At 56.7% G+C, this 54853-nt stretch carries 59 protein-coding genes and 3 tRNA genes (2 of these 62 only partly in view); 28 read left to right on the top strand and 34 right to left on the bottom strand.

From position 1 onward, the window contains the following. The 7 genes from DC3_RS07100 to ttcA form a co-directional block, all read left to right on the top strand. Positions 1-519: the 3' portion of an adenylate/guanylate cyclase domain-containing protein gene (locus tag DC3_RS07100; protein ID WP_146883452.1), read on the top strand. Its footprint begins 21 nt before the window's first position; 519 of the gene's 540 nt are visible here — the last part of the coding sequence; the start codon falls outside the window, past its left edge; the stop codon is at positions 517-519. Between the two features lie 167 nt (positions 520-686). Continuing rightward, entirely contained in the window at positions 687-1364 is a 678-nt protein-coding gene (locus DC3_RS07095; protein ID WP_034344709.1) for a response regulator transcription factor, read from the top strand. Positions 1365-1726: 362 nt separating this feature from the next. After that, a complete protein-coding gene (locus DC3_RS07090) occupies positions 1727-3217 on the top strand; it encodes a sensor histidine kinase (protein ID WP_146883450.1) in 1491 nt (496 codons plus the stop codon). 52 nt (positions 3218-3269) lie between these two features. Beyond that, positions 3270-3797: a hypothetical protein gene (locus DC3_RS07085; RefSeq protein WP_146883448.1), complete on the top strand. Its 528-nt coding sequence runs from the start codon at positions 3270-3272 to the stop codon at positions 3795-3797. A 94-nt stretch (positions 3798-3891) separates the two neighbouring features. After that, complete coding sequence (locus DC3_RS07080; RefSeq protein ID WP_146883446.1) at positions 3892-4557, top strand: response regulator transcription factor; 666 nt, start codon at positions 3892-3894, stop codon at positions 4555-4557. Between the two features lie 29 nt (positions 4558-4586). After that, positions 4587-5834 carry a sensor histidine kinase gene (locus DC3_RS07075; RefSeq protein ID WP_146883444.1) on the top strand — a complete coding sequence of 416 codons (1248 nt, stop codon included), beginning with the start codon at positions 4587-4589 and terminating at the stop codon, positions 5832-5834. A 37-nt stretch (positions 5835-5871) separates the two neighbouring features. Then, a complete protein-coding gene (gene ttcA, locus DC3_RS07070; protein WP_246130591.1) occupies positions 5872-6783 on the top strand; it encodes a tRNA 2-thiocytidine(32) synthetase TtcA in 912 nt (303 codons plus the stop codon). Between the two features lie 77 nt (positions 6784-6860). On the opposite strand, the gene DC3_RS07065 is transcribed toward ttcA, so the two are convergent. The 3 genes from DC3_RS07065 to DC3_RS07055 all read right to left on the bottom strand — a co-directional run bounded on the left by DC3_RS07065 (position 6861) and on the right by DC3_RS07055 (position 8861). Then, entirely contained in the window at positions 6861-7727 is an 867-nt protein-coding gene (locus DC3_RS07065; RefSeq protein WP_146883442.1) for a ferritin-like domain-containing protein, read from the bottom strand. A gap of 157 nt (positions 7728-7884) precedes the next feature. Continuing rightward, positions 7885-8652, bottom strand: coding sequence for a twin-arginine translocase subunit TatC (gene tatC / locus DC3_RS07060; RefSeq protein ID WP_146883440.1), 768 nt, complete (start codon positions 8650-8652; stop codon positions 7885-7887). A 2-nt stretch (positions 8653-8654) separates the two neighbouring features. Then, positions 8655-8861 carry a twin-arginine translocase TatA/TatE family subunit gene (locus DC3_RS07055; RefSeq protein ID WP_146883437.1) on the bottom strand — a complete coding sequence of 69 codons (207 nt, stop codon included), beginning with the start codon at positions 8859-8861 and terminating at the stop codon, positions 8655-8657. Between the two features lie 197 nt (positions 8862-9058). On the opposite strand from DC3_RS07055, the gene DC3_RS07050 reads away from it, so the two are divergent. Both DC3_RS07050 and DC3_RS07045 read left to right on the top strand, forming a co-directional pair. Beyond that, on the top strand, positions 9059-9613 hold the full coding sequence (locus DC3_RS07050; RefSeq protein WP_222594713.1) for an RNA polymerase sigma factor: 555 nt from the start codon (positions 9059-9061) through the stop codon (positions 9611-9613). Further along, positions 9610-10305 (top strand): anti-sigma factor, encoded by a 696-nt coding sequence (locus DC3_RS07045; RefSeq protein WP_146883433.1) that lies wholly within the window; start codon positions 9610-9612, stop codon positions 10303-10305. The genes DC3_RS07050 and DC3_RS07045 overlap by 4 nt, the downstream gene beginning before the upstream one ends. A 55-nt stretch (positions 10306-10360) precedes the next feature. Here DC3_RS07045 and DC3_RS07040 read toward each other — a convergent pair whose 3' ends face one another. Continuing rightward, the gene (locus tag DC3_RS07040; RefSeq protein WP_146883431.1) at positions 10361-11164 is read right to left on the bottom strand and encodes a GNAT family N-acetyltransferase; all 804 of its coding nucleotides are present in this window, start codon (positions 11162-11164) and stop codon (positions 10361-10363) included. Positions 11165-11545: 381 nt separating this feature from the next. Here DC3_RS07040 and DC3_RS07035 point away from each other — a divergent pair, with 381 nt between their 5' ends. Further along, positions 11546-12808, top strand: coding sequence for an alpha/beta hydrolase family protein (locus DC3_RS07035; RefSeq protein WP_146883429.1), 1263 nt, complete (start codon positions 11546-11548; stop codon positions 12806-12808). Here the strand turns inward: DC3_RS07035 and DC3_RS07030 are convergent, their stop codons facing one another. Further along, positions 12809-13993 carry a GGDEF domain-containing protein gene (locus tag DC3_RS07030; RefSeq protein ID WP_186815893.1) on the bottom strand — a complete coding sequence of 395 codons (1185 nt, stop codon included), beginning with the start codon at positions 13991-13993 and terminating at the stop codon, positions 12809-12811. A gap of 203 nt (positions 13994-14196) precedes the next feature. Between DC3_RS07030 and DC3_RS07025 the strand changes: the two genes are divergently transcribed. The 4 genes from DC3_RS07025 to DC3_RS07010 all read left to right on the top strand — a co-directional run bounded on the left by DC3_RS07025 (position 14197) and on the right by DC3_RS07010 (position 18681). After that, positions 14197-14919: an FAD-dependent oxidoreductase gene (locus DC3_RS07025; RefSeq protein WP_146883425.1), complete on the top strand. Its 723-nt coding sequence runs from the start codon at positions 14197-14199 to the stop codon at positions 14917-14919. After that, a complete protein-coding gene (trmB, locus tag DC3_RS07020; RefSeq protein WP_146883423.1) occupies positions 14916-15860 on the top strand; it encodes a tRNA (guanine(46)-N(7))-methyltransferase TrmB in 945 nt (314 codons plus the stop codon). The genes DC3_RS07025 and trmB overlap by 4 nt, the downstream gene beginning before the upstream one ends. Positions 15861-15919: 59 nt before the next feature. Beyond that, positions 15920-18148: a replication restart helicase PriA gene (gene priA, locus DC3_RS07015; protein WP_146883421.1), complete on the top strand. Its 2229-nt coding sequence runs from the start codon at positions 15920-15922 to the stop codon at positions 18146-18148. A gap of 179 nt (positions 18149-18327) precedes the next feature. After that, entirely contained in the window at positions 18328-18681 is a 354-nt protein-coding gene (locus DC3_RS07010) for a pilus assembly protein (protein WP_146883420.1), read from the top strand. Positions 18682-18709: 28 nt separating this feature from the next. Here DC3_RS07010 and mscL read toward each other — a convergent pair whose 3' ends face one another. Next, the gene (gene mscL, locus DC3_RS07005) at positions 18710-19159 is read right to left on the bottom strand and encodes a large conductance mechanosensitive channel protein MscL (protein WP_146883418.1); all 450 of its coding nucleotides are present in this window, start codon (positions 19157-19159) and stop codon (positions 18710-18712) included. 159 nt (positions 19160-19318) lie between these two features. Here mscL and DC3_RS07000 point away from each other — a divergent pair, with 159 nt between their 5' ends. Further along, positions 19319-19708, top strand: coding sequence for an SHOCT domain-containing protein (locus tag DC3_RS07000; RefSeq protein ID WP_146883416.1), 390 nt, complete (start codon positions 19319-19321; stop codon positions 19706-19708). An 85-nt stretch (positions 19709-19793) separates the two neighbouring features. Here DC3_RS07000 and DC3_RS06995 read toward each other — a convergent pair whose 3' ends face one another. Both DC3_RS06995 and DC3_RS06990 read right to left on the bottom strand, forming a co-directional pair. Then, positions 19794-21143 carry an ammonium transporter gene (locus tag DC3_RS06995; RefSeq protein ID WP_146883415.1) on the bottom strand — a complete coding sequence of 450 codons (1350 nt, stop codon included), beginning with the start codon at positions 21141-21143 and terminating at the stop codon, positions 19794-19796. Beyond that, positions 21140-21529 (bottom strand): P-II family nitrogen regulator, encoded by a 390-nt coding sequence (locus DC3_RS06990; protein ID WP_146883413.1) that lies wholly within the window; start codon positions 21527-21529, stop codon positions 21140-21142. Before DC3_RS06990 ends, DC3_RS06995 begins: the two co-directional genes overlap by 4 nt. Before the next feature lie 283 nt (positions 21530-21812). Between DC3_RS06990 and DC3_RS06985 the strand changes: the two genes are divergently transcribed. Both DC3_RS06985 and DC3_RS06980 read left to right on the top strand, forming a co-directional pair. Beyond that, positions 21813-22292: a hypothetical protein gene (locus DC3_RS06985; RefSeq protein ID WP_146883411.1), complete on the top strand. Its 480-nt coding sequence runs from the start codon at positions 21813-21815 to the stop codon at positions 22290-22292. A 30-nt stretch (positions 22293-22322) separates the two neighbouring features. Beyond that, the gene (locus DC3_RS06980) at positions 22323-22529 is read left to right on the top strand and encodes a hypothetical protein (protein ID WP_146883409.1); all 207 of its coding nucleotides are present in this window, start codon (positions 22323-22325) and stop codon (positions 22527-22529) included. Here the strand turns inward: DC3_RS06980 and DC3_RS06975 are convergent. Next, a complete protein-coding gene (locus DC3_RS06975; protein WP_371863434.1) occupies positions 22526-23746 on the bottom strand; it encodes a 2,3-bisphosphoglycerate-independent phosphoglycerate mutase in 1221 nt (406 codons plus the stop codon). The genes DC3_RS06980 and DC3_RS06975 overlap by 4 nt on opposite strands. A 139-nt stretch (positions 23747-23885) precedes the next feature. Continuing rightward, a complete protein-coding gene (gene der / locus DC3_RS06970; protein WP_146883405.1) occupies positions 23886-25235 on the bottom strand; it encodes a ribosome biogenesis GTPase Der in 1350 nt (449 codons plus the stop codon). A 242-nt stretch (positions 25236-25477) separates the two neighbouring features. Between der and DC3_RS06965 the strand changes: the two genes are divergently transcribed. Next, complete coding sequence (locus tag DC3_RS06965) at positions 25478-26011, top strand: DUF1990 family protein (protein WP_186815892.1); 534 nt, start codon at positions 25478-25480, stop codon at positions 26009-26011. An 88-nt stretch (positions 26012-26099) separates the two neighbouring features. On the opposite strand, the gene DC3_RS06960 is transcribed toward DC3_RS06965, so the two are convergent. From DC3_RS06960 to purE, 14 genes are all read right to left on the bottom strand, one after another. Continuing rightward, positions 26100-27047: a prohibitin family protein gene (locus tag DC3_RS06960; RefSeq protein WP_146883401.1), complete on the bottom strand. Its 948-nt coding sequence runs from the start codon at positions 27045-27047 to the stop codon at positions 26100-26102. 133 nt (positions 27048-27180) lie between these two features. Then, positions 27181-28065 (bottom strand): cation diffusion facilitator family transporter, encoded by an 885-nt coding sequence (locus DC3_RS06955; RefSeq protein WP_146883400.1) that lies wholly within the window; start codon positions 28063-28065, stop codon positions 27181-27183. Positions 28066-28542: 477 nt separating this feature from the next. Beyond that, complete coding sequence (locus DC3_RS06950) at positions 28543-29700, bottom strand: thiolase family protein (RefSeq protein ID WP_146883398.1); 1158 nt, start codon at positions 29698-29700, stop codon at positions 28543-28545. Beyond that, positions 29697-30332, bottom strand: coding sequence for a 1-acyl-sn-glycerol-3-phosphate acyltransferase (locus DC3_RS06945; RefSeq protein ID WP_146883396.1), 636 nt, complete (start codon positions 30330-30332; stop codon positions 29697-29699). Before DC3_RS06945 ends, DC3_RS06950 begins: the two co-directional genes overlap by 4 nt. A 127-nt stretch (positions 30333-30459) precedes the next feature. After that, positions 30460-30696 carry a hypothetical protein gene (locus DC3_RS06940; RefSeq protein ID WP_146883394.1) on the bottom strand — a complete coding sequence of 79 codons (237 nt, stop codon included), beginning with the start codon at positions 30694-30696 and terminating at the stop codon, positions 30460-30462. Positions 30697-30940: 244 nt separating this feature from the next. Next, on the bottom strand, positions 30941-31909 hold the full coding sequence (locus tag DC3_RS06935; RefSeq protein WP_146883393.1) for an acetylxylan esterase: 969 nt from the start codon (positions 31907-31909) through the stop codon (positions 30941-30943). 74 nt (positions 31910-31983) lie between these two features. Beyond that, on the bottom strand, positions 31984-32532 hold the full coding sequence (locus DC3_RS06930) for a P-loop NTPase family protein (protein WP_146883391.1): 549 nt from the start codon (positions 32530-32532) through the stop codon (positions 31984-31986). 47 nt (positions 32533-32579) lie between these two features. After that, positions 32580-33002 (bottom strand): hypothetical protein, encoded by a 423-nt coding sequence (locus DC3_RS06925; RefSeq protein WP_146883389.1) that lies wholly within the window; start codon positions 33000-33002, stop codon positions 32580-32582. After that, on the bottom strand, positions 32999-33286 hold the full coding sequence (locus tag DC3_RS06920; RefSeq protein ID WP_222594711.1) for a PadR family transcriptional regulator: 288 nt from the start codon (positions 33284-33286) through the stop codon (positions 32999-33001). The genes DC3_RS06925 and DC3_RS06920 overlap by 4 nt, the downstream gene beginning before the upstream one ends. A 46-nt stretch (positions 33287-33332) precedes the next feature. Continuing rightward, positions 33333-34628: an RICIN domain-containing protein gene (locus DC3_RS29560; RefSeq protein ID WP_146883387.1), complete on the bottom strand. Its 1296-nt coding sequence runs from the start codon at positions 34626-34628 to the stop codon at positions 33333-33335. A gap of 268 nt (positions 34629-34896) precedes the next feature. Beyond that, complete coding sequence (gene mltG, locus DC3_RS06910) at positions 34897-35883, bottom strand: endolytic transglycosylase MltG (protein WP_246130580.1); 987 nt, start codon at positions 35881-35883, stop codon at positions 34897-34899. Between the two features lie 66 nt (positions 35884-35949). Then, a complete protein-coding gene (locus DC3_RS06905) occupies positions 35950-36909 on the bottom strand; it encodes a carbohydrate kinase family protein (protein ID WP_146883383.1) in 960 nt (319 codons plus the stop codon). Positions 36910-37025: 116 nt separating this feature from the next. Then, the gene (locus DC3_RS06900; RefSeq protein WP_146883381.1) at positions 37026-38156 is read right to left on the bottom strand and encodes a 5-(carboxyamino)imidazole ribonucleotide synthase; all 1131 of its coding nucleotides are present in this window, start codon (positions 38154-38156) and stop codon (positions 37026-37028) included. Beyond that, positions 38153-38716, bottom strand: coding sequence for a 5-(carboxyamino)imidazole ribonucleotide mutase (gene purE / locus DC3_RS06895; RefSeq protein ID WP_371863433.1), 564 nt, complete (start codon positions 38714-38716; stop codon positions 38153-38155). Before purE ends, DC3_RS06900 begins: the two co-directional genes overlap by 4 nt. 219 nt (positions 38717-38935) lie before the next feature. Between purE and DC3_RS06890 the strand changes: the two genes are divergently transcribed. The 4 genes from DC3_RS06890 (at position 38936) to DC3_RS06875 (ending at position 40087) form a co-directional block, all read left to right on the top strand. Next, positions 38936-39511 carry a 5-formyltetrahydrofolate cyclo-ligase gene (locus DC3_RS06890; protein ID WP_146883379.1) on the top strand — a complete coding sequence of 192 codons (576 nt, stop codon included), beginning with the start codon at positions 38936-38938 and terminating at the stop codon, positions 39509-39511. Between the two features lie 270 nt (positions 39512-39781). Next, positions 39782-39869: transfer RNA gene (locus DC3_RS06885), tRNA-Ser, on the top strand. Positions 39870-39890: 21 nt separating this feature from the next. Then, positions 39891-39981: transfer RNA gene (locus tag DC3_RS06880), tRNA-Ser, on the top strand. Between the two features lie 29 nt (positions 39982-40010). After that, positions 40011-40087: transfer RNA gene (locus tag DC3_RS06875), tRNA-Arg, on the top strand. Positions 40088-40129: 42 nt separating this feature from the next. Here the strand turns inward: DC3_RS06875 and DC3_RS06870 are convergent. Next, on the bottom strand, positions 40130-41023 hold the full coding sequence (locus DC3_RS06870; protein WP_146883377.1) for an AEC family transporter: 894 nt from the start codon (positions 41021-41023) through the stop codon (positions 40130-40132). A gap of 162 nt (positions 41024-41185) precedes the next feature. On the opposite strand from DC3_RS06870, the gene DC3_RS06865 reads away from it, so the two are divergent. Continuing rightward, a complete protein-coding gene (locus DC3_RS06865) occupies positions 41186-41608 on the top strand; it encodes a universal stress protein (RefSeq protein WP_146883375.1) in 423 nt (140 codons plus the stop codon). A gap of 102 nt (positions 41609-41710) precedes the next feature. Here DC3_RS06865 and DC3_RS06860 read toward each other — a convergent pair whose 3' ends face one another. The 4 genes from DC3_RS06860 to DC3_RS06845 form a co-directional block, all read right to left on the bottom strand. Continuing rightward, a complete protein-coding gene (locus DC3_RS06860) occupies positions 41711-41923 on the bottom strand; it encodes a hypothetical protein (RefSeq protein WP_146883373.1) in 213 nt (70 codons plus the stop codon). A gap of 122 nt (positions 41924-42045) precedes the next feature. Beyond that, positions 42046-42294: a KTSC domain-containing protein gene (locus DC3_RS06855; RefSeq protein ID WP_146883371.1), complete on the bottom strand. Its 249-nt coding sequence runs from the start codon at positions 42292-42294 to the stop codon at positions 42046-42048. A gap of 104 nt (positions 42295-42398) precedes the next feature. Beyond that, positions 42399-44222, bottom strand: coding sequence for an ABC transporter permease (locus DC3_RS06850; RefSeq protein WP_146883369.1), 1824 nt, complete (start codon positions 44220-44222; stop codon positions 42399-42401). 183 nt (positions 44223-44405) lie between these two features. Next, on the bottom strand, positions 44406-45092 hold the full coding sequence (locus tag DC3_RS06845; protein ID WP_146883367.1) for a hypothetical protein: 687 nt from the start codon (positions 45090-45092) through the stop codon (positions 44406-44408). 268 nt (positions 45093-45360) lie between these two features. Between DC3_RS06845 and DC3_RS06840 the strand changes: the two genes are divergently transcribed. Both DC3_RS06840 and DC3_RS06835 read left to right on the top strand, forming a co-directional pair. Beyond that, entirely contained in the window at positions 45361-46059 is a 699-nt protein-coding gene (locus tag DC3_RS06840; RefSeq protein WP_146883365.1) for an SIR2 family NAD-dependent protein deacylase, read from the top strand. A gap of 4 nt (positions 46060-46063) precedes the next feature. Further along, positions 46064-46636 (top strand): hypothetical protein, encoded by a 573-nt coding sequence (locus tag DC3_RS06835; protein ID WP_146883362.1) that lies wholly within the window; start codon positions 46064-46066, stop codon positions 46634-46636. On the opposite strand, the gene DC3_RS06830 is transcribed toward DC3_RS06835, so the two are convergent. Both DC3_RS06830 and yedA read right to left on the bottom strand, forming a co-directional pair. After that, positions 46623-47099, bottom strand: coding sequence for a GNAT family N-acetyltransferase (locus tag DC3_RS06830; RefSeq protein WP_146883360.1), 477 nt, complete (start codon positions 47097-47099; stop codon positions 46623-46625). The two genes, DC3_RS06835 and DC3_RS06830, sit on opposite strands and share 14 nt — an antisense overlap. Positions 47100-47166: 67 nt before the next feature. Next, a complete protein-coding gene (yedA, locus tag DC3_RS06825) occupies positions 47167-48063 on the bottom strand; it encodes a drug/metabolite exporter YedA (RefSeq protein WP_146883358.1) in 897 nt (298 codons plus the stop codon). A 92-nt stretch (positions 48064-48155) separates the two neighbouring features. Here yedA and DC3_RS06820 point away from each other — a divergent pair, with 92 nt between their 5' ends. The 3 genes from DC3_RS06820 (at position 48156) to DC3_RS06810 (ending at position 50845) form a co-directional block, all read left to right on the top strand. Then, a complete protein-coding gene (locus DC3_RS06820) occupies positions 48156-48629 on the top strand; it encodes an Lrp/AsnC family transcriptional regulator (protein WP_146883356.1) in 474 nt (157 codons plus the stop codon). 489 nt (positions 48630-49118) lie between these two features. After that, positions 49119-49739 (top strand): HD-GYP domain-containing protein, encoded by a 621-nt coding sequence (locus DC3_RS06815; protein ID WP_146883354.1) that lies wholly within the window; start codon positions 49119-49121, stop codon positions 49737-49739. A 143-nt stretch (positions 49740-49882) separates the two neighbouring features. Beyond that, a complete protein-coding gene (locus tag DC3_RS06810) occupies positions 49883-50845 on the top strand; it encodes a dienelactone hydrolase family protein (RefSeq protein WP_146883352.1) in 963 nt (320 codons plus the stop codon). Positions 50846-50967: 122 nt separating this feature from the next. Here DC3_RS06810 and DC3_RS06805 read toward each other — a convergent pair whose 3' ends face one another. The 3 genes from DC3_RS06805 to DC3_RS06795 all read right to left on the bottom strand — a co-directional run. Then, positions 50968-51336, bottom strand: a complete 369-nt coding sequence (locus DC3_RS06805; RefSeq protein ID WP_146883351.1) for a hypothetical protein — start codon at positions 51334-51336, stop codon at positions 50968-50970. Positions 51337-51479: 143 nt separating this feature from the next. Continuing rightward, positions 51480-53876: an endopeptidase La gene (gene lon / locus DC3_RS06800; protein ID WP_146883348.1), complete on the bottom strand. Its 2397-nt coding sequence runs from the start codon at positions 53874-53876 to the stop codon at positions 51480-51482. Positions 53877-54450: 574 nt separating this feature from the next. Further along, on the bottom strand, positions 54451-54853 hold the end of the coding sequence (locus DC3_RS06795; RefSeq protein ID WP_146883346.1) for an ABC transporter ATP-binding protein. 1376 nt of this gene lie beyond the right edge of the window; 403 of the gene's 1779 nt are visible here — the last part of the coding sequence; its start codon lies off the right edge, out of view; it ends in the stop codon at positions 54451-54453.

Below are 54853 nucleotides of genomic sequence, written 5' to 3'. Positions count from 1 at the left end.
AAACAATTCGTCACGGTGGTCTTCATGGATCTGGTGGGCTCTACGGCACTGGCCCAGCGCATGACGCTGGAACAGTACGGCGAGGTCATGAGTGAAGTGCTGCAGGTGGGCTACCTGCGGGTGGCGCTGTTCGGGGGTCGGGTGCTGCAGCACCAGGGGGACGCCCTGGTGTGCCTTTTCGACGGCAACAAGGTGGAAAGCGCCCTGAGGCTGGCCCAGGAATGCCACAAGCGCATTCATGAAATCGGGGCTGCCCAGCGCATTGGTGCACACCTGCAGTTGCGCATCGGCATTGCCACCGGGGAAGTCCTGTCTCTGAACGCCGGGGTGACCCTGGCGGTTTACGGCCTTCCCGTGAACATGAGCCGCAGGCTGTGCAGCCGGGCAGAACCAGACGTGACCCTGGTCTGTGAACGCACCTACCAGGGCTCTCCTCCCGAGGCGGTCTTCTCAGAATTTGATGGAGAGTCTCTGAAGGATTTCGCCAATGAGAACGTGTACGTGTTCCACTGGGTGTGATCTGTACGCTTTCTGTGGTCCATCTGGCGCAGTGACCTTTGGAAGGGCAAATTCCCAGATGAAGGTGTCTTTATCTTTGCTTCACAAGCCCTGAAAAGCTCTCATAAATGAAAGAAATTTTAGAATCAGGACTTCTGTTCTCATGAGTGCGACCCTATACTGGACTCATGGAACGCAAACCCCTGGTGCTCGTGATCGAAGACGAAAAAGACATCGCACGCTTCATTGAACTTGAACTTGCCGCCGAAGGTTACGCCACTGAAGTCGCATTCGACGGGGTGACCGGCCTCTCCAAATTCCGGGAAGTCAACCCCGACCTGGTGATCCTTGACCTGATGCTTCCCGTGCTGGACGGCCTGGAAGTTGCCCGACGCATCAGAAAGACCAGCAACACCCCCATCCTGATCCTCACCGCCAAAGACAGCATCCAGGACAAAGTTGAAGGCCTGGACGCCGGAGCAGACGACTACCTGATCAAACCCTTCTCCATTGAGGAGTTGCTGGCCCGTGTGCGCGCCCACCTGCGCCGCGTGAACCCTGCAGTGACCGGGGAAGTGCGTGTGGCCGACCTGGTGATGAACCTGGACGGACGCGAAATCTTCCGGGGAGGCCGCCGTGTGGAACTCTCTGCCAAGGAATTCGAGCTGCTCGAACTCCTGGCCCGCAACCCTGGCAAGGTCTTCTCCCGTTTCGAAATTGAAGAGAAGGTCTGGCCCGAATACACCGGGGGCAGCAACGTGGTGGACGTGTACATCGGCTACCTGCGCCGCAAACTTGAAGAAGGGGGCGAACGCCGCCTGATTCACACCGTGCGTGGTGTCGGTTACGTCCTGCGCGAAGAATAAGAAAGCAATAGAAAAAGCGCCATTTCTGGCGCTTTTTCTATTGCTGCAGAAGGCTGAAAGCAGAAAGCAGAAAGCTTTGCTGGAAAGCAAATTGAGGGTAAGCAGCTTGAAGGCCTGCACCTGGCTTCCAGATGGCCCTTGCTGACAATCGGGCGAGGCATGCTGTCTTGCACAATACGAGGGACCGCATCCTGGCTCCAATGCCCATTTGCCCCTACATGGGTGGTAACAAATTTCTGCCTTCTGCCTTCTGCCTTCTGCCTTCTGCCTTCTGCCTTCTGCCTTCTGCTTGTCTCACCTCCTGCCCTTTCTCAGCATTTCGATGCCCTTTTTCTTACCAAAACCCCTAAACTTGGAGCAGAATGACTTTACGCTGGCGACTGACCCTGCTGTACACCACCGTGATGGGCCTGATTTTGAGCTTCATCATGCTCACCGTGTTCAGTGTGATGACCCGCATCATTGACAGCAACATCCGGGCTGACCTGATCCGCAGCATGGAACAGGCGATCAAAGTGAACCATGCTCCCGGGGCAAGCTACAGCTGGATTGTCACCCTGGATGATGCCGCCTGGGCTTTGCTCCCTGACCTTTATGGGCAGGTGGACATTTACGCCCTGCCCGAGAATGAGCTCTCGAACCTCAAAGATGAACGGCTGATCCCCACCAATTTTGTGCGCAGCCCCAACCTGGACGGCCTGATCGGGGCTGGGCAGGCCCTGACGCTGCCTTCCTACGAATACGCCCAGATCATCCGCAATGGGCAGGAACAACCTTATTTCTCTGAACTGGACGTTCAGGTGGGCGAGCAGACCCGGCACCTGCAGGTGATCACCCGCCTGCTGCCCGTGCAGTTGCTGAACCGCAGCCTCGCTGGACCCGTGTACCCCGGCATCTTGCTGCTGGCCCGTGACGTCACCGAAATCGAGGATGTCTTCACGGCCCTGAAAACCGTGCTGTTCTTTGTCACCTTGCTGGCGATTGTGGGCATGGGCATCACCATCTACGGGGTCTCTGCACGCGCCCTGAAGCCGCTCCGTTACGTGCAGGCGGCAGCAGAAACCATCACCGAGAAAAACCTCAGCCAGCGGGTTCCGGTGCCCAACACCCACGACGAGGTGGAGTCCCTCGCCACCACCATCAACGATGTGCTGGCCAGGCTTGAGAAGTCGTTTGAAACCCAGCGGCGCTTCACCAGCGATGCCAGCCATGAACTTCGCACCCCTGTGACAGCGATTGGTGGACACGCAGGGTACCTGCTCAGGCGCACCAGCCCCACCCCGCAGCAAGCAGAGAGCCTCACCATCATCAAGAATGAGTCCGAACGCCTCTCCCACCTGATCCAGAGCCTGCTGGAACTCGCCCGTGCAGATGCCGGATCGGTGAGCATGAACATGCAGCCCATGCTGGCAATGGCCTTCATGGAGGACCTGCAGCGCGAACTGAAACCCATCATCGGGCAGGCAGAGTTGCAGGTGGCAGGGAAGGAATTCTCCTTCATGGCAGACCCTTCCCGCATGAAGCAAGTGATGATCAATCTGGTCAGCAATGCCCTGAAAGCGGGTTCCACCAGGGTCACCATGGAAGCCCACCTGGAAGGCAAACAGGTGCATCTGCTGGTGCGGGACAATGGTCCAGGGATTGCAGAAGAACACCTGACCCGACTCTTTGACCGCTTCTACCGGGTGCAGGAGTCCCGCAGCCGTGATGAGGGGGGCAGTGGTCTGGGCCTCTCCATTGTGAAAACCATCATCGATGCCCACCAGGGCCGGGTGTGGTTTGAATCGAAAGTCGGTGAGGGAACGGTGGTGCACGTGGTGCTGCCTTACCGGGAAGTGGTGGCCGAGGAATGAAACACTGGACCTGCTGCCAGATCCACTCCAGATGAAAACCTGACCAGACACCATGTCCCTTAAGAAGACCCCGCATCCCACATCAGAGGTCATGGCCCCTGCAGAGGACTGTGTTCTGACCGTGCTGGTTCAACAGGTTCCCCGGGACCATGACCGTTTCATTGTGTACAACATCTTTTTCGGGGGAATCCTGATGGTTGTTTTGCTGATCTTTTTCCTGCCCGGGATGGACCCCAGGAGCATGGGAATCGGCCTGTTGCTGTCCCTGCTGGGCATGGTCACTCTGGCAGGACTGAGGGGCATCTGGTTCAGAATCAGAAAAATGCCTCTCTTCTCTGGAGTGACCCGGGTCATCCTCAGCCCTGCAGGCTTGCAGATTGAGGGCCTGGGGACAACCCACTGGTCAGCCATCGAGAGCTTCCACGAGACAGGAGATCACAATGGCCTGGTGGTCATTCAGGTCAAGAAACAACACGACCTGTTCCTGTCTGTGCCAGACCGGGATCAGGTGGACCGTTTGCTGGCCTCTCTGGCCTTTCATGGCAAGGCGCAGTCCATCCAGACCCAGCATGACCCCTGAGCAGGGCGGCCTCCAGTCCACTTTCATGTCTCTTTCAGCCGATCAGGGATACTGAAATCACCGGGAGGTGTTTCCCCTCCCCCAAGGAGCCACCATGCGAGTGCTGTTGCTGGAAGACGACGAAAGAATCCGCTCCCCACTGGCCCGCTTTTTGCGTGAAGGGGGCTATGCGGTGGATGAGGCCAGTGATGCCACCACCGCCCAGACCCTGATCGGCCTGTACCCTTTCGATGTGATGATTGCTGACATTCGCCTGCCAGAAGGGCCAGATGCTGGCTTTGAGCTGGTCCGGCGCATCCGCAAAGACGACTACAGCTTTCCCATCCTGTTTCTGAGTGCCAGAGATGGGCTGCAGGACAAACTGCACGGACTGGAACTGGGCGGAGACGATTATCTGGTCAAGCCTTTTCACCTGCAGGAGGTCACTGCCCGCATCCGGGCGATTTTGCGGCGCGGCAAGACCCTCACCCCACAGGAGACGCTGTTTCAGGACATGAAGTTCGACTGGGCCAACCGCCGGTTCTTCAAGGGCCCCGAGGAAGTCCACCTGACCGGCAAGGAAATGGGCCTGCTGGAACTGCTGAGCAGCAATCCGGGTCGCCTTTTTACCCGCGAGGAAATCGTGGACCGGGTGTGGGACTCTTCTTTCGATGCGGAAACCAACGTGATCGATGTGTATGTGCGCAACCTGCGCCGCAAACTCGGGGACAGCGTGATTGAGACCGTTCGAGGGGTGGGTTACCGCTTCCCCACAGCCTGAGTCATGGCAACACCCCTCAGGAGGTCCTCTTGAACCTGCAAACCCGCCTTTCTCTGTGGGTGGGAGGGGTGCTCTTTCTGGCCCTCATCACCCTCAGTGTGCTCTCCGGGGTGGTGCTGTACCAGGTGCGCCTCTCGGACATGAACCAGGAACTCCGGGACCAGTCCAAACTGGTGCTCAATTCCGCCACCCTCTACCAGGGAAAGAACCTGCCCAATGTGGTGCTGCAAACGCTGGCTTCGGGCTCCGAGTTTGTGGATGCCCGCATCGAAAAACAGGGCCGGGTGATCTGGGAAAGTGGATTCCGCAACATGCCCGAGGCGGTCCGGGAAGGGTTCAGCAATGTGGGTGGGTGGCACATCTACCGGGTCAGCAATGAACGTTTTGAGGTGGAAGTGGGCCGTCCGCTTGCGTCCCTGCAGGAAACCCTGAGGTCTTATGGGGTGGTCAGTTTTCCCCTGACCTTGCTGATGTCCATCCTGGGGGCACTCGGGTCAGGCTGGGTGCTGGGACAGAACCTCAAACCCCTCAAAAAACTGACGGCCCGGGTGCAAACCCTGGATCAACCGGAGCCCATTCCTGAGACGCAGAGGCCAGACGAGGTGGGCCTGCTGGCCCGTGCCCTTGCAGAGAGCCTGGACGCCCTGCAACGCACCCGCAAAGCCGAACTGGAATTCCTGCGGATCGCCAGCCATGAACTCCGCACCCCCCTCACCGCCCTGAAGGCCGAACTGGAATACACCCTCTCCAAACCCCGAGATCTGCAGGTGTACGAGCTTGCACTGCGCACCCTGCACCGCAACACCGAGCACCTCGAGCGCCTTGCCGTCAACCTGCTGACCCTCACCCGGTTGCAGGGCAGCCCTCTGGAGCTGCAACCCGTGGACCTGTGGGAGATCACCGCCGCAGTGATTGACCGGATGATTCCGCTGGCCCTCAAGAAAAACCTCTCGCTGGAATTTGAAGGGAACCCCACCACGGTGACAGGCGACGCCATCACCCTCAGCCGTCTGGTGGAAAACCTGATCTTCAATGCCATTCGCTACACCCAGGATGGGGAAATCCGGGTGATTCTCAGTGGCCACCAGTTGATTGTGCGTGATCAGGGACAGGGGTTCCCGCAAGAACTGCTGGAAGACCATGAAGCACAACATCCCGGGATTGAAGGGTTCGGCATCGGGATGAAGGTGGTGCGCAGCATCTGCGAGCTGCACCATGCAAAACTGACCCTGGAAAACACCATCCGGGGAGCGAAAGTGGTGGTTGCCTTCCCATGATGAAGCCCTGCATCCCGTACAATGGACCGTGATTGACATGCAGGACGCACCCATGCAGGACCACCCAACCCCCGAAAAAGAGCATTCGGGCAACTTTTACCGCCTGAAACGGCAGCTGGAACGCCAGGTCGCCCAGGCCATCACCGACTACGGCATGATTGATGACGGCGACACCGTGCTGGTGTGCCTGTCCGGGGGCAAGGACTCCTACACCATGCTGGACACCCTCCTGGAGCTGCAGAAACGCGCCCCCATCAGCTTCAGGCTGGTCGCCATGAACCTCGACCAGAAGCAGCCGGGTTTTCCAAACCACATCCTGCCGGAATACCTGCAAAACCTGGGGGTGGAGCACCACATCCTGGAGCAGGACACCTACAGCGTGGTCAAGGAAAAAATCCCCGAAGGCAAAACCATGTGCAGCCTGTGCTCCCGTCTGCGCAGGGGAGCCATCTACACCTTCGCAAAAGAGATCGGGGCCAACAAGATTGCCCTGGGCCACCACCGGGACGACATCCTGGAGACGTTCTTCATGAACATGTTCTTTGGAAGCCGCCTGAAGGCCATGCCCCCCAAACTGGTCTCCGATGATGGCCAGAACGTGGTGATCCGCCCACTGGCCTACTGCACCGAAAAGGACATCGAGCGTTACGCCCGCGCCCGGGAATTTCCCATCATTCCCTGCAACCTGTGCGGCTCCCAGGAGAACCTGCAGCGCAGAATTGTTGGCGAGATGCTGGAAAGCTGGGAAAGGCAGAGTCCGGGCCGCCTGAACAACATCTTCCGGGCCCTCAGCCATGTGAGCGCCAGTCACCTGCTGGACCCCAACCTCTTCGATTTCAGGGGCCTCACCAGAGACACGCAGGTGGATGAAGGGGACATCGCATTTGACCAGCAGGACTTCAAACCCGAACGGTTTGAGGATCAGCTGGAAGAATTGCCGTTGCTTTAACCCAGCCTTGCACAAACAAAACCACCCTTCTTGAAGGGTGGTTTTCAATTTGCCCACTGTGGAGATGGGCCAGGGTTTTACTTGATGGTGCCGTTCAGACCATTCGGGAAGAAACCGCCTTTGGCACTGCCTCCGAGGTACACAATGTTCAGCACTTCACGGGTGGTGCGGGCATAGGCAATGGCATTGGCATCGGCGGCCACAATGTTCGCCTTGCCTCCTTTGGTGATGCCCTCGTCTTTGCCTCCACCCACTTTGCCGCGCAGGGCAGAGATGGCCGCAACAACGTCCTCAACGGTGAGGCCAGCCGCCACAGGGGTGGTTCTGTTTTCATACAGGTAATGGCGGATTGCACCCGCATGGTAGGCTTCCACGGCCAGAATGCCTGCAGCTGCCTGCAGCACACCAGAATCTGTGAGCAGGGTGGCAGCACCGTTGTATGCAGTCACGCCCACATCCTCAAACACAAAGGCGCCATGCATGAAAAACAGGTCGTTGGCGTAGGGACTGAAACCTTTGATCTTTCCTCCACTGGCAGCATCTGCAGCAGCTGCAAATGCTGGACCGATGTCGATCTGGGGCCTGGGAACAGGGGTTCCACCCAGTTTGGTGATCGTGGCACGAAGGGCACGCACATGGGCTTCCTCGTCCCGGGCAATCTCTTCTGCAATTTGCTGGATGCCTGCAGAAAGGGTGGCTTTCTTGCCCCCGGTGGCCACAGGACCTCCTCCAGCATCTGCCGCACTCAGGCCGGTCCCAAAAGCCGCCCAGAGGTAGAATTCGGCCTCAAGGTACTCCAGGTTGAGGGCAAAATTCAGCACATCCAGATCGATGTTTTGCTTGTTGGGACCTGCCACCACTGCGCAGGAACCCAGCATGGCTCCTGCACCCATGAGTCCCAGCTGACCTAAAAACTGCCGACGGTTGGATCTGTTCTCGCCCATGACAATAGCCTCCGTGTGGTCGGGGATGGCTCCCCGTCCATGAAATAGGGTCTTCAATTTTTTGAGGGTCTTTGTGTGCCTCAGGAACTGATCTGCGTGGATGCTGGATTTGGATGCAGGCCAGATTTCTGAACCCGGTACAGACTTTTTGAAAGGCTCAGGAAAACTGATTTCTGGCCTGCCCACGCTCTGCCAGACGGGAAAAAATGATGCCCAGCTCAAAGAGCAGGTACAGCGGAATGGCCATCAGGGCCAGATTGAAGGGATCTGCCGTTGGGGTGATGATGGCAGACAGAAGGGTCAGGGTCACAGCAGCGTATTTGCGGATGGAAGACAGCATCTGGCTGTTCACCAGTCCCACCCTGGTCAGCAGGAAGATGGTGAGGGGAAGCTCGAACACCAGACCAAAAGTCGCCAGGTATGTCACCATCTGGCTGATGTACTGCCCGATGGACAGCAGGTTGGTGATGCCACCCAGAAAACCCAGCAGGAAAGGCAGGGCCGCTGGCAGGATCACCTGGTAGCAGAAATAAACGCCAAGTGCAAAAGACAGCCCGAGGCCCAGCACAAAAGGGGCTCCCCATTTGCGTTCTTCATGGGTGAGGCCCGGGGCCACAAAAGCCCAGATCTGGTACACCATGAAAGGCAGAGCAACCACCAGGCCCCCAAAAGCAGAGATCTGGAGGGCTGTGATCAGGGGTTCGGTGACCGACAGGGTCACGATCTCCACCCTGTTCCCCGCCTGAATGAATCCCTGCAGGGGGCCTTTCAGCACCTCCATGAGCTGGTCACGGTAGGTGTAGGCCAGTGCTGAACCTGCTCCCCAGAACGCCAGACCATAGATCAGGCGCAGACGCAACTCTTCGAGGTGGTCCATCAGGGGCGCTTCTTTGAAGGCAACCCCCTGTCCTGGAACGGTCTGCATGTTCAGCTGGCTTTCTCGGTCACGGGGACGGGAGCAGGCTCAGGATCTTTCAGGGAATCCGAGAGATCGTCTTGCAGGCTGCGGGTGCCTTTCTTGAACTCACGGATGCCCTGCCCCAGGCTCTTGCCCAGTTCAGGGAGTTTTTTGGGTCCGAAGACCAGCAGGGCGATGACAAGGATCATGATGATTTCTGGAAATCCAAGGTTCATGTGTGCCTCCTTGAAGAAACACCAGGGTGAAGGTCAGGTGTTTCGTCCTGATTGCTGATCTGCACCCTGAGGCTTTTTGGATGCATCCCGCAGAAAAAGGCCTTTTATTGTTCCCCTCACTACACTTTCATGAAGAAAAAAGAAATTGGTGTGCGATGCATCCAAAGGGGGGCATCTGCGCAGATAGACTCTTAGATGTGAATGATCCGACGAGCACCGAACTCCACACCCAGCTTCTGATGCGCATCCAGCATGGCGATCAGGAAGCCCTGAGGGAGCTCCTGAGCGACCTCGGTCCGACCATCAAGGCCATCGCTTTTCGAATGCTCTCCAGTCTGGAAGATGCCGAGGAAGTCATGCAGGACGCTTTTGTGACGCTCTACAACAAGGCAGGAAGCTACGACCCTTCAAAGGGCGCAGTGAAAACCTACCTGTGCGGAATTGCCCACAAGATGTGTCTGGAGCGGCTGCGAACCCGGACCTCCAGGCCCCAGAAAGTGGAGGAATGGGACATCCATGATCCAGAGACCGAGACCCTTTCCGCAGAGGTGCAACACCAGGATGATAAAATCGTGGTCGAAAAAGCCCTGACCACCCTGGAACCCACAGACCGCAAACTTCTGGAACTGGCTTTTTACGACGGGTACACCCACAGTGAACTGGTGGAACACACCGGAATGGCGCTGGGCACCCTGAAAAGCAGGCTGAGACGGGCGCTCCTGAAACTGAAAGCCACCCTGGAGGGCGCATGAAATACACCCGAGAACAACTTGCGGATTATGTGCTCGGGCAACTCGAGCCCCATGAGATGCAGGAGATCGAGCAGCATCTGCAATCCTCTGAATCGGCACGGCGCGAAGTGGCAGAACTTCAAGAAGCCCTCTTCCAGATGGCAGAAGAGCTTCCAGCCATCCCGGTGAACCCGGACAGCTGGGACAGCATTCAGGCCCGGCTGGAGCCCAGAGCCTCTGTGGAGGCAGGAACAGAACAACCCATCCCTCCTGCTGCACCACAGCCCTCTGCACCCAGAAGATCTTTGCTGCCCATGTTTGTCGGCTGGGCCGCCGCCCTGGTGCTGGTCCTCGCAGGAGGATGGTATGGTCTGGGAATCTATCAGGAGAACCAGCAGACCCGCCTGATTGAAAGCTGGCTGGAACAGAATCAGGTGGTGAAACCCCTGAGGCTTGAAAACCAGACCCAGATCGCCTCGGTGGCCTTCCATCAGGACGGTCAGGCCCTGGTGATCATGAACCAGAAGGCAGATGCCCAGAAGAGCTATCAGGTCTGGGGGATTCAAGGAGGAAAGCCTGTTTCCCTGGGGGTGATTTCCTCAAGAACCTTCGAGGTGAACACCACAGGCTATGAAGCCATCGCCGTGAGCCTGGAGCCCAGAGGGGGCAGTCCAACCCCCACCCAGGTGCTTGGTGCTGTGCCTGTGGGATGAATCAAGATGCTGGAAAGAACCTGTGCTGCGACACAGGTTCTTTCTGTTGAGCAGGTCACTCCAGCTGGTATTTGTCCACATCGATCACCGGACGGTACCCGATGCGCTGGTAGATGGCATTCGAGGTGGGGTTGGACAGGTCGGTGAACAGGGCACAGAACTGGTTCCCACTCTCCAGCAAATGCTGGGAAAGGGTGGCCACGTTTGCCGAGGCGTAGCGGTTGCCCCGGAATTCTGGAGGGGTGTACACGAAATTCACCCGGATGCCGTTCGGGGTTTTGCCACTGGCTGCAGCCAGACTGACCATCTGGCCCTCCACCTCCCAGACGTAAAGGTTGTCTCTGACGGCAACCTGCTGTGCCTCCTCATCGCTGAGCGTCTCATGAACGGCCTCTTTCACAAAGGCTTTTGCCCACACAGCAAGAGTGGGGGCGTCTGCAGGTGTGGTTTTGCGCATCCTTCCTGGAATGCCCTGAGGCATGTTCACAGTGGTCAGGTCATAGATGCGCTCATGCATCTCCAGATGGGCTGCTTTGCCTGAAAGCCTGGTCCACTCCTCCACAAAAGCTTTTGTGACTGCTGCAGGTCCCTGCACCTTGTTGGGGAGGGGCCTGTGGGCGAAAGCAGCGCGTGCCAGTTCACGGGCCACCTCTGCAGAATCTGCCTCAAGCAGGAAAAAAGCAGAGTGGATGAGGGTCCCCAGAATGCGTCCCTCCTGCTCCAGAGCCAGCACAAAAGCCCCTTCCCAGCGCTGAAGATGGGACAGGATCGCCAGCTGAACCACATGCTCTGTTTCTTTTTGCAAATAATGGCTGGTCAGTTGAGGGGCCGATTCCGGGGTGAATTCAAGGACAGGCATGGTTCAGGGTAGCAAGTGTGCCCGGACAGGTCATGCGTCATCTGGCGCAGCAGCAGATTTCAGAAGCTTTGAAAATCGTGCACAATCGAAAGAGATTTTCTTTTCCGCAAGATCTCCTGCCAGATTTCCGTCTTCCAGAATCGCAATGGACCTGCAGAATCTGCACGTCCTGTACATCTGCAAGACATCCCATTGCTCCTCCCATTTTTAAGACATGAAAGAGTGTTTCAAATCAATACTCCATCCTCTTTCTAAATCTTTCAATTATAAGCAAATTACCAAAAAAGAAAAATTCAGTTATATCAAATATTGTAAATTGCATCTCTTTTAAATCATCGTCTTTTCTGATATGAAATTACAAACACATCACTGGAGGCAAGCATGAACAAGGCTTTGCTGGTCAGCACTGCGCTGGCTTTGACTGGAATGGCCCTCGGACAGAACCGCATTGACACCATCCGCCCCGATTCCCCTGCACTGGCGCCTTATGGAGAGTTGCAGATCGGGGTGCAGACCCTGAATGTGGTTCACCCCAACCAACTGGACATTGTCAAGGCCACAGCAGGAAACCCCATTCCCACCTATGATCGCCCCCTCACCCTGGAAGTCTGGTATCCAGCAGCCCTCACCGCTGAGCAGAAGCCTGGAGGGGTTTACGAGACCACCACCCGTGATGCCTCCATTCCCATTCAGGTTCATGGAAAGGCTGTGCGGAATGCCACCCCACAAACCGCGAAAGGCCCCTATCCGCTGGTGATCGTGTCACACGGATATCCAGGGAACCGCTACCTGCTCAGTCACCTCACGGAGAATCTGGCCAGCAAGGGCTACGTGGTGGTTGCCATTGACCACACCGACAGCACCTTTGGGGATCAGAAAGCCTTTGCGAGCACCCTGATGAACCGGCCTCTGGATCAACTTTTTGTGCTGAATGAAATTGCGAAACTCAGTGCCCAGGGCAGCCAGAGTTTCCTGTCCGGCCTTGTGGATGTGCAGAACACCGCACTTGTGGGGTACTCAATGGGCGGATATGGCGTGGTGAACACCATTGGAGGCGGATTCACCGATTTTGCCACCACCCTGCAGTTTGCTCCACCCAGCAAGGCCCTGGCCTTGCGTGCTGCCAGCAACCCAGAATATGCAAAAACCATTGATCCGCGCATCAAAGCGGCCATAGCCATTGCCCCATGGGGGATGCAGGTGGGCTTCTGGAACGCCCAGACCCTTGAGGGCATCAAGACCCCTGTCCTCTTTGTGGCAGGAGACATTGATGATGTTTCGGGGTATGAAAAGGGCACAAAGGCCATCTTTGAGCAGGCCATCCATGCAGACCGCTACCTGCTGACCTTCCACAATGCCAACCACAACGCTGCTGCACCCATGCCTGCCCCTCTGGAGACCTACAGCAACTTTCCGCTGTTCGAGAGCTACGCTGAGGCAGCCTGGGACACGGTGAAGATGAACAACATCCTGGCCCACTTTGCCACAGCCTTCCTTGGGCAGCACTTAAAAGGCCAGACGGACCTGCAGAAATACCTGAACCTCACCGAAAAATCCAGTGAAGGCACGGGCGATTCGTACTGGGAGGGGTTCAAACCCCGCACTGCCGTCGGGCTCTCCCTGCAGCACCTGCCTGCCCGATGATCAGGTGACCACCACCCGGTCCCGACCTTCCCTTTTGGCCCGGTACAGGGCCTGATCTGCCCGATTCACGGTTTCCTGGGGGTCTTCTGGCGGCAGGTATTTTGCCACCCCCATGGAAATGGTGATGTGCTGGACGTGCTGATCGTCCCGGATGGGGGTACCTGCCACTGCCTTGCGGATGGTCTCTGCAAAATCGCGAGCCTCTGCAAGGCTGGTTCCCGGCAGCAGACAGACAAATTCTTCACCCCCATAGCGAGCCAGAATGTCGTCCGGTCTGAGCTGCATCTGGATGCGGGCTGCCAGCACCTTCAGCACATGGTCGCCGAACAGGTGCCCTTTCTGGTCGTTGATGCGCTTGAAATGGTCAAGGTCCATCATGATCACGCACAGCTCAGCCTGAGCGTACGGCGAGGCGTACGCCCGCAGGTGCTCCACAAAAGCCCGGCGGTTGAAACACCCGGTGAGGGCATCATTGAAGGCCAGTCTGTGGCTGCGTCCCAGTGCAGATTGCAGGTGGCCATTCACCACCGTCAGCTGTTCATTGCTGACCTGCAACTGTTCCTTGAAACGGTGCAGTTCTTCCAGCAAAATGCCCTGCTGCAAGTACAGTTCGATGGCCTTCCTGGAGATGGCGTGGGCCTGCTGGTGGTATTTGATGAGGACCCCGGTGTAGATCAGAAACCCCAGCGCCAGAAAGACATGGTGCTCATGCTGCGGTGCGGTCAGGGCCAGCCTGAGGGTGAGGGGGATCAGAATGAAGCACACCATCACCGGATAGATCAGGGTCACGGCAGCGTAAGTCACCACACTGCCCGAAACCACTGCCACAATGAAGACCAGCATCAGGTAAAAGTCTTCTGTGGCCTCGGGCCGGAAATAGATCATGGTGAAAATGGCCCATCCCATCCCCAGTGTGATGGTGTAAGAAAACTCCCGTACAAGCCAGTGCTCTGTGGAATGAAAATGCCTGACTTTCGGGTAGCCAAACACCGACTGGGCATGAAAAAAGCTGTGCAGCAGCATGCCCAGAGCCCAGTACAGGGTGAGCAGGGGCTGGGTGTGATACAGCGCAGAGGCAAAGAGCAAAATGGCAATGAACGTCACCACCACTGACTGTCTGACCTGTTCATACAGTCGATCCACGCTCTCATCCAGAATGCGCTGGGACAGGGTTTTGTGCATCATGCTCCACCACCGTTCATCTCCGGGGGAAGGTGCAGGCATCAAAGGGAAGATGGTTTACAGTATAGCCTGAGAAGTCTCTCGATTTCCTGAATTGAAACTGAATTGAATCCAGATCGTTGTCCTGGATTCAATCTCTATCAGTTGAAAGATGCACTTCCCTGCCCCTCATTCCTTCTGACCGAAAGCAGTATGATGGAGAACTGATGTTGACTTCCACCCCCCGTTCCTTCCCTCACACCGGTCACGTGTACGATGTGGCTGTGATAGGTGCGGGACTTGCTGGCAGCGAACTGGCCTGGCATCTGGCACAGGCCGGACAGGATGTGCTGCTGGTCACCCAGAGCCTCGACAGTGTGGGCAATCTGTTTCACCCCACCGTACAGGAAGAATTTCCTGCAGGCTCCCTGATGCAGATGTCCCTGGAGAAATCCCTGCCAGACCGCAGCCTGTGGGTGTTCCACCGCAATGTGAAACAGACCCTGGAACTGACACCGGGCATTCACCTGCTGCAGTCCTGCGTGACTGGACTGGCCCACAATGACCTCTTCCACCTGAGCACCTGGGAAGGCCCGGAGCGTCTGGCCAGAAAAGTGGTGCTGGCCGTGGGCAGCTTTCTGGACGCCAGGCTCACCATCGGACAGATCACCGAGGAATCTGGACGGCTCTCTGAAATTGCTTATGGTTTTCTGCATCAGGACCTGCTGGACAAAGGCTTTGAATTCTCCGAGGTCACCCAGCAGTCCCCGGAAACAGGTGAAGCTGTGCCTTACACCGTGACTTTCCAAACCCTGAGCACCAGTGAACTTGAGGGTTTCCAGCTGAAACGGATGCCCGGACTCCATGCCCTGGGTCGCTGTGTTGCAGGAGACCACACCTACCAGAGTGTCACCCGGGACGCCATGACCCTTGCAGAGGTGCTGAAATGATCTTCAGGCCTGCAGAATTCCGTTTTCCAGATGTCAAAGAACGTCTGTATCCCGAGACCCCGGACCTCCCCTGGCACCTGGAGATCGGTTTTGGCGATGGCCGCTTCTGGACCCAGCAGGTCCAGGCAGAGCCTGCCAACTATCTGGGGGTCGAGATCTCCGGAGTCAGCCTGCTCAAAGCCGAAAAGAAGCTGCGGGATGCCGGAATCCAGAACGCCATCCTCACCAAACTGCATGCAGAACCCCTGGTGCAGGGGGTGATCCCCGAAGGGGGTCTGGACCGAATTTATGTCAATTTCCCGGACCCCTGGCCCAAACACGAGCACAACCGCCTCTTGCAGGTGCCGTTTTTCGAGCTGGTCTCAGGTCGCCTGAAAGACGGTGGGGAGATCTGGTTCACCACCGACCACGAGGAGTACTTCCAGTTCGCCCTGGAGCAGGCCCGTCAGACCGAACTTTACGAGCTGACCCAGTGTGAGCCTCCTGCTGCCGCCCTGCAGACCAAGTATGCCCTGAAGTGGCAGGACCTGGGCTTTGACGTGTATCATGTGCGGTTCCGGGCCATCAAACACAAGCACATTGCACCCTATCAGGTGTTCACGGAGGATGACATGCCCCACAGTATTCTTGTTGCAGGGGCCTCCCCTGCCCTGACCGAGTTCGAAAAATCCGTGTACCGTTATGGACAGCGCACCGTGATCCTGCTGGATGTCTTCAGGAACCTGCGCAACGATGGTTACGTGTTCCTGGCCCACATCGAGGAGGAGCACCTGACCCAGGAGGTGCTGGTGCAGGTCACCCCCCGCGAGGACGGCACCACCCTGGTCAAGACCGCAAAGTTTGGCAGTCCACTCATCACCGAGGGGGTCAAACTGGCGGTGCGCAGCGTGACCGAGTACCTGAAAGCACGGGGCTATCAGGTCACCCACACGGCCTACTGAATGTCCATAAGTATAGTTGCTACTGAATTGGCCTCCGTCTTTACGCTAGAATCATAAACATGTCCTGGCTGGTTGCGCTTCCCCTCCCCATTCCTGCGCTGGATTTTCTGCCACCACACGGCTTTCAGGGTGAACTTCCCCTCGGACACCGTGTGGTGGTGCCCTGGCAGGGAAGCATCAAAATTGGCATCGTGGTGGCCGAAGGTCAGGCCCACACCCACAGGCTCAGAGAAGTGATTCAGGTGCTCGACCTGTGGGTGCATCCCACGCTCATTCAAACCCTCAAAACGTATGAAACCCTCAGTGGCACACCGCTGGGTCTGCTGTACTGCGACCTGATCACCTGCGGCTGGGAACCCCATTTGAAGCACTTTGTGAAACCCGTCGAGGGTGCAGATCTCACAGCCTTTGATCTGGACCTCCCTGCAGACTGGAGCCTTTACCACAACGACTCCGGGGTACTCGATCAGGTGCGGGAACAGGGGCTCTTGGAAGAACGCTTTGAGTTCCCCATCCGCACCGAACTCGCCTACAGGGGCCGTCTGGAAGGAGAAGGCAAACTCACCCCCAAACAGAAACAGGCCTGGAAGACCCTGCTCTCCATCAAAGAAGTTCCATCCCTCGCCGAGTGGGCCAGACAGGCAGAGGTCAGCACCAGTGTGGTCTCAGGGGTGCTCTCCAGAGGCTGGGCAGAGGCCTTTGAACGTCCTGCAGGGCCCCCCGAGTGTGTGCCAGTGCAGGAACGCAACCTCAAAAAAGCAGCATGGGAGGTGCCAGAAAAGGGCATTTACCGCCTGCATGGTGGGCACCCCATTGAGCGTTTTCAGCACCTCAAAACCCTCATCGAGCAGCATCTGGAAACAGGGGTGCTGTACCTCACTCCAGACACCTACCGTCTGGAACGGGCATGGCAGGCCCTGTCCCACATCGGAGCCCAGTGCTACTCTGGCACCCTGAACGCCCTGCAACGCGAACACATCTGGCAGCAGGTGCGGGATGGACACTGCAAACTGGTGATTGGCACCTACGGGGCGATGGGGCTTCCCTTCCCCTCCCTGAGCCTGATCATCATTGAGGAAGAGGGAAGTGATGCCTACAAACTGCTCTCTGGTTCCAGGGTGTTCATTCCAGACCTGGCTGCAAAGCTCTCAGAACAACGGGAAAGCCTGCTGCTGTACTCGGGCTCCGTGCCTGCCGTGGAAAGCCTGAGGTTTGAGGGAAAGGTCCTTCCCCCCTCCAAAACCCGCGTGCATGTGGTCAATTACGCTGAGGACTCCAGTCAGCCTGAAACAGGCCCCCTCTCCATGCAGCACATGAAACCCGCACTGGAAGGCTATCCCCTCTCACAGGACCTGCGCAAAGTCCTCACCCAGGTGGCCGAACGGGGCAGACAGGCCGTGCTTTTTGCTCCACGCAAGGGCTACAGTGCCCTGATCCGCTGTCGGGCCTGTGGCTACATTCCCTTCTGCAAACACTGCGACGTGCCTCTGAAATTCCATCAGGGCACCCGCCTGATGCAGTGCCACCAGTGCGGCTACCGTGAAAGCCCACCGAGCACCTGCCCCAAATGCAAAGGGGCCATCTGGCAACCCAAAGGCCCCGGCACCGAATGGATCTTGCAGGAAACCAGACAGCTTCTGCCGGGTTTTGCGGTCTACCGCTACGACAAGGACCATCAGGACGACCTGCGGCCCATCTACGAGGGACACCCCGGCATCGTGATCGGCACCCAGGCCCTGCTGCAGGAAAAGGCCCCACCAGAACTTGCCCTGGTCAGTTTAACGCTGGCAGACAGCTGGCTGGGGTATTCCGACTTCCGCACCGATGAGCGCTACCACAAGCTGCTCCGGCAACTGCTGGAATGGCACCCCAGACGGGCTCCTCTGCTGGTGGTGCAGACCTTCCAGGCCTTCCATGCAGCACTGCTGGCGGTCACTGAACCCCAGCCTGCAGATGAGTTCCCCCTCAAGGACCTCTCCAGACGCGAACTCCTGAAATACCCCCCTTACAGCCTGCTCGCACAGGTGGAGGTGGCCTCCAGGGACAAAACCCGCTCTGAAAGTGTCGCAGATGAAATCCAGAAGCACCTGATCTCAAAAGGTGCAGATGCAGAAGAGGTGCTTGGGCCTGCCCCCGCTCCGATTGGCAAGGTCAGGGGGCTGTTTCTCACCCACCTGCTGCTGAGGGCTGAAAACGAAACACGCCTGAAAACCCTGCTTGAGCACATGGATGAACGCTGGAAAGCCCGCGTGCGGGTCGAAATCAATCCCAGAAACGCCAATTTCTAGTTCAGTTTTCAGTTCACAGTTTTCAGTTCACAGCGAAAGATGAAATCCATTTCTCGCCCAGAAAGCCACGTTACGAGAGGGGCAACAAATGTCCCTCTTTTGCTTTACACTGCTTACAGTAAGCTGGCCATCGGCTGGCACCCTGCTGGCACTTCTGATGCATTCAAGGAGGCAGACACATGGAAGCTCTTTACAACACCCACAAGTACTTCGGGGAATTCCTGCAAATTGTTCCCCTCATTCTGGTGGTCTGGTACGCTCTCAGAAACAAGACCCCCTTTCAACGCATCGCCCCCATCCTGCTGGACATCAATGTGCTGCTCGGGGCACTCGTCCTTTTCATCAACAAGATCCCTGTGTCGGTGTGGCACCCGGTCCTGATGGTGATCGCACTGGGCATCGGTCACGCTGTGGCCAAAAAGGACAACAAAACCGTGGTGATCGTCGCCTGGATCATCAACCTGCTGCTGATCGTGGGAGGCATCATCCTGGCGAAACGGGGTGTGGGACCCATCATCAACTTCAACGCCTGACCATTTGAGTTTCAAGAAGAAAGCCGCCTCAGAGCGGCTTTCTTTCTGTTTCCGTGAGGACTGCCACACTGCCCTGCTGCGCTTTGAGCAGGTCCCGGATCTCTTTGAGGAGCTCCTGGTCCAGGGTCAGTGAGGGAGGTGGAGCCTGATCAGGCTGGGCCGCTTTGGCTTTGGCCAGTTGCATTTCACGCAGGGTGTTCATGGGGACCACCACCAGGTAATACACCACAGCTGCCGTGATCACGAAATTCAGAATCACCGAGACAAAATCCCCATAGGTGAAATCCACCCCTGCCAGGGTGAATTTTCCACCCTTCAGCACCCCCTGCTGCACCCCTCCGGTGGCCAGTTTGATCATGGGGTTGATGAAAGAGTTGGTGAAAGCTGTGACCACCCCGTTGAAAGCGGCACCGATCACCACACCGACCGCCAGATCGACCACATTGCCCCGCATGATGAAATCCTTGAACGTTGCCATCTCATTCCTCCTGCAAGCAGCTTAACAGACTGGATTTCGGAGCATTCAGGGCATGCCCTGGCATTCACAGCACGTTCACAAAACCTGCAAAACCCTTTCACACGCCTGGCTGTACCTTGAGATCACGCCAGAAAGCACTGGTTCAAAAGGAGAAAAAACATGGACGTGATCATCAACAATCCCGCAGCACCCGCACAGCTTCAAGGACAGGTTTATGCCCCCGGACAGCCCCAGTTTTATGGTAAAGGTTATGGACACCATGACCACCACCACGGAGGCGGTTTCCCATTCTTCCTGCTGCTCCTGATCGGTGGGCTTTTCCTCGCCAAGAAACTCAAACACAAACGCTGGATGGAATACCGTGCCGCCCAGGGCGGTCAGGGCGTCAAAGGTGACCACAAAGACTGGAACCCCCGTGACTTCTTCGAGAAAAAAGCAGGCTGGTGGGGCAAACAGGATTCTGCCGTGGAAATTGCCCGCGAACGCTACGCCAGAGGGGAAATCACTCTGGAACAGCTTCAGGTGATTGTGAAGACGCTGGAGGAATGACCCCACCCACAAGTCAAAAGCCAGCCCCCGACAGGCTGGCTTTTGACTACATTGAGAGGAGAAGCGAAGAGTTTTGAGGTTGGGCTCAGTCGGTGGCTGAGGTGGAGAGGATGACAGGAGCGCCCAGGGGGTTCTTGTCGTCGTCGGCGTAGGAGAGGTCGCTGCCGCTGTATCCTTCTTCGGCGTGCTCGGAAATGTCCATGCCTGCGGTTTCCTTGTTGGGGGCCACACGCAGTCCCATGATGGCGTCGATGACCTTGAGGATCACGAAGGTGCCGATTCCGGCCATGGCGATGGCAATCAGAACGCTGATGAGCTGGATGCCGACCTGCTCGATGGTGCCCTTGCCAGCGCCAGTGCTGAAGGCGAAGGCTCCGGTGAGGATGGCTCCGACCATGCCGCCCACCCCGTGGCAGGCGAACACATCAAGGGCGTCATCGGCTTGCATGCGGTTCTTGAGCTGCACCACCCAGAAGGAGATGCTGGCGGCGACCAGACCAATCACGATGGCGTAGACAGGGCTCACGAATCCAGCGGCGGGGGTGATGGCAACCAGACCGACCACAGAACCGGTGGCAGCACCAACTGCGCTGGGTTTCTGACCACGAATGACTTCCCAGAGGAGCCAGCCAAGCATGGCGGCACTGGTGGCGGTGCTGGTGGTGATGAAGGCGAGAGAGGCGCTGCCGTTGGCTCCGAGGGCGGAACCTGCGTTAAAGCCGAACCAGCCGAACCACAGCAGGCCTGCACCGAGCATCACGAAGGGGATGTTGTGGGGAACGCCTGCACGTTTGGTGGATTTCAGGCGTGGACCGAGGACCAGTGCAGCGACCAGAGCGGAAACCCCGGAGGAGATGTGCACCACGGTGCCACCGGCGAAGTCCAGTGCGCCGAGGTTGAAAAGGTAGCCTTTGGCATCCCAGACGATGTGGGCCAGGGGGGAGTACACCACCAGGGACCAGATGGCAATGAAGAGGGCGAAAGCACCGAACTTCATGCGGTCCACGACAGCTCCGCTGATCAGGGCTGCGGTGATGATGGCGAACATGCCCTGGAACATCACAAAGACGTACTTGGGAATGTAGTGTCCTTCTTCGAAGGTGGCTGCCAGGGAGTTCTGGCCGATGCCGTTCATGCCGATGTTGGCGAGGGTGCCGATCCAGGGGCTGGTGGCGTTGTCACCGAAAGCGAGGGTGTATCCGAAGAGCACCCACAGCACGCCAATCACGCCCATGGCGATGAAGCTCATCATCATGGTGTTCAGCACGCTCTTGGAGCGGGTGAGGCCGCCGTAGAAGAAGGCCAGCCCGGGGGTCATCAGCAGCACCAGGGCGCTGGAGGCCAGCAGCCAGGCGGTGTCACCACGGTCAATGGCAGGGTCCGCAGCGAAAGCGGCTCCAGCCAGGGCGAGAGCGGTTGCCAGGTACTTCTTCATTTCTTACCCCCTAAGGCAGCGGCAGTGGTTTCGGGCTGGTTGACCGGAGTGAGGGCGTCCACGTCCTGTTCTCCGGTGCGAATGCGGATCACCCGGTCCAGCGGTTGCACGAAAATCTTGCCATCTCCGACCTCTCCGGTGCGGGCGCTCTGCAAGATGGCGTTGACGGTGACATCCACGAAGGGTTCGCTGACCGCAATCTGCAGGTGCACCTTTTCGTGAAATTCCATGCGCACCTGGGTTCCCCGGTAGTGCTCGATGATTTCACGCTCGCCGCCGTGGCCAGACACCCGGCTGAGGCTGATGCCGGTGACGCCCACCTTGAACAGGGCTTCTTTCACTGCGCCCAGTCGCTCGGGTCTGATGATGGCTGTGATGAGTTTCATAGCTGGACCTCCCATGCCGTTTAAGGCTCTTGAAAGTAAGAATAGGGTGAAAAATGCAGCATGTCAAGAGAATTCTGGCAAGTTGTACAAATATTGTTTCACAAGTCGCAAAATTTTGACCGATTTTCCGGGATATCTGGCTCCAATTCTGCTCTGCGTTCACGAAAGATGGAACATGAGGAAGATAAGTCCAGGTTCATTGCACGGTGTGCCAGAAATTCAGCACATCCGGGAACTTTTGCCAGGGTTTCGCACTCTAATGGGTTGGAAAGGAGCAATGTACATGAAGAAACTGCTGATCACTCTGGCTTTCCTCGTCCCTGCCTCCTCCTTTGCACAGGGCACCCCACCACAGAACAACTCCAAAACCACCCTTCAGGAACTCCGACGTGAGGCCTGGAACCTCACCCTGATGTCCCGCATGTCTGCAGAAGACCAGGAGAAATTCAAAACCTGGCAGGAATCTGCAAAACAGCTGCGGCAAAAGGTGCAGGACCTTCGCATCAAGGCTTTAACGGCCTACAACGAAGCCCTGAAAGCCCAGAATCCACCCAATGAAGCTCGTTTGCTGGCCCAAAAAGCCGTGATTGATGACCGCATCGCTCTGAGCCGTCAGATGAATGACCTCAGGACCACCTTTCAGGAACTGGCCAGAAAGTACCCTTTTCTGGTCGCACAATCACACAAGCAGATGAAATCCCATTTTGGAAAGGAGTTTCTGAAACAAAGGATGCACTTCCAGAAGAAGCACAGACCGTTCTAGTGCACCTTTGACCTCCTTTTGAAGGAGGGTATGAAAACCCATCTCCACATGAAAGATCACTCCCGGCAATGTCGGGAGTCGTCTTTTGATGGAGGTTTTCACATGGAGGCCAGATGCCTGTATCTTCAGGGTCTGGACTTCCAGAACAGCCCACATTCCGGGCAGATCATGCCCTTCAGAAATCAAAAAATCTCCAGTGCCCTGATGGACACTGGAGACAGCAGAATTGAAGTTTAAGCGCCGTACTTCTGGAGTTTCAGGGCGTTGGCCATCAAAAGGGGCATGATGTCGGTGCCCTTGCGCAGACCGAGGCTGCCTTTTCCGGCTTCCTCTTCGGTGTAACGCTGGGCCAGATCCTTGCGGCCATAATTGCTCTTCAACAAGAAAGGCACGGGGTGCCAGGAGTGGCTTGCCAGTTTGCTGGGGGTGGAGTGGTCGCCCACAATGGCGATCACATCGGGGTTCAGGGCCAGAATCTGGGGCAACAGGCTGTCGAAGAGTTCAATTTTCTTGACCTTGGCCGCAAAGTTGCCGTCTTCTCCAGTGGAATCGGTTTTCTTGGAGTGCAGGTAAAAAAAGTCGTATTTGTCCCAGTTGTCTCTGAGGACCTGCATCTTCTCTTCCATGGCGTCTTCTTCGCCGGGCACATCCAGCACATCCATGCCCACCAGACTTGCCAGTCCCTTGTACATGGGGTAGGAAGCAATGCAGGCAGATTTCAGCTGATACACGTCAGCGTAGCTGGGGAAATGGGGCACGTCGCTGTAACCACGGAACAGGGCACCGTTCACCTGGGTCTCGTCCCTGAGGGCTTCCTCGGCACGGGCCACAAAAGCATTGACCAGGGCAGCGGTTTTCTCACTGGCGGCATCCAGGGCCTGGGCGGTCAGGGGCTGCACACCGGTTTCCTGGGGGTCCACATCGCTGACGTTGGCCCCGAGGGGGGTTCCGGTGGAACGGAACACCACCACGAAACGGTGCTCGGACTCGGTGTAGATCTCGACGGGGGTTCCGTCAATTTCGGGGATGGCAGCTTTCAGTTTGCTCACGATCTCGACGTTCTTCTCGTCGGAAGGACGGCCTGCACGACGGTCCTTCACAATGCGTCCTTCACCGAGGGTGGCGAAGTTGCCACGCACTGCCACGTCGCCAGCGTTCAGTTTCACACCAATGCCCACAGCAGACAGGGCACCACGACCCACGGTGAACTTGATGGGATCATACCCAAACAGGCTCAGGTGACCGGGGCCACTTCCGGGGGTGATGCCTGCACCCACCAATTCAATCAGGCCCAGCTGGCTGTCTTTGGCCAGAGCATCCATGTTGGGGGTTTTTGCGGTGGCGAGCTCGGTTTCACCATTGGTTTCGAGGGGCAGGCCGCCCACACCGTCTAAGACCACAAGTACGATTTTGCTGTCGGTTTTCTTGGAAAGACCACGAATCACTTCTAACATAGGTAACAGTTTATCGGGATGGTGTCAGAGTCACAATAAATTTTGTCCCGTAAGGCTAGACGAAATACCCCCTGTGTTCGCTCTGCTCACACTGTCCCCCTACAGAGGGGGACAGCACAAGCGAAGCAGGTGCAGGGGGTCAGTCTTCCTGACGGGCTTTTTTCTTCTGGGCCTCGATGCGCTCGGACTTGCTCTTGAAAGATCCACGCTCTTTCCAGACGATGCGCACAGGAATTCCGGCCAGATCGAGGTCCTCGCGGATGCGGTTCTGCAGGAAGTTCTCGTAGGCGCGGGTCACGAAGTCTTCCTTGTTGCAGAAGATCACAAAAGTGGGTGGGGCAGTCTCGGCCTGGGTGATGTACATCATCTTCAGGGGTTTGCCCTTGAAGTTGGGGGTGGCCTGTTTGATCTGCCAGACATCCAGCCACTTGTTGAGTTCCCCGGTGGGGATGCGGCGCTGCCACTTCTCGTAGAGTTTGATGGCCTCTGCCAGCATGTCGTGGATGCCGTAATCGTTGAGGGCCGAGGTGTACACCCTGGGCGCAAAGTGCAGGTGGGCGAGTTTTTCGTCCAGCATGCGCTCGGTTCGTTTCAGTTCGGCGTCAGGCACCAGGTCCCATTTGTTGACCACGATCACCACGGGTTTGCCGCTGTCGTAGGCCATGTTGGCCAGTTTCAGTTCGTGGTCCCCGATTTCTCCGGCGTTCACCACAAGCCAGATGATGTCACTGTTGGCAATCGAAGACTCCGAGCGCATCATGCTGAATTCTTCGATGCTGGTGTCGGGACGTTTGCGAATCCCGGCGGTGTCCACCAGAATGAAGCGCTGTCCTGCAAAGTTCCACTCAATGTCGATACTGTCACGGGTGGTTCCGGGAATGTCGCTGACAATCACCCGGTCCGATCCGGTGATGGCATTGAGCAGGCTGGATTTCCCGACGTTGGGACGCCCAATCAGGGAGATGCGGATGGGGGCAATCTCCGGATAGTCTTCGTCGTCTTCGGGGAGGTGTTCCAGAACGCGGCGCATCAGTTCATCGAGGCCACGGGCGTGCTCTGCACTGATCGGCACGGGTTCATCAAAACCGAGGGCCCAGAGTTCTGCAGTGAACACATCATCGTGCTTCACCGAGTCCATCTTGTTGGCAACCACAATCACGGGTTTGCCAATTTTGCGAAGCCATTCGGCCACTTCGTAATCTGCGGTGTTCAGACCGTCTCTGGGGTCGAGCACGAAGACCACGCATTTGGCGTCGTGAATGGCCATTTCTGCTTTGTCACGGATGTGCTGTTCCCACTCATCACCGCTCCAGAGACCTCCGGTGTCCATCAGGACGATGCGGTGGTTTTCGTAAAGCATGACATGTTCCTTAACGTCACGGGTCACCCCGGGAAAGTCTGCAACGACCGCCTCCCGACGACCAATCAGCCTGTTGAAGAGGCTGGATTTTCCCACATTGGGACGGCCCACAATGGCAACTTTATGCATGATTCCTCCTTCCGGTGCCGCACCCGGAGGGAATCAATCCCGGGCACGCCGATGTGCCTTTGAAAGGCAAACATAATATATTAGCAAAATTCTGGTGTGAACTCAAATGGCATGCAGGTTTTTTCTTTGCAGAAGGCTTAAAGAGCTGATGCTAAGGCTTTCTTGTGCCTTCTGCCCTGGCCTTCTGCCTTCTGCTCCCATTCAGTTCCCTGCAAGACCAAAAGGGGTACCATAGAGGAACTGTGACTGTGTACTTCAGCAAGCCCGAGGCCATCGCTCTTGAAAGACACCTGGAAACCCTCAAGGAGGCGCCCCTCAGCTTCCCAAGCCTGGAGTATGCCAGGGAGCATTACCATCGGGACTTCGTGGAATTCAAGGTCGGTCAGGGCGATGCTGCCTTCAAACGGGCCAAGGTGTCCCTGCAGGCCTGGAGCCAGTTCAATCTGGGCTGGACCTTTGCCGTCCCCCAGGGCAGAAGGCTTGCCGTGTGCATCAATGTGCTGGGCCTGTGGGTGCTTGCCCCCCACCGCATGATGGACCTGAGAGAGTCACCCCGTTATTACCGCGCTGTGCTGGGAACCCTCAAAGGCAACCCCCTGTCTGGGGTGGAGGTCTTTGAGGTGAGCCTCAGCCCTTTCAATGAAGTGATGGTCCGCATTGAAAGTTATGCAGAACCGCAGGGCATCTACAAACTGTTTGGCTGGTGGGTGCGCAAACTGCAACTGAAGGTCTTCCAGTCTTTTCAGGCCAGAATGACAACGAGCACGGTGCATTGACCTCACCGCAGAAAAAACGCCCCTATTGGGGCGTTTTTTCTGGTCCTCTCCTGCAGGAGAGGGAGCAAAGCGGGGTGAGGTCAACAGGTCACTGCTTCTTCGCCGTGGTCAGGCTCTTGAGGTCCAGCAGGTAACCGCCATTGGAGGGAACCATGATGGTCTGGATGCTCGGAGCGAGTTTTTCAGCCATGGTGAGCTGGATGATTTCAGGGTTTTCCTTGAGGGCCTTGCCGCGCAGGCTGAGGGCTTTGGCTTCCCCTTCAGCACGGGCAATCTGGGCTTTGGCGTCCCCTTCGGCTTCGATGACTTTGCGCTGGGCAGAGATTTCGGACTGTTGCTTGCGGTTCTTTTCAATGGCCACCTGCTGCTCAGCGGTCTGTTTCTCCTCGATGACCTTGGCCACCGACTCGGGGATGCGCAGTTCACGCAGCAGCACGTTGCGGAGTTCGATGTGGTTCTTGTCAAACTCACTGGTGAGGCGTTCGGTGATCAGGGCTTCAAGCTGGGTGCGCTGGGTGGAGATCAGGTCGGCAGCATTGAACTGGCCCACCGCATCCCGCACCTTTGAGCGCACCTGGGGACGGATGACCGTGTCAATGTAGTGGGGGCCAAGTTCCTTGTGCATTTTGGCAGCTTCATCGGCTTTGAGGCTGAACTGCACGGTGATGTCTGCAGCAATTTCCAGACCTTCTTTTGAACGGGCATGGATGCTTTCATCGGTGTTCTGCCCACTTTCTCCGATGCGGGAGAGGGTGATTTCCTGCAGACGGGCCTCATAGATGGTGACGCGCTCCACCCCAGGCAGCACGAAGTGGTAACCTTCACCCATCACTCCGGGCTTCACCCCCCCAAAGATGTTGAAGACCACCCCGACACTGCCTGCCGGAATGATCACGAATGCACCCGAGAGTGCCGTACCCAGCAGTCCAACGGCCACCAGGGCAATGGCAGGGGTGCGGAAAGCTTTCTGTTTCTGGTTGGCACTCAGGACCAGCAGCACAATGCCTGCCAGAATCACCAGCACGAAAATCGGCATGACGTTAACTCCTCCTTGAAAGCCCACAGCCTTCAAAACTCATGTACGACTCATGGTTCTTTCAAGTTGCATTGTGCCACAAAGCATGAAGACCCTTCAGGACAGGGATCACTGCAAGCCTTCTTTTTGTTTTTCAGAGCACCACAATGCCGTGGTGTTTTGCCTTGCTTTCAGGCTCCACATGGATGCTGATTTCCACCTCATGCAGGGTTTCCTTGAGGCCTGCCTCGATGCGGTCACAGATGGTGTGGGCCTCCTCCACCGTCATGCTGCCAGGGACCACCAGATGAAACTCAATAAAGGTGATCCTTCCAGCGTGTCTGGCCCTCAGGTCATGGGCCTCCAGGGCACCCTCACCGTGTTGTCCCACAATGTGACGCACCTGCTCGAGCAGTTCGGCTTTGGGGGCAGCGTCCATCAGGCCACCGACACTTTCTTTCATCAGCTGCCATCCGGTCCAGAGGATGTTGAGGGCCACCAGCACAGCGATCAGGGGGTCCAGCAGTCGGATTCCGGTCAGGCCTGCCAGCATCACCCCGAGGAGCACCCCTACCGAAGTGACCACATCAGTCATCACATGCCGGCCATCTGCAGTGAGGGCTGGAGAACGCACGGCCCGGCCAATGCGAATCAGGTAGGTGCCCAGCACACCATTGAGACCCGAGGCCACCAGCGAAATGATGGCCCCGATGTTGAGGTCTTTCAGTTCTTTAGGGTGCAGAAAGCCCTTATAGGCCTCCTGAAAAATGGTGATGGCAGCGAACAGAATCAGCACCCCTTCAAGCACGGCACTGAAATACTCGGCCTTGGTGTGACCATAAGGGTGGTTGGGATCTGCGGGCATGGCCGCAACACGCAGGGCGATCAGGGCGGCACCTGCAGCCACGATGTTCACGATGCTTTCCAGGGCATCCGAATACAGCGCCACCGAACCTGTGTAGTAAAAGGCAAGGTACTTCAGAACAAAAACCAGCACCCCAACCAGCAGGCTGAGGAGGGCGGCTCGGGTGGGCGTCATGGTTTTCATTCTACGCGCCCACTTTCGGGACGTTTTGGCCTTTCCCCTGCCTGGGCACAGAGAATTCCCCTGCTTTTTAAGTGCACCTAAAGGTACTGTTTGCAGCAGGTGATGTCTTAACGGGGTGGGTGACAGGCAGGGCAAGCCTGAAGTCTGGCCCTGTTGATGGGGTGGGCCATCAGCTCTCAGCCATCAGCAAAAAATCACCTGACGCTCCAGTCAGAAAACAGGAAAGGCGCAGCGATCCACCAAACAGTCAGGCAGAGGTCTTTTTGACTGGCTCTTGCACAAGCCCATTCTTTTCAGGCCGACTGTCTTATTCATCTCCAAAAAGGGTGCGCCGGAAGGGGTGGCTTCCGGCGCGGACTGTCCTGTTGTCAGGACAGCGTGGGTGGGGCTTTCAGCATAACACAGCAGATGAGCGGGGCAACATTCAGAAAGCTGTTACAGAAACTGAAAAAACAGTTCCAGCCCGGATCACACCCGCTCAATCAAACAGGCGATGCCCTGTCCTCCACCAATACAAAGGCTGCCCACACCCCATTGCAGGTTGCGTTCCTGAAGTTCCAGGGCCAGGGTGTAAAGCACCCGTGCTCCACTCATGCCCACCGGGTGCCCAAGGGCCACTGCACCACCGTTGACGTTGGTTTTTTCCAGATCGAGGTTCAGGTCTCTGGCGACACCCAGGAACTGGGCAGCAAAGGCCTCGTTCACCTCGATCAGATCGATGTCTGAGAGGGTCTTTTCGAAACGCTGGAGCAATCTGGGAATGGCGAGGCTTGGTCCAAGACCCATCAGTTCTGGTGGGACCCCCACAGAGTGGAATCCGTGAATGCGGGCCAGAATGGGGAGCCCCTGTGCTCTGGCGTAATCCTCGGTGGCAAAGATCATCATGCAGGCCCCATCGTTGATGCCACTGGCGTTGGCTGCAGTGACCGTGCCCTCTTTCTTGAACACCGGGCGCAGTTTCGAGATGGCTTCCAGGGTGGTTTCCTGGGGCCTTTCATCCTGATCGACCAGACCAGAGCGGGTCCCGACAGGCACAATCTCTTTTGCGAACCGTCCAGAACGCTGGGCTTCCAGTGCCCTCTGGTGGCTGATCACGGTCCACCCGTCCTGTTCCTGGCGGGTGATCCTATATTTCTCCGCAATGTTTTCTGCGGTGATGCCCATCGGAAGATCAGAAACCCCACAGGTGAGGGTGTGGGTCAGGGTGTCCAGCAGGGTCTGGTGCCCGAGTTTCTGCCCGTAGCGTGCGGTGGGCAGGATGTAGGGGGCCTGGGTCATGTTCTCTGCCCCACCTGCCGTGACCAGCTGGTGCTCCCCGAGCTTCAGGGCCTGGAAAGCTGCGTAAGCTGCCCGCATCCCAGAGCCACAGAGCTGATTCACCTGATAACTGGGCACATCTTCCCGGAGGCCCGATTCGAGGGCAATTCTGCGGGCATTGTAGGCAGAGCGCCCGGCACTGATCACCTGCCCAAGGGTCAGTTCCTGCAGGTCTTCAGGCTGCACCCCTGCACGGGTCAGCGCACCTTTGAGCGCATGAACCGCCAGTTCACTTTCGCTGATGTCCTTGAACGCCCCACCCATCGCTCCAATGGCAGTGCGTGCTCCGCTGACGAGAACCACACTCATGTCTGTCCTCCTGAATTCTGGCCTGTGCGTTCCTGAAAGACGATGTCACTGAAGTTTTCAGGTTTGATGCCGTGAGCATCACTATAAAACCTGCGGATTACATCCAGATCACGCTGCTGGTCTCCAGTGAGGTGGTAGGGTTCGCTGAGCTTGATCCACTTCTCTTTGAAGTTCATGCTGACCATCACCATCGGGACCTGACCCTCCAGGGCGATGTAATAGAAACCGCTCTTCCAGTAGGGTCTTTTTTTGCGGGTTCCCTCGGGCAGGATGGCAATGACCATTTCCTCAGCGTTGCGGAATTCCTCTGCAGCCTGATCCACCACATCGGCACTGGCGGCCCGGTCAATGGCAATTCCGCCAAGGGAACGCATGATGGGCCCCAGCAGTCCATTGAAGATGTCCTTCTTGGCAATGAAATAAGGGTGGATGTTGTACCCCACGCTCAGCCAGAGGTAATAGAAGAAATCCTGGTTGGTGGTGTGCGGTGCGACCACCAGCAGGTATTTGGGGATGGTGGGGCGTTTGCCGTGAAGTTTCCAGCCCTGCACACTCCAGAAGATGCGGGCCAGCCATTGCAACCACCGGGGGTAGGTGTGGTTTCTCAGACGTTTGGTGATCAGTGCTTTCATCTGAGAACATTTTATCGACGCTGCAGATAAGAAATGAACAGAGGTCTGTCTGACAGCGATTTCAGCAAAGAAAACAGCAAAAATCCTGCCAGAGGTCTGGCAGGACACAGAAATTCAGAGGGAGGATTCAGTCCAGATGGGCCAGGCCCGCATAGAAATTCGCCTTGTCCAGCAAACCCATCTGGCGGTAGCAGTTGCTGAGTTGCTGGGCGAAGTAGTTCACGCACTGGCAATCCTGACGGCACTCGCTTTTTTCAAGGCAGATCAGGTACTGCTGCACGGCAACGTGATACATGCCACTCCGTTCGGCCTGCTGGGCCTTCAGGTGGGCGGTTCGAATTTCGGTGACGTATGGCCTGTACACCCCCTGATGGTATACACAAACCCTCAAATGAACTGGGACTGAATGCAGCATTTCAGAAACCAGTTGTTTTCTTTATTGGTGCTGGAGAAGCCACAGCAAAGGTTTTGTGTCCGACAGGACAGCAGGACTTCCGAAAAACCCTGACAGCTCCTGGCATTGTAGAGGAAACACCATTGCCTGAAATCCCTGATCTGGATCATGCAGGGACAGGCCAACAGTCCACCCCTGCATGATCCACACAAAATCAACGCAGGGTTTTGTGCAGGAAGTCCAGTCGCAGCATGGTCTGGTCCATGTCTCCCCCTTCATGGTGGTTGAAGGGCCACACCTGGATGGTTTTCTCACCGGCGTAATGGTTGAAGGCCGCGTACACCGTGGAGGGCGGGCAAATGGAGTCCATCAGGGCCACAGAAAACAGGGAGGGGGCCTTGGCACGGGCCGCCAGGTTCATGCCATCAAAGTAACTGAGGGTGTGGAACACCGTATCGATCTTGCGGCGGTGGATTTTCAGGTAATTGGTGATTTCCTGATAGGGGTAACTGTCCACCATGGTCACGGCACGCTCGAAGTGGCAGAGGAAAGGCACATCGGGCAGCACAGCATTCACCGTGGGGTCCAGTCCGGCCACAGCGATGGTGATGCCTCCCCCCTGGCTTCCACCCAGCACAGCAATGCGCTCTGGATCAACTTGCGGGTGACTGCGTGCAGCTTCCACAGCACGCACAGCATCGGTGTAGACACGGCGGTAATAGTAGGTTTCGGGCCTGTCGATGCCCTGGGTCATGAAACCGGGAATGTGGGGAGAGGTGCCTTCAGGATCTGGGGTGTCTCCGGTGCGCCAGCTGCTGCCCTGTCCACGGGTGTCCATGATCAGATGGGCGTAGCCTGCACTGGCATAGTGCATCCAGTGGGCAGGAATCCCCCGTCCTCCACCGTAACCGATGTATTCCACCACACAGGGCAGTTTTTCTGCCGAACGGTTTTTTGGCAGCACAAACCAGCCTTTGATGGGGTGGCCGCCGTAACCCCTGTAGGTCACATCGAAGAACTCCAGGGTCTCAAAGGGGGTGGGATACGGGGTGAAGGTGGCATTCAGTGGAAAGCTGCGGGCCTCTGCAAGGGTGGTTTGCCAGAAGGCATCAAAATCAGGGCGTTCGGTGCGGTCAGGGAGGTAGCGTTCCAGCTCGGTCACAGGAAGATCAAAGAAAGCCATACTTTAGACTGACGCAAATCAGGACAGAATTTCAGAATTGTTTAGGTAACTTGTCGAATCCTTTAGAGAGTCATTCATGGGCCTGACTTTTCCAGATCCCCTCCTCCAACAGGCCGCTCCTGGAGCCCTTCCAGAAACTGCTGCACCTCCCGGCGAGACCTGAGCACAATCACCTGTTTTGTGCCTTCGAACTTTTCCAGAAGGCTGGAAATCCGCTGGTTTCGCTTCTGGTGCCCAATCAGGATGTAATGGTAAAAGCCAAAATCGAATTTCTCCGGGCAACCGGGAGCCAGATCAGGGCGCGACTTGCCCAGGGTGATCAGGGTGCGGCGCAAAACCCGGTACAGCCTGAGCCACAGAGGCAGGTCCAGCCAGATGATGGTGTCTGCACGCTGGGCCCGAAAATCGATGGTCTTCCAGTAGATCCCATCGATGATCCAGCGCTCTTCGCTGGCGCACCTGTCATGCTGCGCTTTGAAAGTTGCCGGATCAGGTTCCTGCCATCCGGGTTGCCAGAAGATCCGGTCCAGATGAACCACGGGAAGCTTTTGTTTTGCTCCCAGTGCAGTTGCCAGGGTGCTTTTGCCTGAACCGGGTTCTCCCAGAATCATCACACGCTGCATGGATCAAGTGTGAACCTTTCGTGTTCCCCTGAAATCCCTGTTCTGGCTTATGCCTTGTTGCTTCTGCTCTCTTTTGAGAGATGGATGGTTTTGCTCAGCCACCCTGCACTTCCCATGGCCAGAAGGGTCAGCACCAGATCCAGCCCATCCCAGCCTGCGTGCCAGCCCAGCAGGATGACCAACAGCATCAGCCAGATCGGATATCCCCAGAGGTCATGCAGCCGCCAGGGCTTCATTGCATGTGCCAGGAGGCTCACCACGAACACCAGCGGTGCAGAAACCAGTTCCTGACCCATCCATGTTTTGGCATGAAAAACCACATAAAGGGCCAGACCCCACCCCACCAGCCACCAGGATTCATACTTCCAGAACAGCGTCCAGGCCCCGGACACCAACCATCCCAGCCGCTCTGAAGCAGGAAGGTTGCGGGATTCTGCCCACAGGGCTTTCCAATAAGGCCTCAATTTCATGTGAAAACTCCTTTCAACATCTGCACCCGCTGCGGGTGACGCTCCAGCCACCCGGCAGCAAGCATTTTTCCCTGATCGGAGAGGCGGTACAGGTGACGTCTGGGGGTGGAATCATCCCAGCGGGACTCCAACCATCCCTCTCCTTCCAGACGGATCAACAGGGGATACAGGGTGCCCGATTTCATGGAAAGGGTTTGGGCCATTTCATACCCATGAAACCAGCGTTCTGGCTGAGGGGTGAGCAACAAAAGCACCTGAGCCATGTGCGGTGAGTACCGGATCATGGCTCAAGTCTACATAGGTAGATTTAGAGAATCAAGAACCTGCAGCTCAGGGATAGACGCGGATGTAATCCACAAGCATCTGGGCAGGGAAAGGGGTGCTGGCATCTGGATTTCCAGGCCAGTTGCCTCCCACTGCAACATTCAGCAGCATGAAGAAAGGCTGATTGAAGACCCACTGGGTGCCTGCAGGCAGGTTGGAGGGTGTTACGCGGAAGACCTGCACCCCATCCACAAAGAAGCGAATGTCGTTTTCACGTTTGTCCACAGCGAACACATGGTAGGCGTTGGACACAGCCTGCCCGAGGTTGTAGGCCCCGTGAATCCCACAGCATCCAGAGTAGCCAGGGCCGTGCAGGGTCGTGTGCACAGTGTTGGGGTCGCTGCCCACCACTTCCATGATGTCAATTTCACCGCTGTTGGGCCAGCCCACGCTGCCCAGGTTGGCCCCCAGCATCCAGAAGGCAGGCCAGATGCCCTGACCTCCGGGGATCTTGATGCGGGCCTCAATGCGTCCGTACAGCACAGAGTACTTGTTCTGGGTGGTGATGCGCGCCGAGGTGTACTGGCAGGCCCCATACCAGCAGCTTCCGAAAGCCTCCCGGCGTGCCGTGATCACCAGTTGCCCTGCCCCGTTCATGGCGAGGTTGGAGGCCCGGTTGGTGTAGTTCTGCAGTTCGTTGTTGCCCCAGCCTGACCCTCCGGTCTCAAAGTTCCAGATGGCTGTGGAAGGCTGCGCGCCTGAGGGTTCATTGAATTCCTGGCTCCAGATGGGCTGGTTGATGGTCTCCACCTGTTCAAACTTCCATTGCTGGTTGGCTCCGCCCACGTAATCCCACTGGTGCACCACACCGCCATCCGCAGTGTTGAGGTCTTTGACATCTACTGCTTTACCGGAATGTTTGGCCAGGATGCGGTAGAAACCGCTGTCGGTGGGTTGCAAGCACCACTGCTGGTTCTGCCCACCCACGTAATCCCACTGGTGGATGATGGCCCCGTTGTTCTGGCTCACTTCACTGACATCCATGGCCTTGCCACTGTGTTTTGCGGTGATCCGGTAGAAACCACTTCCCACCGACTGGAAACGCCATTTCTGGTTGTCTCCCCCACCGTAGCCCCAGGTTTGCACGGCTGCACCATTGGCAGTGCTGACTTCTTTCACATCCAGGGCACGGTTCGATTGCCTGCCCACAATGCGGTAGTACGCATTCTCGTTGATCGAGATGCTGGCGCAACTGGTCAGGGCTGCCTTGTTCACTGCAGCAGGGGTGCCTGTCTGGGTCTGGCTGCATCCAGCCAGCAGCAGGACAACAGCGAGACTTCCGGTGGTTGATCTCCAGTGCATAAATCCTCCTGAATCACCTTGCAGGGTTTCAGTCTAAAAACGTTTTTACAAAGTGACAGGAGGACACGTTTTTAAGACGGACAAAGGCGATTCCGTCGTGGGTATTGGGTTGCAAACGATTGCATCAAATATAGAGTATTTCCCGGTAAAGTTCAACTCTGCTGCACTTCAGCTGGGATCAGGGATCTTCCCATGTGACCTCAAAAAGCCGATCCAGAGAAAACTCAAGATCGGCAAAGAACGCAAAAAACGTTTTCAGTGGATTGCCTCAGCGGTAACGTTCCACATCCCGCAGGTGGCTCTGGAAGTCACTGTTCACATGGATCTTGCGGTCCCGTCCGTGCACAAAATACAGGGCAGGCCTGCCGTTGATCAGGCGCTCGTTGTTGATGATGGACAGGAGGGCTGCCTCCCCGGGATTGTTGATCGGGGTGGGGGGAAGTTCCCTGCGGGTGTAACTGTTGTACGGGGTGTCCCGCTGGAAATCTCCTGCACTGCGGTCCAGTTCAGGCAGGTCCTTGCCCAGACCATAAGCAATGGTTGGGTCGGACTGCAGGGGCATCCCAATCTTGATGCGGTTGAGGAACAGACCTGCAATCAGGGGCATTTCGCTGGTGTTGGCCGCCTCTGCCTGCACGATGCTTGCCAGAACCACCCAGTCATGCACATCCAGACCCAGGGCCTTCACCTTCTCGATGCGCTCCTCGGTGAATTCCCGTTCCATCCGGGCGGCCAGGGTTTTGACCACCTCTTCTGCAGTGGCTTCAGGGCGGAAAGGATAGGTGGCCGGGAACAGGAACCCCTCCAGTGAGCCTTTTGCGTACCGGGCCACATTCACCTGCCTGAATGCCTCGGTGAGGGCCGTGCGGTTGCTGATCCCAGACTTCACAAAAATCTCGATGATGTCCTTCACCCTTCTGCCTTCAGGAATGGTGACATTCACCACGCGGGGTTTTCCACCCCGTTCCAGGGTCTCGGCCACCTCAAAGATGCTCTGCTCACCGTTGAACTCGTAGATGCCTTCCTGGATGTTGCTGCTCTTGCCCCGCTGCCTTAAAACCAGACGGAACACATCGGCATTGCGAACGATGTCATGCTCCTGCAACTCACGGGCAATGCTGGACACTGTGGTGCCGGGCTTCACTTCCAGCGTGTACTTCCCGGCCCCAGTGGGCACAGTGTAATGGCGGTACAGGTTCACAACGAGTGCAATCAGGAACACCACAATCATGGCCCAGGCCAGGAACAAACTCATGGAAAATTTTTTTCTGGTCATGTTATCCCATTCAGCTTAATCGAGCCAGCTGAAAAACAAATCAGCTCACACCAGTTGCCGGTACTGTTCCAGCCTGTGGCGCAGGTCGTTGTCGAGAGGGGCTCTGGCCCCGTATCGGGAAATCACCCAGCCTGCAGCCTGAACAGCACACTGGGCAGCCACCCTGAGGTCCCCGGTGCGCAGGTACACCCCCAGGAAAGCCCCACCAAAGCTGTCTCCGGCACCCGTGGCATCAATCACGGTGTCCTGGGTGGCACTCACCTGAATGCGTTCCCCCTGGGGCGTGTCGATCATCACCCCTTCACGGTCCAGTTTCAGCACCACCATGGCATTCGGGAACTCATGGCGGAACCACTTCAGCATCGCCTGAGGGTCCTTTTTGCCACTCAGGGCGTGCGCCTCATCCCGGTTGGGCAATAAAATGTCGAACTCGATCTCATGCATCAGGTCAATGAAATCCCCACGGCCCATCTGCGAGATCATCTGGAAACTGCCCGGGTCCAGCGAGATGGTCATGCCTGCCCGCTCACACAGTGCTGCAGCCCGCAAGGCCGCCGCTCTGGGAGGGTCGGTGAAAAGGCTCCACGCGGTCAGGTGCAGGTGGCGGCCACTGGTCAGCACTTGCGTGGGAAGCTCAGAAGGATACAGGTAAAAGTCAGCCCCCACTCCAGAGAGCATGGACCGCTGGCCATTCTGGTCGATGAGGGCCAGAATCACCCCGGTGGGATGGGAGTCACACCAGATCAGTTCAGTGTGCACCCCCTCGGCAGAAAGTTCCTGCTCGGCCATTTCACCAAAGCGGTCCTTGCCCACTTTGCCCACAAACGTGGTGGGGCAACCCACCCGGGCCGCCCAGGCCGCAACATTTGCCGCACTGCCGCCCCCCATCAGTTTCATCACACCGGTGGTGTCCCCACCCGGGAGCAGCATCGAATCCGGTTTCGCCAGCACATCCCAGGTCAGGTCCCCGAGGGCAATCAGCACGTTTTTCGCAGAGTCAGTCATGATCGTCAGTTCACGCTACACCTGATGGTGTTGTTGTGTCTATCGATTTCACCAGCAATGGACTTCAGAACAAAAAGGGCGAGCCGGCGGCCCGCCCCTGCAAGTGAATTCCGGTTTTAAGGGCTCACATCCCCAAAGAGCAGCATCTCTGCAATCTTGGTGGACCCCCACACCACATTGGGATCATAGTGGGCGATGTTCAGGTGCCCGATCTTGCGGCCAGGACGGTTCGCTTTGCCATACAGGTGGAGGTGTGCACCCTGAATTCCGGTCAGGGCGTCCCACTCTGGTTCAATCTTCTCCCAGCCCAGAATGTTCACCATGCTGCAGGCCATGAAGGGCTCAAAATCCCACTGGGGCAGGTCGGTGACCGCACGGATCTGGGCCTCAAACTGGCTGATGCCCCCACCGTTCATGGTCAGGTGACCCGAGTTGTGCACACGGGGCGCAATTTCGTTCACCAGCACACTGTCATCTTCCAGAACGAACAGTTCCAGGGTCAGGAGGCCCACCAGATTCAGGTGCTCAGCGAGTTTCACAGCGAATTCGCGGGCAGTGTTCACAACTTTTTCGCTGACCCTGGCCGGGAAGATGCTGCGTTTCAGGATGCCCTGATGGTGCACGTTCTCCACGATGCCAGAGAGGCCTGCGTACCCACTGGGCGCACGGGCAATCTGCACACTGATCTCACGCACAAATGGCACGAAGCTTTCCAGAACACAATCCACCCTGAACTGGCGGAAAGCCTCCAAAGCCTCCTGATCGCTGGACACCCGGGCCTGACCTTTGCCGTCATAACCCAGTTCTGCGGTCTTCAGGATGGCTTTGCCTCCCATTTCAGCCAGGGCACCTTCCAGATCCGTCTCTGAACGGATCACCCGGTAAGGGGCCACCTGCAGACCTGCATCAACAAGGGTCTGTTTCTCCAGAATGCGGTTCCTGGACACCCGGAAAGCCTGCGCCTGAGGGTAGACAGGCACTCTGGACTCCAGGAAGTTCAGGGCACCATCGGGCACATTCTCGAATTCCAGCGTCACCACATCTGCAAGTTCTGCAAGTTTTGCCAGGGCTGCCTCATCGGTGTAAGGGGCCTGAATGTGCTGCGAGACCTCGCGGGCAGGCGCATTCGGATCAGGCTCCAGAAAAACCGTCCGGTAGCCCATGCTTGTGGCAGCCATCGCCAGCATGCGGGCCAGTTGCCCTCCACCCAGAAAACCAATGGTTGAACCGGGAGGAAGTGGATTCAAGGAGAATCCTCCCCCTGGGTCAGCACAGAGAAGTCCCCTTCACCTGTAGGAGCCTGAGGATGCCCTTCAAAATAAGGATCATCCAGCACCGCCTGGGTCAGACGCTGGCGGTAACTGTCCAGCGATTCACGGATTTCAGGGAACTCGCTGGAGAGCAGACTTGCCGCAAAAATACCAGCGTTGGTGGCCCCTGCACGGCCAATCGCGAAGGTCGCCACAGGAATTCCACCAGGCATCTGGACAATGCTGTACAGGCTGTCCAGCCCACTCATGGCTTTTGACTGCACCGGAACCCCCAGCACAGGCAAGGTGGTGAAAGAAGCCAGCATTCCTGGCAGGTGCGCGGCACCTCCAGCCCCGGCAATGATTGCCCTGAGGCCCCGACCTCTGGCACTCTGCGCGTAAGAAGACAGCAGGTGAGGGGTGCGGTGCGCACTCAAAACCCGCACTTCATACGGGACGTTCAATTCCTGGAGGACCTTCAAAGCATGCTCCATCGTTTCAAAATCGGAACGGCTGCCCATCACCACACCGACCAAAGGTTGAGAAGAAAGACTCATGGGACACATCATAAGGCAAAGCTCTAGGGGCAAGGGGGGTCGTTTTAAACAAGGCTGTTGTGTTCAGCAGAAGGCTGAAAGCCAAGGCAGAAGGCACATAACGCCTGAGCTTAAGCTGTTTTAGCCTTCTGCCTTCCGCCCTCTGCCTTCTGCGCTTCGTCGAAACCCCCAGCATTGCTTACCATCCGCCACTTTCAAAACCCGTTATACTGAAAGCGTATGCACAGCATGCCTTCTCTGGGCTCTGCGAAACACGACTGGCGCAAATGGGCCAGAAGCACCCGCAAAGCCACCCCCGACGTTTCTGAAGACGTCATCCAGCACCTCGCACAGTGGATTTACGATCAGGACATCCAGCATGTTCTGACCTACAAGGCTTTCGGCACTGAAATCAGCCTGGAAAGGCTCCCGAAACTGCTTCCGGAAGTCTCTTTCTACGTACCCAAAGCCGAAACCGAACCTGAGCCCCACATGACCATTCACCGCTGGGAGACCGCCACACAGCGGCATCCCCTCGGCATGCTGCAACCCCCACCCGGCACCCCCGAAGAAGACCCCCTGGTCCTGCAACTGGTCCTGATTCCCGGTCTGGCTTTCGATCAACAGGGGTACCGTCTGGGCTACGGCATGGGCCACTATGACCGCTTCCTGCTCTCCCTTGCCAGGGACTGCCGTCTGGTCGGCGTGACCAGCGACGCCCTGCTGGTCAGCAAACTTCCCCACGAGGAGCATGATGTTCCGGTGCAGTGGATTGTGACGGAGTATGGGCTGACCGGGACGAACTCTGGGTTTTGAAGGTTTGCAGAAGGCAGAGAGCAGAAGGCAGAAGGCTTTTCAAGGAATTTTCGACCTCAGCTTTCTGCCTTTTGATAAGAATTGCTAGAGCTGTGGCTTTTTGCAGTGGTCTTGATGCTGTCTGGCAATACAGATTCTTGCACCTGCCCTCTGCCTTCTGCCTTTGGCCTTCTGCCCTCCCCCAGGAGGTGTTGACAAAATCCCGAGACTTCCGTATACTTCTCCATGCGTCTGAGGCTGGTCGCCAAGACGAAGCTGGATGTCCGGTTTGGAGGGATGGCTGAGTGGTTTAAAGCGGCGGTCTTGAAAACCGTTGTAGGGCGACCTACCGGGGGTTCGAATCCCTCTCCCTCCGCCAGAAGACGTCCAAGGAGTCCTTGGAGAGGTGGGTGAGTGGCTTAAACCATGCCCCTGCTAAGGGCACGTACTCCAAAAGGGTACCGAGGGTTCAAATCCCTCCCTCTCCGCCAATTTGGTTGGCGTTTGTAGTAAAAGGCATGTGGCTGTAGCTCAGTTGGATAGAGCGTCTGACTACGGATCAGAAGGTCGTGGGTTCGAATCCTCCCAGCCACGCCAGAGAAATCCCCCGAGAGAAATCTCGGGGGATTTGTTTTTGTCTCAGGCCACCAGCAAGATCAGAGGGATCACCACCAACCCGGAGAGGATGGACATGGACACGATGCTGGAGGCAAGTTCGGTGTCCAGTTTCTCCAGCACCGAGAAGGTGAGGGTGTTGGTGCCTGCAGGAGCGCTGGCGGTCAGCAGGAGCAGCATCCGGTTGATTCCGGTGAGGCCCAGAAGGTTTGCCAGCAAGAGGCCCAGACCAAAGCCCAGGAGCATCCTGAGAGACACGGCAATGAAGGTCACAGGCAGGTTGCGGACCTTTGGGCTGAAGTACATGCCGAGGGCCAGCATGACCATCGGGAGGGTTGCGGTGCCCACCATGGTCAGGGTGTTCATGATGGGGGCAGGTGGGTGCAGGGAGAAGAGGTTCAGCACCAGACCGATGATGATCCCGATGATCGGGGGCGAGGTCAGGATGCGGGCGGCCATGTTGCCACGCTTCTGGTTCTCCCCCATCCGGCAGGCCAGGGCGTACCCGAAAGTGAAGACCACCAGGGCGTTGCCAAGGTCCAGAAAAGAGATGCGTCCGGCTTCCTGAATGCCATAAACCGCAACAAAGAAAGGCAGCACGAAGGTCACATTCATGATGGATGAACCCAGCAGGAAAGTGCCCAGTGTGGGTCTGGGGAGCCTCAGCAGTTTGCCGATGGGCAGGGCCAGCAGGTAGATCCCAAAGAACATGGTGATCCCCAGTGGGGGCAGCATCAGCACGTCCGGTCCAATTTTGAGCTGGCTCACCGAGGCGATGAAGAGGGCTGGAGCGGTGATGTTGAAGACCACCTTCAGGAGGGCCTCTCCGTCCCTGAGGGCCAGGATGCCGGTGCGACGGATGATCACCCCCACCAGGAAGATCAGGATCATGGGGAGAACGTTGTAGAAAGTGGCCATGGAAGTGGGTTCACCATAACCCCTGCTTCCGGTGTGCTGCAGAGGTCATCTCGACAATCCAGGGCTTTTCAGGCTTGCACAGTCGAGAGGCGGGCTTCTGCGACATTCTTCCCTGCTTTTTCACCTGACTGGAGGCAAAATAAAAGCATAGGAGGATTCATCATGACGCGCATTCTGGTTCCCACTGATTTTTCCGAAGGTGCACACCGCGCATTGAAGCTTGCACGGGAGCTGATGCCCAACGCTGAGATCAAACTCTTGCATGTGTTCAATCCCAATGTGCGCTCTCTCCCCTACCAGTCCTCGCTGGGGGAGCAGGCCAACCATGACGCCATTCAAAAGCATTTTCAGGACGAGGTGCTGTCCCAGTTCGAGGAGGCCCAGCGAGAGAGAATGGAACTGGAGGTGGTGGTTGGTCAACCTGTGGACGCCATCATTGAGGCAGCCCAGAGCTTTGGGGCAGATTTCATTTTCATGGGGACCCATGCCCGCAAAGGCCTGAACCTGTTCTTCCTGGGGAGCGTGGCCCAGGGGGTGATGCAGCGCACCCATGTTCCTGTGATGGTGGTCCCCCATCGGGATTGAGGTTCAAACCTGATCTTCACAAGAAAACCCCTGCTCGGTGGCAGGGGTTTTTAGGGGTTAAGTTATGTTTTTGTGGTGCATTTCAAGGTGGGATGGTTCAGTCTAGTCCTGACCTGCTCCGCCCTCTCCAAACAGCTGAGGATCGGTTCGATCAGACGTTGTTTCAGATCCTTTCTCATCGTCTTGACTGTTTGAAAACTGTTTGTCATGGTTCCACTGTTCATTTTCAGTCTGATGCTTATCGCGTTCGGCAATTGGACTGACTTTGTTCTGGTCTTCTTCAGATGAAGCACCTGGACTGCTGTTTACTGCCATAAGTACCTCCTTGAATTTAAATCAAACCCGGGCTTCTATGGATCACAGTATAATTCAGGGTCAGAGACATAAATGTCATAAATGGTAATTTGTGTCTTAATGAAAAAAGTGAGTTTTATAAATCACATCAATGAATGATTTTCTTCATCTTCAATGTCACTGGTCACTTCATTGTAAATGTAATTGGGTTTAATCATCTGATTCAGGTGGGTTCCTTTTGATGGAGCATCCAGGAACTGTTGATAGGCTTCTGAATCCAGATCGTAATAACGGTAGACACTGGCGTTGTGCAGTTCGATTTCCAGCACGCGGGTTCTGGGGTCGTATCCTGCACTCTTGATCACGCTTGAAGTGACGGGTGTTCTTTGCATGGCAAGCCTCCCTGTGCCCGATTTTAATCCTGTGACCTCCCAGAACTGTGAGGCTGCCAGAAAGGCAGGCTGAAGAAAAAACCCCGGACATGCCGGGGTCAGAGTCAGGCTGCTGGGGTGTTTTCTTCTTCAGGATCACTGCTGGTAAATTTTGGAACCTTGCTTCTCATGTCGCCACCTGTGAAAAGCATCAGGCTTCTCAAACTCACCATGTAGAGGACCAGGGGGAACAGGGTGCTGATGCTCACTCCCATGTAGAGGGTGCCCATGTGGGTGCGGTCCTGGCGTTGCAGGCTGCGCACGGCCTGCTGGATCACGTAGGTGTCCATGTCCTTGAAGGTGGCGAGGGCCAGTGAGAAGCTGTTCCAGTGGTTGGCAAAGAGGATCAGGGCCAGCACGCTGAGCACCGGGGCACTCAAAGGGAAGATGATTTTCCAGAAGATCATCCATTCGCCTGCGCCGTCCACACGGGCGGCCTCCAGGGTCTCTTTTGGAACACTGGCTTTGATGTACTGTCGCATCAGGAAGACACTGAAACCACTGACCAGAGCAGGGACCCACAGGGCACGGGGCATCTCTGCCCAGCCCAGGGTGTTCATCATCAGGGCGGTGGGGATGGCATTCAGGGTGGGTGGGAACAGCATGCTGAACATCACCACACCAAAAAGCAGCCCTTTGAATTTGAACTGGTGGTGCGCAAAAGCATACCCGGCCAGGTTGCTGATGATCAGGGTGCCAGCGGTGGCCATGCCTGCCAGATAGAGTGTGTTCCAGATGTTGCGCAGCAGGGGGATGTTCTCGACCAGGTCCTTGAAGTTGAAAGCTGTGTTGCTCCCAAACCAGAACTGTGGTGGCACCTTGTAGAACTCGCCATCGGTCTGTGTGGCCCAGAAGAAGGTTTGCAGGAAGGGCGCAATGGAGAGCACACAGCCTGCCAGCAGCAGAATCCCGAGAAACCAGCGGGTGGCAGGTTTGAAGGGGTGGTCTTTGGCTTTGCCTTCCATCTGCCAGGACAGTTCGATGCTGCTCGCACCCCGTCCAAAAAGCACGTAGGCCAGCCCGACAAAAAGCAGCATGCAGCCGAAGAGCATCAGGTTCATGGCCGATCCTCCTCCGAGGTCCCCATCGAAGGCACTGATGCGCTGGATGTAGGAACTGATGCTGGACCCCTGGCTGTCAAAAAAACCGAGTTGCTGCAGGAAACTCATGCTGAGGGCAAAGAAGACCATCGGCTTGATCAGGGGGAAGACGATGTACCTCAGTTGCTGCATCAGGGTGATGCCGTCCAGCCTGGAGGCTTCAAACAGGCTCTTGGGGATGGTGCTCATGATCATCAGGTACAGGAGCACATTCCAGCCGATGTATTGCCAGATGTCCGGGAGAATGTTCAGCAGGGTGAAGGGAACCTGGAACACCCACTCGGGCAGGCGCTCCATGACGGGTCCAAATGTGGGGTTCTGTCCCACTTCCATGAGGGCATTGCCCATGCTTTCCATCATCTTGCGGCCAAAAGTGCTGTACAGCAGCATGATCGCCAGAGGTGCAGTGATGTAGGGCAGGAAGTAGATGGAACTGAGGGTGCCCCTCCAGCGTTTGAAGCCCACCGTCAGGATGAAGGCCAGAGGAATCGCCACGAGGTGCTGCAACAGGGAGGTTTGCAGGGCTCCGGTGAAAGAGCGCATGAGGGCCTGAAAGAACCGCTCATCTTCGATGTAGTACCCGAAGTTGGAGAGGCCCACGAATTCCAGGGGTCTGGTGCTGAACACCCCGGCCCAGTTGGTCAGGGAACTGAAGATGGTGAACAGAAAGGGAAAGAGCCAGAACAGGAAAAAGCAGATGAAAAAGGGGGCAATGAACAGGTACGGCACCCAGGTGAGGCGGGCGGCCACAGGAGAACGGATTTCGGCACGACGGTCAGCTTCCAGCATGAAGTCTCCTCGGGTGACACAGGTGTAAAACACCTGTAAAGAATAACGATATCGGTTTCAGATACCATCTTATCCCACCCGCGCCATCCCCACATGGAGATCTGGTGAAGATTGTGCACACTGATCACAAACCCGTCTAAGCAAGCACCCAGACATTAAATTTTTGACCTGTTTTTTCAGAGCTCAGTCTTCCAGCACCACCCGCAACACCTGCCGCATGATCTCTTCACGGTCCCTCATCCCGGGAATCTGGGAAGGGGCTTTGAAGTAATCCACGGCCAGTTCTGCCTGAGGATGGGTCTGCAACACCTGCTGGGCCACCATGCGGAAATCAAAACGCTGGTCCATGAGGAGGAGCTCGGCAAATTTCAGGTAGATCTCCGTCTTGCCGAGCGGGAAATCCAGAACCTGCTCTGCCGTGACCTCCATCTCCTTCTCGGGAATCTTCTCCACATCGAACTCAAAACCCTGCGGACAGCAGAAATCCACAGTCTGGGCAAACTTGATGGTCCACCCGGGCCAGCAGGCACGCACCATGTCCAGGTAACAGCGCACCAGCAGCGGAAACTCCGTGAAAATGTCCCAGTGGTACATCTTGCCGTTCAGGTCCACCAGAGGTTCAGCGTCCACCGACCAGTAATCAAAGTGAAACACCAGGGCCTTCTGGTCCCGGTTCAGCAGAAACCCTCCCTCACACCACAGGCTGTCCCGCAGAAACTCAGGAACCACCGCATGCTGCACATCCAGATGCTGCAGGGTGAGATGCTCTCCCCAGAAGGTCAAATTCGGAATGTTGATGCCGCTCCAGCGGTCCGTGAAACAGAAGGTCTGGCCTTCCTGAATCAGAATGAAATTTGCTCGATGCCCCATGAGAGCTCATGGTAGGGTGTGAGCGTTCAAAATGAATCGCAAAAAAACCTGACCCAGACGTAATGGCTTATCATCAGGGATCAGTAATGGGGAACCAGCCTCTCTTCTGCTGGATCTGACAGAGCACAACCCTACAGGATCTGCCCACAAAACAACCTGAAGGTCATTTCGCTGGGAACTGTCTACTGTGAACTCCCGAATAAGCCATCCTCCCATCCGCCACAGGGCACATCAGCATCACGCTGCACCCCTCTAAACTGGGAATGTTATGGCCAACATTGTCGTTTTAACTGGAGCTGGAATTTCTGCAGAATCGGGCCTCAAAACCTTCCGTGATCTGGGAGGGCTGTGGGAGACCCATTCGGTGGAAGATCTGGCCTCCCCTGCTGGATTTCGAAAGAATCCCCAGCTGGTGCTGGATTTTTACAATTTGCGTCGCAAACAGGCCCTCGAGGCACAGCCCAATGCAGCCCACCTCGCTCTGGCGGAGCTGGAGAAAAAACACCATGTGCAGATCATCACCCAGAATGTGGACGACCTGCATGAACGGGCAGGATCAAGCAAGGTGCTTCACCTGCACGGGGAACTGCGCAAGGTCCGGTCCACCCAGGATGCCAGCCTGATTTACGACATCGATGAGATTGATCCAGAAAACCTTGAAATCCATGTGGGCTGCACCTGCGAAAAAGGATCACAGCTCAGACCCCACATCGTCTGGTTCGGAGAGATGGTGCCTGAGATCGAAAAGGCCGCTGAGCTTTGTCGAACAGCAGACTTCTTTCTGGTGGTCGGAACTTCACTGATGGTTTTTCCTGCTGCAGCATTGATCCATGAGGTGCCTGCAGCAACCCGCAAGTGCATCATCGACCCCAACCTGCCTGATGTTTCAGGAATTCCCAACCTCTATACCATTCAGGAAAAAGCCACCGCTGGGGTTCCCAGGCTGGTGGAGAAATTGCTGGGGTGAAACCATGACCGGACAGGCCCATGATGTGGTGCTGCTGGAGCACAGGGACTTTAAACTCTGCACAGTGAGAGGAACAGGCCTCTTTGAGATGGAAAAGGTGGCCTTCAGGCCTCCACCTGCTTCAACGGCATGCTGGAGAGGGTACTGCGTGACCTATGCCATTGAGGAATCTGATTTTCTGGTGGATTCCATTGTGACTTCTTGTCCGGGCACCCCTCCTGCAGTCATGGGGGTGCAGGCAGAAAAACTCGATGGACCGCACCCTTGCGGCAACCTGGTCTACAGGCCCAGGCAGCAGGTGGAGTTCACAGGGCGGTTCCTGATCGGGCATGACCTGATTCGCACCCTGTATGTGCATGGAGGCTTTCAGGATGCCTGGAAATTCAATGAGGTGCTGGAAGTGAAAGTCCAGAGCGGACAGGTCCTGCAGATCACAGACCGCACATTGGAGATCTCCAGGGTCAGGGACCTGATGGTGAATCGAGTGCCCGAGAAACATTCTGCAGAGCAGAAAAAGCTGCTGCAGTGGTACCAGACCCTGGAACCTTCAGATGGAGAGGGGCTTATTCTTCTCTGAGCGGGCAGTAGTACAGAATCTGTGGTCCGTGGGGTCCCATGCGGCTGCGTCCCTGGTCCCGGTACCCCAGCCTTTCATAGAGGTGCTGGGCCTTGTGGTTGCCGTTGTTCACCGCCAGCACCATCTCTGTGGCCTCCGGGAAGTCCTTTCTGGCGGTTTCCAGAGCGTGCTGCATGGCCTGCTTGCCGTAGCCTTTCCCCTGCTCCCGATGGTCAATGGAAAAAGCGCGGAACAGCACACTGCTGTCGCTGTAGGCGAAGGATTTGATGGTGGGTCCGGCGTGCAGGGTGAAAAACCCGATGGGGCGGTCTTCCAGAAACACCGCATAATGCCTGCGGTCGGGGTCCACAGAGAAGTCGTCCAGGGTGTCTCTGGGATGGGCGGTGAAGCGCCGGTCATCATCGGTCAATTGATAATGTCGGAACAGATCTGCATCTGCCCGGGTCACAGTTCTGACTTGCATGCTCTCAGTATGTCAGATCCCAGCAGGCAGGGACCGGGAGCAAAGTCTCGATTTCCCGCATTGCAGGTCAGGAGGAGGCTGATTTCCTGAGGGGTTTGAGCACCACCAGAACCACGGCCCCGATGATCATGCCCACAGCAATCCAGCCTTTGAGGGGCAGGTTCTCTCCTGCCAGGAGACCCCCGAGCAGGAGGGCAATCACCGGGTTCACGTAGGCAAAGCTGGTCGCCACTGCAGGACGGGTGTTCTGGATCAGGTAGGCACTGGCAGTGTAGGCGATCATGCTGCCAAAGACAATCAGGAACCCCAGGGCCCCCCAGGTCTGCAGGGTTGGGGTTTTGAGCATGTGCTCTCCCAGAAGGAGGCTGATTGCAAAGTTCTGCAGGCCTGCGAAAAGCATCATGTAGCTGTTCAGGGTGAAGGTTTCGGGGGTGTCCTTGCCTTTGAGCCAGATGCTGCCGTAAGCCCAGACCACAGGGGCCACAAAAAGGCAGATCAGACCTGCAGGAGTGGCCGCCATGGGTTTTTCAAGGTTGAGGAGTACGATCCCTGCAAACCCGACGGCCAGACCCAGCAGGTCATTGCGGGTGGGTTTCTGTCTGCGGGTGAGGCCCCACAGGGTGCTCCAGAAGGGAATGGTGGCTGCAGCAAGTGCGGTCATGCTGCTGGTGGCCCATTGCTGCGCGTAAACCAGCAGCATGTGCCCGATCACCACCAGGAAGATGCTGGCAATGAAGGCATTGAAAAGTTGTTTTCTGCTGGGCATGGCCTTGCCCTGAATCAGGGTGATGAGGACCATCAGGAGGCCTGCCAGAGTAAAGCGCACACCGCCCTGCAGGAATGGAGGAAAGCTCTCCAGCGTCAGGTGCACCGCGTAATAGGTGCTTCCCCAGATCAGGTACACCGCTGTGAGGGCGAGGGGAACAAGGTTGCCTGGCCTGCTCTGGGTGCCGGAGAGAATCATGCTGGCATTGTAGAAAGAAAAACAGCCTGAAGGAATGGAGTTTTTTGAGCCAATCAGATGATTTTCCGTGAATTTCAGTGCAAAATAGAGTCATGCCTGAAAACTCTCCTGCTCTGGATGCCATTGACCTGAAAATCCTGCGTGAGCTTTCCCAGAATGCCCGCATCACGTTCACAGAACTCGGGAAACGGGTGGGCCTGTCCACTGCAGCGGTGACCGAACGGGTGCGCCGTCTGGAGGCCAGTGAGATCATCAAAGGCTACAGTGTGCAGGTGGACACCAAAAAACTGGGCTTTGACCTCGAAGTCCTGATCCGCCTGCAGGCACCTGGAGAACGCTGGTCGGCCATCATCAAACTGCTCAAAGGGTACAGCGAGATTCTGGAGTGCTGGAATGTCACAGGCTCAGACTCTTATGTCTTCCGGGTGATGCTGAGAAACACCGAACACCTGCAAAAACTCCTGGGCACCCTGTCCATGCATGGCACCCTGAACACCTCTCTGGTCCTGGAGAAGTCGGTGGACCACAGTCCGGTGGACTACCTGATTCAGCAGAACCAGAAGTGAGCAGGTCTGGCGTTCAGGTTTAAAATCTCTACACACAGGGCCGAATCCGGGAAATCTGGAGAGGTCAATACAGGATCTCCCTGATGTTCAGGCGCTGGCGAAACAAAATCCCCTCGAAACCCTTTAAGCGAAACGTGTCCAGAACAAAAAAATCAAAAACTCCACATCCATTTATTTTTAGACTCAGTTTAGACACATGCACCCATGAACAGTTGCCCTGATCGTTCAGGGGTCGTTCAGGGGTGTTCAGGCACACTGTGATCATCTCCAGGGAAGAGCGTGTGAAACACACAAATTTTCTGGACCAGGGCAGTGGTTTTCAGGGCTTTACTTCTTGCTGGTGTGGCTGGACCCATCCTTCAAGTCTGAAACCTCTACATGCAACTCTCGGTGCCCTCCCTCCGTAGAGACTTTGTAGAGATCTGATCTTCAGACTGTAAGGTACAGGCGAGGCGCCACGCCTGAACTGAGACTCGGAGTTGGTTTGGAATGTTGGAATTGTCAGAATTGAACAGCACCTTTCGGTTTCTCCCCCCCATGGATTTCGATGGTTGCACCCCCTGGCTCACCCTGATGGGCTTCTGGAACACCGAAGAAGTCAGACATGCTGAAGGCGTGGCGCGCTGGTCCGTCAAAATTGCCACCGAACTGGGCTGGTCTGCCCTGCAGTGCGAAGAACTGCGCCAGGCTGCCCTCCTGCACGACATTGGCAAGATGGCCCTCCCCCAGAGCATCGTCTTCAAGCCCGGTCAGTTGACCACCGAAGAGACCAGAATGCTCCAGCAGCACACCCTCTTCGGAATGCAGGTGCTGGGATGCGTGCAGAACCCGGTGTTCGCCATGGCCGCACAGGTCGCCATGACCCACCATGAACGCTTTGATGGTGCAGGCTACCCCCTCGGGGTCTCTGGGAAGAACATCCCTCTGGCAGGTCGCATTGTGGCTGTCGCAGATGTCTTTGATGCCCTGACCCGCACCCGGGTCTACAAGGAAGCCTGGAGTGCCAAAGACGCCATCGAGTTCATTCAAAAAGAATCCGGAAAGCAGTTTGATCCTGAGGTGGTGCAGGCCTTCCTGAAAGCCACCGTCAGCGAGTACCCGCTGGCCTGAGTTCCAATTCCAGCCTTTTCAGCCGAGTCCAGAAAAGTGAGACCTGCTCTTTTAGGGGTCCCTTTTCTTTGAGCCTGAATCCCGACATTTACAGCTGCAGCCTTCCGAGTCAGGTTGCAGACCCTTACAGGAGTTTTTTGAACATGCGTTACACTGCTCTCTCTGCCCCCATTGCTGCCACCACCCTCCTTTCTCTGCTGCTTGCTTCCTGCTCCAGCACCGCCCCTCTGCCCACTGCTCCCGAGCAGGGCTCCCAGGCCGTGACCGTCCAGATCAAAGATGTGTCCTTCACCGGACCTTCCTGGAAAGGCCAGAACGTGACCCTCACGGGCAAACTGTACCTGCCTGGCACGGTTGCCCCCACCAACACCCTCCCCACCGTGGTGATGATGCACGGATGCAGCGGCATCTGGTCCCGCAAAGACGGCAAAATTGCCAAAGATGCAAACGGAAATTACGTGGTGGGCAGCATGTTCACCGAATGGGGCAAAAGGCTTGCTAACAATGGTTATGTCGCCCTGCTCGTGGACAGCTTCACCCCCAGAAACAATCTGGATGGCGTGTGCGATGTTGATCCCACTGTGTCCGGCATCTCTGAAGTCACAGACCGTCCTCAGGACGCTTACGCAGCCTACACTTTCCTGCAGAACAGTTACAGCAACTGGGTGAACCCCCAGAAAGTGGGTCTGCTCGGCTGGTCCAACGGTGGATCTGCAACCCTCTCCACCCTGGCAAGCAACACCTGGACCAGCAATGTCTTCAAGGCAGGTGTGGCCTTCTACCCCGGATGCGGACTGCGTGATGCATACGGTGGTCTGTCCCAGAGCACTTACGTGCCCTACGCTCCCCTGCGCATCTGGCACGGGTCCATCGACGACCTGTACACCGGAGCAGGCAGCAACACCGCCTACCCCTGCAACAAGCGCATCGACCGGGCCAGGGTGCTCAGTCCCTCTGTGGATTTCTCCATGACCGTGCACACAGGTGCACAGCACAGCTTTGATCAGGCCAGAGCCACCGAAGCGAAATGGACCCAGGATGACCTGAACGCCAAAGTGACAGCCGACCAGGACACGCTGGACTTCTTCAACAGCAAACTGAAATAAGGTTTAGAGTTTACGGTTCACAGTTTACAGCTCACAGAAGTTTAACAGACAGGCATCATTTCAAAAGACATTGCAAAAACGAGAGAACCCCGCCAGACAGCGGGGTTCTTGAATGTATGGATTCAGCTCAGGCCTCGCAGCCCTGCAGGCAGAAGCGACTGCACATACAAGAAAAGTCCCACACCAAACAGGGTGAAAAAGATGTTCACCCCTGTTTTGTAAGCATTGGTCTGTGGACGGCTGTTTTCAGTCAGCAGGAACACCAGCATGATCCCGATGAACACTTCCCCTCCCCAGGGAAAGGTGCTTGCCAGGAATTCGTACACCGGGTGTTCAGCGCGGTGCGTCATCAGGAAGTCTCGGAATCCATCAATTCTGGAGTAATACCAGAGGAAAGAGCCCATCCAGACCACACAGGCAATCGCCAGGGTCAGCATGCGGCTCAGGCTCTGGCTGTCCCCTTGCTGCTCAGCCTGAACTTCGCTTCTCATGTTTCAATTGTAGTACAAAAGTGATTTTTTCTTACAGGATTTGAACAACCTTAAGAAAAAGTTTACATTGTTCAGCAAAAGATCCAGGTCCTTCCAAGACTCAAAAACAACCCCCCGCTTTCGCGGGGGCAGGTTTGTTTTTATCAGGCTCCAGCGGAAGGCTGGTCAGGGCTGGGCTGTGGAGGGATCACCGGAGGAGCGTCCTTGGGACGGTCCAGCAGCAGCAGGTCGAGCACTTCGGACACGGTGGCCACGGGGATGATCTTGAGTTCCTTGCGGATGCTCTCGGGAACGTCCACGAGGTTGGGTTCGTTGTCCTTGGGCACGATCACCGTGCGGATTCCGGCCTGGTGGGCAGCGAGGAGTTTTTCCTTCACCCCGCCGATTCTCAGGACCTTGCCGCGCAGGGAGATCTCGCCGGTCATGGACACATCCATTCGCACGGGGCGTCCGGTGATGGCACTCGCAACTGCAGTGGCGATGGTGATGCCTGCACTGGGGCCATCTTTGGGGGTGGCGCCATCGGGGAAGTGCAGGTGGATGTCGAGTTTCTTGTAGAACTCGGGGTCGGCACCGTACTTGTTGGCATGGGCACGCAGGTAGGCCACAGCGGCCTGTGCGGATTCCTTCATCACGTCACCGAGAGAGCCAGTGAGACTGACTTTTCCGGTTCCGGGAGTGGCGAGGGCTTCCACGACGAGCAGGGCTCCGCCGACAGCGGTCCAGGCCATGCCCTGTGCAGCGCCGACCTGGGGCTCGCGCTCCATTTCGTCTCTGCGGTAACGGGGCACCCCGAGGTAATCGGGGACCTGAGGGGCATCAATGACTTTGGTGCCTTCCCAGGGGGTTTCGAGCAGTTCGCGGGCGGCTTTGCGGGCCAGCTTGGAAATCTCGCGGTCCAGGTTGCGCACTCCGGCTTCTGCGGTGTACTCCTGGGAAACGCGGGTGAGGGCTCCATCGGTGACCTGCACCTTTTCTTCCACACCGTGGGCTTTCAGCTGGCGGGGCAGGCGGTACTGCTTGGCGATCTGCACTTTTTCATCCAGGGTGTAACCGGGGATCTGGATGACTTCCATGCGGTCCAGCAGAGGACGGGGGATGGTGCTCAGACTGTTTGCAGTGGTGATGAACATCACGTTGCTGAGGTCGTACTGCACTTCCATGTAGTGGTCCTGGAAGGTGTTGTTCTGCTCGGGGTCGAGCACTTCCAGCATGGCGGAAGCGGGGTCCCCTCTCCAGTCGGCGCTCATCTTGTCGATCTCGTCGAGGAGGATCACGGGGTTGATCACTCCGGCCTGTTTCATGGCCTGAATGATGCGTCCGGGCATGGAGCCGATGTAGGTGCGGCGGTGACCACGGATTTCGGCCTCATCACGCACGCCACCGAGGGCCATGCGCACAAAGTTGCGGTTCAGGCTGCGGGCAATGCTCTTGCCCAGCGAGGTTTTACCGACCCCGGGAGGTCCAACCAGGCAGAGGATGGGGGCACGCAGTTCACGGTCGTTCTTGTCTTCCTTGCCAGCACGCAGCTGACGGACGGCCAGGAACTCCAGAATGCGCTCTTTGACATCCTGCAGACCGTAGTGGTCTTCGTCTAAGAACTCGCGGGTGCGTTTGATGTCGAGGATCTCGTCGTCGGTCTTGGTCCAGGGCACATCCAGCAGCCAGTCAATGTAGTTGCGGATGACGGTGCCTTCAGGGCTGCCACCGGGGGTGCGCTCCAGACGGGCGAGTTCCTTCATGGCCTTCTCCTGCACCTTTTCGGGCATTCCAGCCTTCAGGATGCGGTCACGCAGGGCGTCCATCTCGGCGGGGCCTTCTTCACCGCTGCCGAGTTCTTTGGAGATGGCTTTCATCTGCTCGCGCAGGTAGTACTCGCGCTGGTTCTGGTCCATCTGCTCTTTGACCCGCTGGGCGATCTGGCGGTCCAGGTTGAAACGCTCCAGATCACGGTTGAGGTTTTTGAGCACCAGCTCCACGCGGGTGGACACAGGCACGGCTTCCAGAATGGCCTGTTTCTCCTCGACGCTCCAGGTGGAGTGGTGGGTCAGCAGGTCAGAATAAAGTCCGGCATCGGTCAGGGAACGCAGGTTTTCCAGCTGGAAGCTTTCCAGACGGAGGTTCTTGTTCTGTTTGACATATTCCTCGAAGGCGTTTCGGGCTTCGGGGAGCAGCACCTGGGTGACGCGCTCGTCTCCGAGGTCGCGCACCTGGGTTTCTGCATTGACCCGCAGATAGGGAGAGGGCAGGTATTCGGTGACTTCGGCACGCTCGAGGCCTTCAATCAGGACTTGCAGGGTGCTGTCGGGGAGACGGACCACCTGTTTGATCACGGCGAGGGTGCCCATTTTGAACAGGTCCTCTCCGAGGGGATCATCGGTGCGCTGGTCTCTCTGGGTCAGCAGGATCACCCGTTTGTCGCTGGCCTGGGCTTCATCGATGGCGCGTTTGCTTTTTGCGCGCCCCACATCGATGTTGACGGTGGTGCCAGGCATGATCACCGTGTTTCTCAGTGCGATTACGGGAAGTTCCCAGATCATGTGTTTCTCCTTGAAAAGCACCCCGGGGGGTTTTTGAGGTCTTAGGTGTACATTACACCCGGGCAGGGAGGTCGTAGGTAAGTTCTCTAACGGTCATGCGGTGGCCTGATTCACAGTTCAGGGCAATTCACCGGGTGTGATGCATGTTGAAATCTTACTCTGTGGGGTCTGACAGTGCTGTGACCTAGGTTGCTTTTTATAAGCTTTCTTGAGCATACCCTACTCAAGTTTGGTTAGCCAATCTCTAAACACTTGCTCATGATCCAAAATGAATTTTCTCTTCTCTCAGGCAACAAAAAGACCGTCTTTCCTCTTTTCCATCATGACACAATCTGAACCTTGACTGAGCTGTGACCATCACATCCCAGCACCAAAAAGCACCAGAGGTTCAAAAGCCAGATTCTCTTGCAAAGAAATCACAACAGAATCCTAAAACACGTGTGGTCCCATCAGCAATAGAGAAATCAGCCATCTTCTGGCAGGAAGAATGGCTGATTTGGATGGGGTGATTCCTGGATCAAAACATCAGGGCGAGCCAGCGGCCCGCCCCTACAGATGTCATTTGAGATGGTGTTTAAGCGTTTTCGTCCCAGAGTTTCTGCATCTCACTGCTGTTCTGCAGCAGTTCTTCCAGGCTGCCCTGGGCCTCAATTTCACCGTCTTTGAGGACAATGATGTGGGTGGCGCGTTGCAGGGCAACACGCCTGTGGCTGACCACCAGGCAGGTCACTTCACGGGACTGGAACAGGCCTTCCCAGAGTTGCTTCTCGGTCTGCACGTCCAGCGCACTTGAAAGGTCGTCGAAGATCAGCAGATCGGCTTCACGGGTGAACATGCGGGCTGCACTGGCGCGTTGCACCTGCCCCCCGGAAAGCTTCACCCCGCGGGTGCCGACCATGGTGTTGAGGCCCGATTCCAGGGTGCTGACATCCGGTCCCATCACTGCAAGATCCAGAGCATTGTCCAGAGCAGCATTT

This window comes from Deinococcus cellulosilyticus NBRC 106333 = KACC 11606 (assembly GCF_007990775.1).
GTDB classification, from domain to species: Bacteria; Deinococcota; Deinococci; order Deinococcales; family Deinococcaceae; genus Deinococcus_C; species Deinococcus_C cellulosilyticus.
Note: the sequence above shows the minus strand (reverse complement) of the source record. Positions and strands in the feature narration are given on the sequence as shown.

What these genes read in the sequence shown, in the direction of transcription:
- DC3_RS07080 (WP_146883446.1), top strand. Translation starts at nt 3,892, where the DNA reads ATGCGAGTGCTGTTGCTGGAAGACGACGAAAGAATCCGCTCCCCACTG.
- DC3_RS06905 (WP_146883383.1), bottom strand. Translation starts at nt 36,909, where the DNA reads ATGACTGACTCTGCGAAAAACGTGCTGATTGCCCTCGGGGACCTGACC.
- der (WP_146883405.1), bottom strand. Translation starts at nt 25,235, where the DNA reads ATGCATAAAGTTGCCATTGTGGGCCGTCCCAATGTGGGAAAATCCAGC.
- DC3_RS06860 (WP_146883373.1), bottom strand. Translation starts at nt 41,923, where the DNA reads ATGGCAGTAAACAGCAGTCCAGGTGCTTCATCTGAAGAAGACCAGAAC.
- DC3_RS07030 (WP_186815893.1), bottom strand. Translation starts at nt 13,993, where the DNA reads ATGATGCACAAAACCCTGTCCCAGCGCATTCTGGATGAGAGCGTGGAT.
- priA (WP_146883421.1), top strand. Translation starts at nt 15,920, where the DNA reads ATGTCCTGGCTGGTTGCGCTTCCCCTCCCCATTCCTGCGCTGGATTTT.
- DC3_RS06995 (WP_146883415.1), bottom strand. Translation starts at nt 21,143, where the DNA reads ATGAAGAAGTACCTGGCAACCGCTCTCGCCCTGGCTGGAGCCGCTTTC.
- DC3_RS07040 (WP_146883431.1), bottom strand. Translation starts at nt 11,164, where the DNA reads ATGCCTGTCCTTGAATTCACCCCGGAATCGGCCCCTCAACTGACCAGC.
- DC3_RS07025 (WP_146883425.1), top strand. Translation starts at nt 14,197, where the DNA reads ATGTTGACTTCCACCCCCCGTTCCTTCCCTCACACCGGTCACGTGTAC.
- DC3_RS06945 (WP_146883396.1), bottom strand. Translation starts at nt 30,332, where the DNA reads ATGAAAGCACTGATCACCAAACGTCTGAGAAACCACACCTACCCCCGG.
- mscL (WP_146883418.1), bottom strand. Translation starts at nt 19,159, where the DNA reads ATGGCAACGTTCAAGGATTTCATCATGCGGGGCAATGTGGTCGATCTG.
- DC3_RS07035 (WP_146883429.1), top strand. Translation starts at nt 11,546, where the DNA reads ATGAACAAGGCTTTGCTGGTCAGCACTGCGCTGGCTTTGACTGGAATG.
- DC3_RS06955 (WP_146883400.1), bottom strand. Translation starts at nt 28,065, where the DNA reads ATGACGCCCACCCGAGCCGCCCTCCTCAGCCTGCTGGTTGGGGTGCTG.
- DC3_RS06950 (WP_146883398.1), bottom strand. Translation starts at nt 29,700, where the DNA reads ATGAGTGTGGTTCTCGTCAGCGGAGCACGCACTGCCATTGGAGCGATG.
- DC3_RS07010 (WP_146883420.1), top strand. Translation starts at nt 18,328, where the DNA reads ATGGAAGCTCTTTACAACACCCACAAGTACTTCGGGGAATTCCTGCAA.
- DC3_RS06805 (WP_146883351.1), bottom strand. Translation starts at nt 51,336, where the DNA reads ATGAGAAGCGAAGTTCAGGCTGAGCAGCAAGGGGACAGCCAGAGCCTG.
- tatC (WP_146883440.1), bottom strand. Translation starts at nt 8,652, where the DNA reads ATGCAGACCGTTCCAGGACAGGGGGTTGCCTTCAAAGAAGCGCCCCTG.
- purE (WP_371863433.1), bottom strand. Translation starts at nt 38,716, where the DNA reads ATGAGTCTTTCTTCTCAACCTTTGGTCGGTGTGGTGATGGGCAGCCGT.
- DC3_RS06960 (WP_146883401.1), bottom strand. Translation starts at nt 27,047, where the DNA reads ATGCCGATTTTCGTGCTGGTGATTCTGGCAGGCATTGTGCTGCTGGTC.
- DC3_RS06815 (WP_146883354.1), top strand. Translation starts at nt 49,119, where the DNA reads ATGTTGGAATTGTCAGAATTGAACAGCACCTTTCGGTTTCTCCCCCCC.
- DC3_RS06810 (WP_146883352.1), top strand. Translation starts at nt 49,883, where the DNA reads ATGCGTTACACTGCTCTCTCTGCCCCCATTGCTGCCACCACCCTCCTT.
- ttcA (WP_246130591.1), top strand. Translation starts at nt 5,872, where the DNA reads ATGCAGGACGCACCCATGCAGGACCACCCAACCCCCGAAAAAGAGCAT.
- DC3_RS06925 (WP_146883389.1), bottom strand. Translation starts at nt 33,002, where the DNA reads ATGAAATTGAGGCCTTATTGGAAAGCCCTGTGGGCAGAATCCCGCAAC.
- DC3_RS06850 (WP_146883369.1), bottom strand. Translation starts at nt 44,222, where the DNA reads ATGCTGGAAGCTGACCGTCGTGCCGAAATCCGTTCTCCTGTGGCCGCC.
- DC3_RS07045 (WP_146883433.1), top strand. Translation starts at nt 9,610, where the DNA reads ATGAAATACACCCGAGAACAACTTGCGGATTATGTGCTCGGGCAACTC.
- DC3_RS06890 (WP_146883379.1), top strand. Translation starts at nt 38,936, where the DNA reads ATGCACAGCATGCCTTCTCTGGGCTCTGCGAAACACGACTGGCGCAAA.
- DC3_RS06975 (WP_371863434.1), bottom strand. Translation starts at nt 23,746, where the DNA reads ATGTTAGAAGTGATTCGTGGTCTTTCCAAGAAAACCGACAGCAAAATC.
- DC3_RS06830 (WP_146883360.1), bottom strand. Translation starts at nt 47,099, where the DNA reads ATGCAAGTCAGAACTGTGACCCGGGCAGATGCAGATCTGTTCCGACAT.
- trmB (WP_146883423.1), top strand. Translation starts at nt 14,916, where the DNA reads ATGATCTTCAGGCCTGCAGAATTCCGTTTTCCAGATGTCAAAGAACGT.
- yedA (WP_146883358.1), bottom strand. Translation starts at nt 48,063, where the DNA reads ATGATTCTCTCCGGCACCCAGAGCAGGCCAGGCAACCTTGTTCCCCTC.
- DC3_RS07065 (WP_146883442.1), bottom strand. Translation starts at nt 7,727, where the DNA reads ATGGGCGAGAACAGATCCAACCGTCGGCAGTTTTTAGGTCAGCTGGGA.
- DC3_RS06990 (WP_146883413.1), bottom strand. Translation starts at nt 21,529, where the DNA reads ATGAAACTCATCACAGCCATCATCAGACCCGAGCGACTGGGCGCAGTG.
- DC3_RS06980 (WP_146883409.1), top strand. Translation starts at nt 22,323, where the DNA reads ATGAAAACCCATCTCCACATGAAAGATCACTCCCGGCAATGTCGGGAG.
- DC3_RS07095 (WP_034344709.1), top strand. Translation starts at nt 687, where the DNA reads ATGGAACGCAAACCCCTGGTGCTCGTGATCGAAGACGAAAAAGACATC.
- DC3_RS06930 (WP_146883391.1), bottom strand. Translation starts at nt 32,532, where the DNA reads ATGCAGCGTGTGATGATTCTGGGAGAACCCGGTTCAGGCAAAAGCACC.
- DC3_RS06985 (WP_146883411.1), top strand. Translation starts at nt 21,813, where the DNA reads ATGAAGAAACTGCTGATCACTCTGGCTTTCCTCGTCCCTGCCTCCTCC.
- DC3_RS07085 (WP_146883448.1), top strand. Translation starts at nt 3,270, where the DNA reads ATGTCCCTTAAGAAGACCCCGCATCCCACATCAGAGGTCATGGCCCCT.
- DC3_RS07090 (WP_146883450.1), top strand. Translation starts at nt 1,727, where the DNA reads ATGACTTTACGCTGGCGACTGACCCTGCTGTACACCACCGTGATGGGC.
- DC3_RS29560 (WP_146883387.1), bottom strand. Translation starts at nt 34,628, where the DNA reads ATGCACTGGAGATCAACCACCGGAAGTCTCGCTGTTGTCCTGCTGCTG.
- DC3_RS06935 (WP_146883393.1), bottom strand. Translation starts at nt 31,909, where the DNA reads ATGGCTTTCTTTGATCTTCCTGTGACCGAGCTGGAACGCTACCTCCCT.
- DC3_RS06870 (WP_146883377.1), bottom strand. Translation starts at nt 41,023, where the DNA reads ATGGCCACTTTCTACAACGTTCTCCCCATGATCCTGATCTTCCTGGTG.
- DC3_RS06865 (WP_146883375.1), top strand. Translation starts at nt 41,186, where the DNA reads ATGACGCGCATTCTGGTTCCCACTGATTTTTCCGAAGGTGCACACCGC.
- DC3_RS06855 (WP_146883371.1), bottom strand. Translation starts at nt 42,294, where the DNA reads ATGCAAAGAACACCCGTCACTTCAAGCGTGATCAAGAGTGCAGGATAC.
- DC3_RS07000 (WP_146883416.1), top strand. Translation starts at nt 19,319, where the DNA reads ATGGACGTGATCATCAACAATCCCGCAGCACCCGCACAGCTTCAAGGA.
- mltG (WP_246130580.1), bottom strand. Translation starts at nt 35,883, where the DNA reads ATGAGTTTGTTCCTGGCCTGGGCCATGATTGTGGTGTTCCTGATTGCA.
- DC3_RS06835 (WP_146883362.1), top strand. Translation starts at nt 46,064, where the DNA reads ATGACCGGACAGGCCCATGATGTGGTGCTGCTGGAGCACAGGGACTTT.
- lon (WP_146883348.1), bottom strand. Translation starts at nt 53,876, where the DNA reads ATGATCTGGGAACTTCCCGTAATCGCACTGAGAAACACGGTGATCATG.
- DC3_RS07055 (WP_146883437.1), bottom strand. Translation starts at nt 8,861, where the DNA reads ATGAACCTTGGATTTCCAGAAATCATCATGATCCTTGTCATCGCCCTG.
- DC3_RS06920 (WP_222594711.1), bottom strand. Translation starts at nt 33,286, where the DNA reads ATGATCCGGTACTCACCGCACATGGCTCAGGTGCTTTTGTTGCTCACC.
- DC3_RS06840 (WP_146883365.1), top strand. Translation starts at nt 45,361, where the DNA reads ATGGCCAACATTGTCGTTTTAACTGGAGCTGGAATTTCTGCAGAATCG.
- DC3_RS06845 (WP_146883367.1), bottom strand. Translation starts at nt 45,092, where the DNA reads ATGGGGCATCGAGCAAATTTCATTCTGATTCAGGAAGGCCAGACCTTC.
- DC3_RS06820 (WP_146883356.1), top strand. Translation starts at nt 48,156, where the DNA reads ATGCCTGAAAACTCTCCTGCTCTGGATGCCATTGACCTGAAAATCCTG.